Source organism: Pseudoalteromonas sp. BZA4, from assembly GCF_040104395.1.
GTDB lineage: Bacteria > Pseudomonadota > Gammaproteobacteria > Enterobacterales > Alteromonadaceae > Pseudoalteromonas.
Genome location: NZ_JBECOT010000028.1, coordinates 1 through 52,908, shown reverse-complemented (window position 1 = coordinate 52,908; position 52,908 = coordinate 1). Strand labels below are relative to the sequence as shown.

The window sequence follows — 52,908 nt, the reverse complement described above, 5'->3', positions numbered from 1 at the left end:
AGGATCTGTAATTGAATTAAAATGTTTCAGAAAAGTAGTGCTCATATTTATGCGACCAAGTAATTATTATGCCTTGATCTGATCACTACTTGCTCTATAAGTTCAATTTATAATGATCTTGCCGTGAGGCGTCTTAAAAGAAAGGTGGATTAAATTGGTGAGCCAGGTGGCATTGGCAACACTTTAAAGTTTTCAGGCCATTCACCATTTTCTAAAAACAAGCTGATTTGTTCGCTTAAGTATTGCTTAAATGCACTATTACCAACGGATGCACTGCCTAGCATTGATTCTTGCTGGTAACTCTTTGCAAGTTTAGCTAAGTAGTAACGAAGCTGTGCTTGTACTTCGGGTGCCACCTCATTGCTTGCCACTAAATCGGCAAACTGTTTTGCAGTTAAAAGCTGCACACGTTGGCTAATTTTACCTGCCATCCCTGAAGCAATTTTTTGCTCAAAAACTTGCTGATAAGTTTGTGCTAATAGCGCATCTAAACCATAAAACGCATCGCTTCGTGCTTGCTGCTGCGCTAAACGGTTAATGCGTTGGCTATTAAAAAGTAGGCTCAAGCTATGTGCTGCAGCAACCTCAGGCAACGCCATCGCATCAAGCGTTAGTCCTGTGCGACCAACAATACTTTCGCGTGATTTAGATTCACCATACGCTTTTGGTGGAATAAGCGCTAATACTGACTCAGGTAAAACAAGGTTCTCAGCTTTTAGCGTTGCAAGGAGTGCATCTACTGCTGCTTGTTGCGTTTGCTTTGCCACAACCTGTGCCCCTTTTGGTTGCGAGCCGTCACGTACTTCGTACTCATAATTCACACCAGCAATTAGTTTAACCGCAGCTTCTACTTGATAGCGATGGAACAAATAAAGTGGCACCAGCATTTCTTCTAATTGCGATAAAGCAGTGCCTGTTTTGATGTTTTCGATACCAAAGCTCGTCAGCGCTTGTTTGCGAACATCAAGTACACGCATTAGCTCATCACTTGGTGAGCTGCCGTTATCCCATAAATGCCCTGTTGGGTGAGCACCACCTTGAGCGCGGGCATCACTATCTGAAATAAATTCCAGCCCTTTGCTTTTGTTTTCAGCTAAAATTGCAGCCAATTGCAGTGCTTCATCTTGATTAGTGAAATCACTATAGCCGTATTTGACCACTTGGGTATCCCATACGCCCATGCCAGCAGCATAGCCCCGGCTTACATCTAATTTACCTTGCTCATCAAAGCTCAGTAGTGGGTGTGGATAATCCATTACAGAGGCTCTGTCTGCCACTGACGCTGCAAAGTTATGCGAAATACCTAAAGTATGCCCGACTTCATGAGCGCTTAATTGACGAATGCGATCAAGCGCCATGGCTTGTAAACGCTTAGCCACTTCATTGCCTTCAAAATAGGGAGCTGCTAATGCTTCTGCAATTAGGATATCTTGACGAACACGCAGTGACCCGAGTGTCACATGGCCTTTGATAATTTCGCCTGTTCGAGGGTCAATCACTGAGCTGCCATACGACCAACCTCGGGTTGCACGGTGCACCCATTGAATTACGTTGTAGCGTATATCCATAGGGTCGGCATCATCAGGGAGTACTTTAACAATAAATGCGTTCTTATAACCTGCTGCATTAAAGGCATCATTCCACCATTTAGCACCATCAAGTAAAGCTGTTTTAACTGGCTCTGGTACGCCCGGATCTAAGTAATAAACAATCGGCTCAACGGGCTCGCTGATTGGCAGGCTCGGATCTTTTTTCGCTAAACGATGACGAGGTATGTAACGCACATACATAGACTCACCCAGCGCTGCCGCATAATCTTTGTGCTCAATGCTCCAAAAACCTGCTTGGGGGTGGAATTTGCGAGGAGTGTAGTTATCGTCCGGTAACTCAATTAATGAGTGATGCATATGCACTGTCAGTGCATAAGGGTCTGCGCTCACTTGGCGTACATACTTTCCTGGGTTATTACCTTGAAAAGTAAGCACAGCTTCTAATTCAGTATTTTTTTCAAACGCTTTTGAGCGCGCTAAATATACCGCACTGCGGTTGCTATCTAAGTTAAAGCTTCCCTGCCCGGTTGCCGATAAACGACGGCTTACACCATGAACATCGCTTAATAAATAAGGGGTGTAATCCACAAGTACAGCAGTGTCTGACTGAGCTACAACACTAAAGCCCGCTAAAATACTTGATGCGAACGCCTCTTTAATACTTTGTTGTTCCGCAAGGTTATTAGTATTAGCACGGTAATAAGTATTAATAGCTCTTAGCATCACCTTATCGCCAAAACGCTCAAATTGAACTAAGTGAGTATCGCCTAACTGACCGCGATCTAAGCCAATATCATTTGAACCAACACCGTAAGGTAAGCTTTGTTGTAATAAAAATTGTTGCTCGAGTTTATCCACCTCAAGATACAATTTGCCGTTTTCTGTGTCGTAGTAAAATGAAAAATAGCCTGAAAAATGAGTCATTTTTTCAGTAAAATCATTTATAGACTTAATTGCTGCGTGTGCTTGAGTTATCATAGTAAGTAGCACAGCTAAGAGCAGATATCGTAGTAATGGTATTTTTTGCATAATCTTATCTTTGTTATTCGCGTTTTAAATACTGTATAGGTATTAAGCAGTATAAAGTACCGCCAAGAAAAATCAGCTATTTAAGACGAAATTCAGCGCTTGCTAAGACATTCTCTCTCACACTAAAAATGTCTGGCTACAACGTTATCAGGAAAATAGAATGCGTAGACTCCCACCGGTATTGTTAGAAGATGGTTGCCCTCGTGAACTGATCTCATTGATCAGAACGGTACTTGCGGCATGTAAAGAAATTTCATTTCGTGTTGGTCAAGGCGCCCTATCTGGCGTATTAGGCTCAACCCTAGACGAAAACATTCAGGGTGAAACACAGAAAAAACTCGACGTTCTAACTAACCAACTTTTAAAAGATATTTTATTAGAATCGGGCTACGTAAAAGCCATTGCCTCTGAAGAAGAAGACTTCACCGTTGCGGGTAATCCAGATGCCAACTACATTGTTGCATTCGACCCACTTGATGGCTCATCAAATACTGATATCAACTCACTCGTTGGTACGATTTTCTCAATTATGGCGGCGCCTGAAGGGGCTGATCCGGCTGATCCTAGTATTTTTATGCAACCGGGTAAAAACCAAGTTGCAGCGGGTTATGTATTATATGGCCCATCAACCGTGCTGGCGTTAACAACCGGTAAAGGCACACGCTTTTTCACCTTAGATAAAACGCACGGTACCTTCTTATTAACGCAAGATTTTGCAACCGTACCTGAAGAGACCAGCGAATTTGCAATCAATGCTTCAAACCAACGCCATTGGCAACCAGCAATGCAAAATTACATCAATGACTTAATTGCCGGTGATACAGGCCCACGTGGCCGTAACTTTAACATGCGCTGGATTGCTGCAATGGTAGGTGATGTGCACCGTGTATTATGCCGTGGTGGTATTTTTACTTACCCAACCGACACGAAAGATCCAAATAAACCTAACAAATTACGTTTATTATACGAAGCAAACCCAATGGCAATGTTAATCGAACAAGCTGGCGGTATTGCCTCAACAGGCACTGAGCGCATCATGGACATTCAACCTGATGCTATTCACCAACGTGTGGCGGTGATCTTAGGTTCGAAAAACGAAGTGGAAACCTGCTTAAGCTACCATAAGTAGCAAGCAGTAAATGCCTTAGGCTGAAAGGTATAAAATTCTTTCAGCCTAAAGTCACTGCTAATAACTTCTTTAGCGTACTTGTACTCAACTCACCCATTTGCTCGTTATTACTTAGCGCATAAATAGCCCCTTCAACGGCACTTTCGTCGATGTCTTGCCGAGACTCTACTACGTTTGCCCAAAGTTCTAATTCATCGATATCTATTTCGCCGTCTATAACACGCTGTAAAACCTGGCAGAAAACATCTTGCGTCAGAGCATAAACACCACCTTGCGTGTCTGGAGTACTGGTAATTACTGAGATTGCCTCAAATCGGTTATCACCAAAGCGGGCAAACTCATCTAATGCGTCTAATTTATCCATTTGCTATGCTTACCTTTTCAATCTCAAAGCATCTTTTTACTTAATGACAACCCTTACTTGCTCACAATGCAAAGCAACGCTTAACTGCCAAGCCGACAATATTAATGCCTGTTGGTGTAATGAGCTGCCCAACATTTTACCACTCGATGAGGCAGCAACAGAGTGTTTATGCCGAGACTGTACTATAAAAAAGATAAATTCATTTTTATCTAAACTTTACCAACAGCCTCTTGAACAGCAGCTTGCCTTTGCTAAGCCTTATTTTACTCAAGATAATTTAATAGAAAATCTCGATTACACTATGCAAAACAACTACATGGTATTTAGCCGCTGGTTCTTTTTAAAACGCGGCCATTGCTGTAGTAATGGCTGTACTCATTGCCCTTATTCCGATAGCTAATCCCTTGCAGAGTATTTATTCAATTATTTTGCATTTAATTGCAAATAATGCATGGACGGTAAGAATAAAAATACATTATAATTGGATATAAATTCACTAAATCATCAATTTTTAAGCTTAAATCACTAGTAACGTCTACTTTTTAAGCATAAATTTACTGTAACTAAGTCGGAATCAATCATGAACACTTTTAAGCCTGCTCTACTTGCAAGTGCAATTTCTGCAGTTTTAATCAATAGCAATATGGCGTTTGCTGCAGAAGATGCTATCGAAGTTGATAAATCAATTGAAACTATTCAAATTACTGCAACACGACGTGCAGGCTCTGTGCAAGATGCACCGCTTAATATCACAGCGCTCAATGGCGATGTAATTAGCGACCAAAACATTGGCGATCTAGAAGATGTTGCTCGCTGGGTCCCTGGCTTAACAATTTCTGATCAAGGTGGTCGTGAAGGTTCTCCGATTATCGTTCGTGGTTTGAATACAAATACTTCTGACCGTATTTCTGATAGTGGCACAGTGGCAACCTATGTTGGTGAAATTCCACTTAGCATCGACTTACGTTTAACTGACGTTGACCGTGTTGAAGTGCTAATTGGCCCACAAGGTACACTGTATGGTGCAGGTACTTTAGGTGGTGCAATTCGTTACTTGCTAAAACAACCAGAGCTTGATATCACCGAAGGTAAGGTTACAGGCGATGTATTTAGCATTAACGAAAGTGACGGCACAGGTGGTGAGTTTGGTGTGGTATTAAACACCCCGCTAATTGAAGAAAAATTAGCGCTTCGTGCTAGCTTAAATTATTACGATAACCCTGGTTACATTGACTACACCCACGTGGTTCAAGAACCGGGTGTATCAAACCCAAATCCTGATTTTTCAGACAGCAGCGATGTAAATGCCAACTTAAAAAGCGTAAGCGATGTTAACGATGAGCAAATCACCACTGCACGTTTATCACTTCGTTGGCTTGCAACCGAAGATATTGATGCAACGCTAAACTACTTCTATCAAAAGCAAGAAAATGGCGGTAACTCGACATCGCAATACGGCTCTCTTGCTGATAGCAGTGCACTACAAGGTGTCCCAGGAAAGTACGAAAACGTAGCTCGTGTGCTTGAACCAGGTGAAGAAGAAAACGATTTATTAAGTTTAGAAGTAAAAGCAGATCTTGGTTTTGCTGAGCTGGTATCTGCATCTGGTTGGTCTAGCTATGAGCAATCTGGTCAACGCGATCAAACAGATCTACTTTACGATATTTGGTCAGGTTATGCCGACTTCCCTTCTTTTGTTGGCTACACGCACGATACCTCAGATCGCGATACCTTTACGCAAGAGCTTCGTTTAGTATCAAATAGTAATAGTGCTTTTAACTGGATTGTAGGCGGCTTCTACAACAAAGTAGAAAGTTACTCAGATGACCGTGAATACACGCCGGGTCTGACTGAGTACTGGGGTGGCGGTATTCCTAATGTTGAACAAGACCTTGAGTACATTCTAATTTCAGATAGTGAAACCACTGAAAAAGCACTTTTTGGTGAAATCGGCTACAGCATCACAGATCAGTTTGATATAACTTTAGGTGCTCGTTTTTACGAATACGATGTATCAACAACATCAGGCTCTGCTACACCGCTTTATTCTGGTGATTTTGATTCACTAGATAACCTTGTTATGGAAAATGTGAGCGCAAGCGATAACGGTAACTTATTCAAGTTTAATGCTAACTATACATTCGATAATGGTGTACTTGCTTACTTTACTGTGAGTGAAGGCTTCCGTATTGGTGGTGGTAACGGTATTGCTCCTTGCCCTGATGTATTACCTGAGCAACAAATTGTTTGTGCCCTGCCAAACGAAGAAGATTACAAACCAGATACAACGGTCAACTACGAGCTAGGCTTTAAGTCATCATGGTTACGTAACCGCCTACACTTCAATGCGGCGCTATTTAATGTTGATTGGAAAGATGCGCAAGTTGGTAGCAGTACAGTAAATGGCCAAGAGTTAATTACTTCGAATGCAGGCTCTGCTAATTCAAAAGGTGTTGAACTTTCTACTCGCGCAATGATTGGTGATAATTGGGCTGCATATGCGACATACGCGTATGCAAAGGCTGAATTGACCGAAGATGCGCCTTACTTGTTTGGCGTGTTAGGCGATGACTTAGCGCAGTACCAAAGCTACTATGATGGTGCCAAAGGCGACCGTTTACCGGGCGCTCCTGAGCATCAATTCTCGTTTGGTCTTCGTTACGAGCAAGATATCCTAGGCGATAAACAATTAAGCGTAAACTACGGTATTACAGCGCAAAGCGATGTGATCACCAAAGTAGGCTTAAAAGCAGACGGCGAAGTATTACCAGGTTATGCACTAAGTAACTTATCTGCCAAAATTACTGGTGATATGTGGTCTGCAACGCTTTACGTAGACAACTTATTCGATAAATATGCATTTACTTCTGTACGTCGTGATAAGTCTTGGGCAGGTATGTCACAATATGCTGAGCTAAACAAAGAACTACCTGAGCTACAGCGTGTTTATGGTCACTACACCACAGCACCTCGTACTATCGGTATGAAGTTTAGCTACAACTTTGAGCTGTAATTAAACATCCCCATAAAAGCCTTGCCACCTTTAGGCAGGGCTTTTTAATACCTGAAAATAATTAATTGGTATACTATGCGCTTATGCTAAATGATACCCAACAAGCGCTTCGCGCTCATATCCAACAGTTGTTAAACAACAAACAACTAACCGATGCACATCACTTACTTGTGCAGCGCCTAAAACAAAATCCTGAAGACCATGTTTGTTACTTTTTACTCAGCGAAGTCAACACCGCAGCTGGCGATATCACCAAAGCGATTAAGCTCCTTGAAAAAGCCCTAAGCCTAGCCCCTTTTGCAGTTTATCATTTAGCACTTGCCAAGTTATACGTACTGTTAGGCAAAGTAAGTAATGCAGCTGTGCATTATCAAAGCGCTCTACAAACAGCTGGTTTTAGTGGCGCAGACTTTGATACATTAGCCAACATTGCGACCCGTTTAGGGCATTATGACGACGCTCTTAGCTTCCAACAAGCAGCCTACCAGCGCAATAAAGATAACCCACAAATTAGCTATAATTTGGCGGTATGTTATAAAATTCACGGACTGTTCGATGAAGCTAAAAGCTTATTGCAGCAACTAACCACAAAGCAACCTAGCTTTTATCAAGCCCACTATTCGCTGGCTGAACTTAATACTGTTATAGATGCAGAGCAACATATCCAAAAACTTCAAGCCTTGGCGGATAAAGAAAAAAGCATTGTTGAACAACAAGTGTATTTTCATAGTCTTGCTCTTAATTATGAGCACCTTAATGACTACAAAAATGCATTTAAATACTTTGCACTAAGTAAGCAAGCGATAGCCAGTAAACTTAATTATCAAGCCACACAGCATCGCCACTTTTGTCAAAAACTCATTACCCAAAGCAAACAACAAGCACCTGCAAGTAGTGACTCTGAGTTCTCACCCGTTTTTGTTGTTGGTATGCCCCGTTCTGGCACAACCTTAGTTGAAAAAATCCTTAATCAAAGTACACAACTGCAAGGGGTTGGGGAATTAAATGATATTGCGCAACTCATACAATTCGCCACGCAATCAGCGCGTGTAATAGACAGCGAAATGCTCGATAAGGCATATGAATCTGAGGCAATAAAAACAGCACTGGCTAGCTATCAACAAAGAGCTGAGCTACTAAGTGGCGGCCTAAGAAGTTGTGACAAACAGCCATTTAACTTTTACTATATTGATTTTATTTTAGCGGCTTTTCCTAATGCTAAAATCGTTTGTATGCAGCGGGGCTGGCAAGATTGCAGCATTGCCAATTTTAGACAGATGTACAGCCCGCAAAGTGTGTTTCATCACTACAGTTTTACACTTGAAGATATTGCCTCGTTCTATCAAGATTACTCGGCATTAGTCAGTCATTTTGCCAACAAGTATCCTGAAAATGTTTTTTTGCAAAGCTATGAGCAATTGGTGGCAGAGCCTACCCAACAAACGCAAAAGCTCTATGCGTTTTGTGATTTAAGCTGGCAGGAAAACTGCCTCACTTTTTATAAAAGCAATGCAGCATCAGCCACGGCGAGTAAAAAGCAAATCCGCCAGCCACTGAATAAAAATAGTATAGACAGCTGGCAAAATTACGCCGATTTTATTGATGCGGGCCTGTTTCAATAGGTAGGTCGTGACGAGCGCCCCACTCACTCCATGAGCCATCGTAAACACGTAAGTTAGCGTAACCGCATTCATCGGCACACAATGCAATTGCACAAGCGGTTACACCTGAACCACAGCTAAACTGCAACTGGGTGTGATGCGGCGCTATGTGTTGTTCAAATAATGCCTGCAATTCGCTAAGGGGTTTAAGCTCACCGTTATTTAGCACTGTTGCTAGAGATAAACTGCGACTATTTGGAATATGACCACTGCGCATACCTTCGCGCGGCTCAGCGTGTTCACCGGTAAAGCGCTCATAAGGACGAGCATCGAGTGTTAGTGTGCCTTGTTCATCAAGTGAGTTAAGTACTTGCTCAGCACTAATAAAGTAATCAATACGCGGGCTTGCAACAAAATTGCCTTGACCAGTAGCAGCTGAATAGCTTGCTTGTGTAGCAAAGCCAAGTGCCTGCCACTTAGCTAAACCGCCACTTAAAACTTTTACGTTATCAAAGCCCATGGCTTTAAACATCCACCACGCACGGGCTGAACTGAATAAGCCTTGGTCTTCATAAATCACAACCAGAGAGTCTTGGTTAACACCAGCAAGCTGCATATGTTCTGTGAACTGCTGGCTACTGCACATCATACTTGGTACAGGGTTACTGTTATCTGCTAGCGCCTTCTTGAAATCAAAACGCTGTGCATTAGGAAGCATCGCCTTAGGTGCATACTCCCCCAGTAAACCAGGGCGCACCATTCCTGCATCAAATATGATCAAATTTTCTAGGCTTAAATGCTCGTTAAGCCACTCTGGCGAGACGATGTTCTTCATTAGCTTTCCTTTTGCGATAGCTGTGCAAATGTATCTTTTTGAGTTAAGCGTTTTTCGACCGCTTCAACATGCTCAGTTGTACATTCTTTCCAAACACCGGGCAAGCAATACACATGCTTTAAGTAGGTAAAAAACTTATCTCTCAGAATACTGTTGGACTGCCAGCCATTTTGTAGTTTTTCTAAGCATTTAATCAAACTCGCTTGATCACTCGCATGTAATACAAGCTCATCAATGTTGTAACAAGCAAGCCCTAAGGTAATCACTTTTTTATCAAGTAATAAAGATTCTAAGCCAACTGTCGAGTTAATAGTTATAACGGCTTCAGCACCATTAATAAGTTCTCGAGTACAATTTCCGTTGGCAAAAACGGCAACATCATTTCTATCGTACAAGTGCTCATAGTGCTTATGCCATGAAGGATGTTCTTTAAAAACAACTTTAAGCTCTGGATCATTTAACTGTTTTACAGCTGAAACAACAGCATCGTAATACTCTTCCATTGACTTAAGCCAAGGAGAGTAACAAGCTATTTGAGTATCGTGTGGAACTTGAAATGGCACAAATAAGTATTTTTTGGGTAACTTGATTGCGTCAAACTTACAACGCTTTTTATGGTTAGCTCTAGGAATTAAATCAGGCGCAGAAAATGGCAACTTCCCCTGCGGATCAAAGTTTAAATAGAATTGACTATCTCGCGGTACAGAAGCCGCAAAATTAATACCTTTAGGATCTAAGCTTGTTGTTCCGGGCAGTAACCCGTTTTCATAGTAATAGGTGGTCACTCCTAATGCCTTAGCAGCCATACAAACAGTAACATTCGGTAATTTATTACCATTCCAAATGACTAAAGCTTGTGGCGATTCTGACTTCAATAAATCATAATACTTAGCGAACCGACACCGCTCCACAAGCAGCATCAAAGCAGAGTAACTTTTAATTATTAGGGGGTTATTCCATAAACTATTACGCGCTTGTTTACGTAATAGTTGTTCCGAAATTATTTTACTAAAATCAATTTGTATTGTCTTGCTAAAGTATTTAAGAGCAGTAAATCTAGGTAAGCCCATACAGTGCACTTTACTCTTTAAAGGCAGTTTCCTAGTCAGTTCTTTGTAATAGCGGGCGTGCACATTGTTGCGAGAGATAAATAAAAAAGCCATATACACATCTTATTTTTGATTGAACGTAAGCGCATACAGCTATTTTATTAATTATAAATGACAGTTTGAAGGTTGCCTCACAACTTCTATTATTTCTGTTGTAGAGATAGAGGGAGTACGCTCTAAATAAGTTACATCACAAAGTTGGCTAAATTGATCAAATCGACCAGCCCAATCGTCCCCCATAACTAGCAAATGGGCTTGATGATCTTTTATGTACTCACCTTTTAATTCTAGAGAATGCTCTACAAATACTTCGTCGACACACTTCAATGAACTAATAATTTTCAGCCTATCAGCTTCACTATATACGGGCTTTCGACCTTTCTTAGAGAAGTTTAGTTCATCGGAAGATACACCAACTATTAAATAATCTCCTAACGCTTTAGCTCGTTCTAATATATTGATGTGTCCCACATGAAAAATATCGAACGTGCCAAATGTAATTACCCGTTTCATTGGTGCTCCTCTAAATAAGATACAATTCTCTTAGCAGAGTGACCATCCGTAATACCTGCCAGTTTATAGACTATTTCTTTTCTTTTTTCTTTAAATTCGGCTGTTTCGTTAACACTTGAAGTTAATAACTGCTTTAAATCTTTATAACTTCCTGCACGAGTACATAGCTCATTGAAGTATTTGATATCTTCATCAAGTCGAGCTTTTAACCTATAAGAAAAAACACCTCTGTAAGACCAGCGCAGCTTATAGAAATCACACCAGATAACAGGCTTTTCTAATGCTGCAAACTCAAATATGGCTGACGATGCATCAGAAATCATTATATCAGCAAGTTCTAAAAAAGGAGTAAGGTCAAAATCGAACTCATTAGCAAGGTAAACATTCTTAGCGCTAGCCCACTTCTCAAGCTTTAGGCGTTGTTTTTTATATTTTTTCTTAAACAAACTAAAGAAATGAGGCTTAACGATAATATTAAATTCATCAAAATGCTCAGGGAAATCATCGCTGAAACATTCTAAAGAACTCGGATAAAAAGTAGGCGCATATAGCAAAGTTTTTTTTGTTGGATCTAGGCCTAGATTTTTGAGGCTTATAGTACCAAGAGTCTGATTAAAAATAGGGTCTAATTTTGCGTAGCCGCTATCAATAAAGTTACCTTCAGGATAGAGTGTTTTTAAACGTTGAAGTCGGTGTTCACCTTCAACAAACCGCACTGTCATCTTGTTGTTCGATACGTCGTAATAACACTGTTTTGGGCCTATCCCATGCTGCATCAGTACAGTCTTTTTATTTAAATCCTCAGCACCTGCGAATGTATTGCCAAATACGACCCAATCTGCATCTGAGTTCTGATAAAAGTCAAAGGTTTCACTTGTGTTTGTTAACCACTTTGCAACTATTGCATTTTTATCTATAAAGTCACAACATACTGCACGACTGCGCTCATCTTGTTCTTTATAGAAAACCATTGAGACTTTGTGGCCTTTTTCTTTTAACTCCTTTAAAACAGGCAAGTACTGTGGAATGTAATATAGATGTTGAACATCAAAATATAACTGCATCATTTACAACTTAATAACTTAAATCAATAGCTATTGTACATAAATTACATTTTTGTTTCAGCCCACAATTAAAGTTTATATTAGCTAAATATCAATTACCTCAGGGCGCAGCGGTGCTAGGCGGCTAAGGATTTGATTTTGTACTGTTTGCGGGATCTGTTGTTCGTCCATAGCATTAATCAAAAGCTCTACCACACGGTTAAAGTCTTTTTCAGGGATATTCATTCCGGTGTGGATATCAACCATATTGTCGCCTTTGTATTCACAAGGACCGTCTGTGACGCTACACAAATGAGTAATAAAACCTTGTCGAAAATGGGCGACATTCGTTTGTTTAAAATAAGCTAAAATTTGTTCGTCACGGCCTATTTGATTGATAAAACTATCAACCAGTTTTTCAACTCCTTGTTCGCCATTAATTTGCTGATACAAGGTGCTATTGTTGCTACTTGCACAACCAACTAATATAACGGCAAATACAAATGTAAAAAGTGTTTTCATCATTACCAATACCCTGTTACAGAAAGATACCAACCTGTTTGATCCTTAGCCCCAGCAATACTTCCTAAGTCTAACCAAGCAGCAGTCACGCTAACATACTTATTAGGAAACCAAGCAACAAACACATCCTGCCAATCTTGCTCTCCTAAGCCAAGGTTATTGGACTTTTCACGATACTCAAAACCCACAGCTATTTGGTGGGTTAAAAACACAGCTGTCGATGCTTCAAATAACAATTCTTTATCGCTATCAGGGCCGCCAAAGCCTAACAAGCCAAGCTGATTAGCATCGCTATAACGAAAAGTGGTGTTCCAAAACCAGTTATATCCAGCAAGCGCGCCCAAATGTAATTTACTAGCAGCAAGATATACATCGGTACCGCTGGTATCTTTGGCGCCGAGTAAGTTTGCGATACTGCCGTCATCCAGTGATTTATGTTGTACACCCAAGCTCAACTGCGGCCATTTACTGTAAACGATATCACCGTATAAGCGCACTTTTGCACCTGTAACTGATTGCTCAATATCGGTATTTAATGCCGGAACTTCGAAGCGTTGCTCAGCGTAACTAAATTCAACGCGATCATAAATATTTAGCTGCGCGCCACAAACATCTAAGCGGTAATCGCTCACATCTGCACGGCTGCAAAAACCATTTATTGCTATTTCATCATCACTTGCATAGCCTGCAAGCTGCGCCCAAGGGACAATACCACCACCCGCGCTACCTTCAACTTGTGAGACACCAGGCGTTGCTAATAATTTACCCGATGCAGCTAATCCTGAACTTGCAAAACCGATACAAGCCAGACAAAACAACCAATTAAGACGCTTCATTGTACACCTCTAACCACTGCAAAAACTGCTCTGATTTTAGTGGCCTACTTAAATAATACCCTTGTGCATAATCGCATTTATTTTGCACTAAAATATCCAGTGAATTTTTGTTCTCAACCCCTTCAGCAACAACCGAAAAGCCCAGCTGATGACCTAGAGTAACCGTAGATTGCACTATGTATTGATCTTGACGAGACTGATCTAATTGCAAAATAAAACACTTATCAAGTTTTAGCTCATCAATCGGTAATGACTTTAAGCGCCCAAGCGATGTTTGCCCTACACCATAGTCATCCAACGAGATTTTAACCCCCAAGGTTTTGAGGTTTTCTAGCGCCTTAATACCTTGCTCTTCGTTCTCAATCATATCGCGTTCTGTAAGCTCAATTGTGATCAAGCGCCCATTAACAGCATGTTTTTCTAACTGTTTAGCAAGGTGTGAGTAAAAGCTTGGGTATGCAATATCTTGCGCAGAGACATTAATCGCAGCCTGCATAGTAATACCTTGCTGTTGCCATGCTGCAACTTGCGACACTACGGTTTTAACAACCCAAGAAGTTAACTCAACAATCACCCCCGATTGCTCTGCTAAATCAATAAACAGTTCAGGTGAAACCCACTGACCGTCTTTGCGCTGCCAGCGGATTAACGACTCAACTTTATCAATGCTATTAGTTTTAATATTTAGTTTTGGCTGATAGGTCATGAACAGCTGACCGTCATCATCAACAAGGGCTTGCTTAAGTTCATCAATTATTGCTAGGCGCTCAAGATGTTCTTCGTCTTCACCTTCTTGATAATAATGAATAGTTTTATGCTCGCAAGATGCAGTATCAACAGCAATTAACGAGCGACGCATTAAATCCTCAGGGCTGACATTTTGCGAAAGGCAATGCACCACCCCAACACTAAAGCGTAACGTAATGTTTAAGCCTTGAATTAAGTAGCCAGCCTGTAACTGAGCAACTAACTTCATTACCGCATCTTTAAATTGTTTCGTTTCATCGGCTGGCAATAAAGTTAAAAATTCGTCACCGCCAATCCGGGCATTAACACCATTATGATGAGCTGAGTATTCACCAATACGCTCAGCAACCGCTTTTAAACAATCATCACCAATACGCGGACCTAATTTATCATTGATATGACGAAGGCCGCGGATATCTATAGCAACCAGTGTGTACTCAGCTCCTTCGGCAAACAAGTTTTCCATATTTTCTAACATAGCAGAACGGGTATAAAAACCGGTTAATGAGTCATGGCTAGCTTGAAAACTTATTTGCTGTTCACGCTCTTTGATGTCGTTACCCATGTTGTTAAAGGCATCAATTAAAGTGGTGATCTCGCTACTTTGCTTTTTACCTACAAATTCAGCTTTATAATTGCCACGGGCAAATTGCTGTGCAAGTAAAGTAAGCTTTGAAAGCGGTGTCGTGAGGTTTTTAGCTAAGATACCACTGGTCAATACGCCTATCACAACCGTAATAGCAGCAAGCACAATAATGGTAAAAAACAGCTGTTCAAACTCACGATAACTCTGGGTTAGATCAGCACTTAATAGCACAGAAACTAGGTGTCCGGGCAAAGATGGTAGTTCAACTAGTCGGTTTCTATAGACCGGCTTTTCACCAAATATGCGCTGCGTTGTCTCGTTATTAAAATGCGCTAATACAGAAGTGCTTTGTGGTTGCTTGGGCAGCGATGTCTCTACCACACCATCCTCTTCACCAATAAAACTCACATCCATTGTAGTGAGTTTTTTAAGCTCTGCAGCAACCAGATCGTTAATCTCGAAGCCCACTAAACTGTAGGCAACAGTTCGCGGCGCACGTACTGGCAGTAAAATAACTTGGTAAAGGGTTTGATCAAGTACAATGAAATTTGATTGTTCAGCATCAATGAGTAATTCATTCATCAATGCAGAAAACTCATCTGGCATATGATTAAATTCAGTATTTGCTGAGACCAATTGCCCTGATAAATCCACAAGCAACATCAAATCAGCGTTTATTCGGCGACTGTGGTTATTCAATACACTGCTAATGGTATCAGCGTCTTGAGTAGCGACCGCTTGTTTAAAGCCAAAATCTGCGGTCAGCACCTTTGCAGCAGTTAATAGCAGGCTTTCTTTAGCGCTTAAATATTGCTTAAAAACATTTTCAGCAACATTAATATCTTCACGTAGCTTTTGATCGTTAAAGCGATTTGTCGACCACCAAGAGCTCGCTAAACTGACTAAACTAGTTAATAAAACCAGGCTTACGCATAAGGCTATGATCCGCCCTCTTAAACTATGAATCATTATCTGCCTTAAACATTTCACCAAACGTATTACGCGGTGCAGGTTCATTCGTATTAATTGTAATATCAGCGACTTGCTCAGTTACAGTGACTGATAATTTTTTATTAATTTCACTTGCTTGGTTTGGGTGCCAAATCGTTATACTAGTTGGAACAGTAATACCTTTTAATTGTACTTTACCATCCTCTGCTGTTTTTAGTGTATTAGCGCTATTTGCGACATAGATATAACCCACCATAGAGTCGTGAATATTACAGCCTAAGACTACAACCCCGGTGTTATCAAACAACTCTGGTTTTTCTGGACGGTCAGCGTAAAGCTTAATATTAAAAGGTTTAGCACTTGAAAAAGAATAAACATGATGGCGAATATTATCGCTATTAGGAAAATCAACAGACTGTCCTTGTTGTATCACCAATACATTAGGTGAAAACTGCTTATTAACCTGATCCATCACAGCAACGGGTAATTGCGTGCTCGGTAAGTTCGCATTATTTTCTAATTCGATTACAGCATCAGCCAAAGGCTTACCAAATTGATCACGAACGGTAAATGAAATATCAGCAGCGAATGCAGTTGCTGCGCTGCACAGAACTACAAAAGAACATACCGTGCGAGCACAGTGCGCAAAAAACGTCATAATTGAACCTTGCTTAGCCTAGTTTGCTAATAAGTATAGATTAATCTTAGCTTAAGTTAATGAGAGAGGGTATGAAAAGTAAGAAAAAAGCCAAGCAGTTTTACTAGAAAACCAACTTGGCTTTAATAATATTGACTTAGAGCATATCTAAGTTAAAAAAATAGCAATTAATTGTGCTTAATTAAGCCGTATTCTTTATCTAAAATAGCGATTACTTCACTACGAGGGTCGCTTGGAATAGTAATTTCTTGACCAATGATTTTACTCGCAATGCCAACGTAAGTATCAGACACTTCAAGCATCACTGACTCTGGCAAGGTGTAGTCTTTAGCAAGCTGCTCACGCTCGTCCATGCGGTCTTTATTTAATAACACATCGCTGTCTGGCACGTTATTAATTAATAACTGGCGAAAACCCTCTTTTGAGTTTTCAATGATTTTACCGTCACGGTAAGCTGGGCCATCCCAGATACGTGATGAATCAGGCGTGCCTACTTCATCAATGTAGATAAGCTTATCTGAACCATCAATGTCTTCAACATAACCAAATTCAAATTTAGTATCGACAAAGATTTGGTCAAGCTGTGCAAGTTCATCACTGATCAGCTTAAAGCCTTCAACAAGTAGTTGCTCATATTTAGCGACATCGTCTTCAGACTTGAAGTTAAAAACAGATAGGTTATTGGTGATGTTTTCACGAGTAATGTTCACATCATCTACTTCAGGAATGTCAGTAACACCTGTGATAATGCCTTTGGTTGATGGCGTAATTAACACTTCATCTAGCTTTTGGTTCGCAGCTAGTCCCTCTGGTAAATCAATACCACAGAAATTACGCGTGCCTTTCGCGTAATCACGCCACATACTGCCAGTAATATATTGGCGAGCAATGGCTTCAACTTTTACTGTACTTGCTTTACGCACAATCCATACATAAGGGTGTGGAATATCAACAATATGGTTACCAGCAAGGCCTGCTTTATCAAATAACTTAAACCAATGAGATGCCACAGAGTTTAGCGCGATGCCTTTACCAGGAACACCATTTAAACCGTTTTCACCTTGCCAAATACAATCAAACGCAGAAATACGGTCAGAAATAACCATAATAGCTAGCTCAGTTCCTTTTGGAACTTGATAACCTTTTTCATTAATTAAACGAGCGCTGTCTTCATCAGTTAACCAATAAACTGAACGCACTTTACCACTGTGTACCGCACCTTTAGTACGGATCGGTAAATCATCGTTTACGTCTAAAACTTTATAGCTAGTCATGCTATCTCCGATAGTATTTGGCATGCTCTTGTGAGCACATGTATGGGATTGGGGTTATGGCCGCCTATAATAATCTAGACGCTTTGAAAGCTCAATCATTGCACTATCATCAGCAGCCTGCGGATGTAATAAAAACCATAAAAATTTAAACTTTCAGTAATTTTGCTGTCATAAACATTATTTCGCTATACTAGTGCCCTCGAAATAGGAGGTTTTCTTGGATTACTTAGCAGCTACACAATCAAAAAAATATTTAATGTTTATTTCGCAGAACTATTCGTATGCGATCTTACGCCCATTGCAACGGGAGATTTTAGCTCGTGGTGGTGAAGTTAAATGGTTTTTACATGGGAAAACTGTAAATCGTGATTTTCTTGATGAAAGCGAGCAAACCTTAGATAGCGTTGAGGCTATACACGATTGGCAACCCGATGTACTTTTTGCACCTTCTAATAGTATTCCCACTTTTATACCTGGCGTTAAAGTTGGTGTATTCCATGGCTTTGATGCGGGGAAGTTAAATAGCAAAGGCCAAAATGATCATTTTAAAGTTAGAGGTTGTTTTGATTTGTACTGTACGCAAGGTCCAAATACTACTGCACCTTTCCAAGCTTTAGCTAAAAAGCATGGCTTTTTTCAAGTAAAAGAAACCGGCTGGCCAACACTCGACCCTTTTTTTAGTGAGATTGAAAACAATCCGTATAAAAACCCAGACGACAACAGAAAAACACTCTTAATTTGTTCGACTTTTTCAAAACGCCTGTCTCTTGCACCTAAATTATACGAACAAATAAAAGCATACAGTGAGCAAGGTAAATGGCGAATTTTGGTGCAATTCCACCCGAAAATGCCAAGCGAGCTTGTTGAACAATACAAGGCTCTACAAAACGAAAACCTAACCTTTGTCGAGACTGATAACGTATTACCACTATTACAAGCTGCGGATGTCATGCTGTGTGATACCTCATCCATTTTGCTTATGTTTATCTTACAAAGAAAGCCTGTCGTAACTTTCTGCAATCAAGCACCCGGCGAGCACCTTATTGATGTCACAGATGTCGATAAACTAACTGAAGCGATTGATTATGCCTTCACACAGCCTGCTGAATTAATGGCGAAAATTGAGCACTTCTGCCAGCAACTGCATCCATATCAAGACGGATTATCGAGTCAACGTGTACTTGCTGCTAGCAATGAATTACTATTGAGCAATCCTGCACTTAAGCCGAAACCACGTAATTTTATTCGTAATTTTAAAATGCGTAGAAAATTAAATTACTGGCAATGGTAACAATTCATAGGTCGTTATGATCACGCTTGAAAATGTGCTTTTTAAATGGCACGCAAAACAATCCGAGCCGACGATCAATATTACTAAGCTAGATATTGATCAAGGCGAACATGTTTTTCTTCACGGTCCGAGTGGTTGTGGTAAATCAACGTTATTATCATTGCTTGCTGGCGTCACAGTGCCAACACAAGGCAATATCGAGCTGCTTGGTAAAGCGATTAACCAACTTAGTAATAGTAAACGGGACCGTTTTCGTGCCGACCATATTGGCTATATTTTTCAAAACTTTAATTTACTCCCCTATTTATCGCCCATTGAAAACGTGACTTTAGGTTGCCAATTTTCAAAGCAAAGGCAAAAAAATGCTTTAAAAAATAGTGCAACAATAGCCGCTGAAGCAAGCCGCTTACTGAGCGCTTTAGGGCTAAATGATAACTTGCAGCATCAAGCAGTTGCACAGCTGAGTATTGGCCAGCAACAAAGAGTTGCCGCAGCGCGAGCCTTTATTGGCAGCCCTGAAATTATTATTGCAGATGAACCTACCTCAGCACTCGACACACAAAATCGCCAAGCATTCGTAAAATTGTTATTTGAGCAGGCAAGCGCAGCAAATAGCACGCTAATTTTTGTTAGCCATGATGAAACATTACAAACGCTATTTACCCGCAGTATCAGCCTTGTTGAGTTACAAGGAGGCACAGATGCTACTCATTAAACTCGCCACAAAAAGTTTATTAAACCGAAAGGCCAGTGCCCTACTCACCCTGTTTACCATAGCTATCAGCGTAATGTTATTAATGTCGATTGAGCGAGTTCGAGTTGATGCTAAAAGTAGCTTTAGCAATACAATTTCTGGCACTGATTTAATTGTCGGTGCGCGAACGGGCGATATCCAATTACTGCTGTCTTCAGTCTTTCGCATTGGTCATGCTAATAATGGCGTGAGTTGGAAAAGTTACCAATACATCTCTGGGCAACGGGGTGTGAAATGGGCTATTCCTATGTCACTTGGCGACAGCCATAAAGGTTTAGCTGTACTTGGTACAAATAAAGACTATTTTGAGCACTATCGTTTTGCTAAAAAGCAGTCATTGAGCTTTTCACAAGGCCATGAATTTAATCACTTATTTGAGGTTGTTTTAGGTGCAGAGGTTGCCAGCAGCTTAGGCTATCAGCTAGGCGATGAAGTGGTGATTGCGCACGGCATGGGCAATACCAGTTTTCATAATCATGACGATAACCCATTTAAAGTGGTCGGTATTTTAAATCCAACGGGCACGCCTGTTGATAAAACCCTGCATATTCCACTTGCAGCAATTGAAGCGATTCATGGTGGTCATGCTCATCAGCATGAAGCCGTTCAGGCTGATGCAAATGACCACGACCACGACCACGACCACGACCACGACCACGACCAGCATGATGATGTTGATTTAATTGGCACACCAAAACAAATAACCGCTTTTTTACTTGGTTTCGATTCACCACTTTATACCTTACAAGTACGTCGTAATATCAACCAATACAAAGATGAGGCACTGCTTGCCATCATGCCGGGGGTTACTTTGCGTGAACTATGGGAAATGCTCTCTATCGTTGAAAAAATCTTGCTATTATTTTCTATCGTCGTGGTGCTGATCAGTTTGCTTGGCATGTTAACGAGCCTGCTTTCAAGCTTAAATCAACGCCGCAGAGAACTTGCAATTTTGCGCTCTGTTGGCGCAAGACCTTGGCATATTTTCACCTTGATCTGTGTCGAATCATTACTCATTACAGGGCTTGGCTGCATTGTTGGCATCGCATTATTCTATGCTTTAATGCTACTCGGCGCAGATTACTTGCAAAGCCATGCCGGAATAAGCCTAAATATAGCCTTATTGTCATCCTATGAACTCATGCTTTTAGCTGCGATAATGGTCGCAGGCTTTATTGTTGGGTTAATTCCTGCAACCCGTGCGTATTTCTACTCTCTTGCTGATGGCATGAGTATTAAAATTTAAGGAATGTTATGCCGTTTTTTCGAAAATTCGTCGCTTTAGTCGCATTAGTTGTGTGTTCTGGAGCTAATGCTGGCGCACCTAAAGAAATCTTCTGGGAAGATTTAATTCCAAAAGGTCATGTGCAAATCGATACCCAAGCGCAAGCAAACCATGAAGGCTCTGAACAAAACTGGGTGCAACCAGACCTTGATGCTCCCGTGGTAAAAGAACTTAATGGTCAATCAGTAAGTTTGCCTGGTTTTGTTGTTCCGCTTGAAGGCGACAGCGAAGTGATCACCGAGTTTTTATTGGTACCTTACTTTGGTGCTTGTATTCACGTACCACCACCGCCGCCAAATCAAATTGTGCATGTCACGATTAAAGACGGCGTACCAATCGAAAGCCTATACGATGCGATTGTCGTGACTGGCGTTATCAGCACCGAAACTTGGTCTGGTGAAATTGCTCAAGTCGGCTATAAAATGAAAGCCGTTGGTGTAGCACCATTTGAGTTATAAGTTTTTAAAGAGCATGCTTTTGCATGCTCTTTTAATTAATCTACCACTTTTTCTTTTTCCAGTTCCTGTTCGCTCAATTCATACCATCCGCCACCAAGGGCTTTATAAAGCGTTGCTAGGCTTTGCAGACGATCATTCTTTGCCTGCGATAACGCTATTTCTGCCGAAAATAACTGGCGCTGTGCATCCATTAAATCAAGGGAGCTGGCAACACCATTGCTATACCTAAGGCGTGCTAAGCGATAGTAATCTTGGCTACTGAGCACCAAGCTCCTTTGCGCATCATAGCTTTGCTCTGCCGACTGATAGTTCGAAAGCTGATTGCTTACTTCTTGCAGTGCCACCAGCACTGTTTTTTGGTATTGAATACTTGCCTGATAAGCACGTTGTTCCGCCACCGTTAAATTTGCCTGATTGCGGCCCATATTAAATATTGGCATTAACAGCTCTGAGCCCAGCAACCAAACCTGCGAATTACTGGCGAGCAAATCACTAAAATCAGTGCTTTCACTGCCAAGCTCCGCATATAAATTAAGTTTTGGAAATAAAGCCGCTTTTGCGACCCCAATCTCAGCCATTGCCACTTGCCATTGATACATTGCTTGCTGTACATCTGGCCTACGCTTTAACAGTTCACTAGGTAGTCCTGTGGGTAATTGCTTAGGAAGAGTTTGCACAGATAACTCATTCCCCCCTTGCACATCAGCATTGGCATCACCAATCAAAAACTTTAACTGATTAATAATCCGCCTTTCACTGTGCTGTAAAGGCGGGATCTTCACTTTCGCTGACTCTAATTCAACCTCGGCTTGGCGCTGTTCTAACCCTGAAATAATACCGCCTTTTTTACGAATACGCGCAATTTCAAGCTCCTTCTCGCGAAGCTTAATCGTACTCAGGCTAATTTTTAATTGCTCTTCAACTTCTTTGAGGGCAAAAAACTGCTGCGCAACATCAGCAATCAAGGCGAGCTGCAACGCGTTTCTTGCTTGCTCTTGGCTATAATAATTTGCCAGTGCGGCTTCGCTTGCACGTCGGTTACTACCAAATAAATCTAGCTCCCAACTTAAGTAACCTTTTAAATCAAAGGTATTTTCGGGGCTACTATTGAGTTCTTCTTCTCGCTCTGAAGTAAGCCCTACATTCACATCAGGCCATAAAGCGGCATCGGTAATTCGATACCGAGCTCGCGCTTCAATAATTTTCGATTGCGCAATTAACATATCTTGGTTATTAAGAAGCGCTTGGCTAATCAGCTTTTGCAAATGAGGGTCGCTATATATTTGCTTCCAGCCCGCTAAAGCCTCCGACTGTGGCGTAGCTGTTGCGCCCATAAAATTAGCAACTTCACTATGCTCAGGTGCTTCAAAATCAGGCCCTACAGCACAGCCTTGAATGCAGGCGAAACAAAGCAATGGTAACAATTTATGCATCGACTTGCTCCTCTACTACTTTAGAGGCCGGTGTTTGCTGTTTTTTTACAAAGCGTGCAGCGGTAATAAAGAACAGCGGCACTAATATTATGCCGATAGAGCTTGCCAGTAACATCCCCCCTAAAATAGGCATAGATACTGACTGTCGACCAACCGCTCCGGGGCCAGAAGCAAGTACTAACGGCAATACACCAAGCACAAAAGAGGCTGCAGTCATTAATATAGGCCGAAAGCGAGAACGGGCGGCTTCTATTGCTGCATCAGCGGCATCCATACCTTCTTGATAAAGCTGATTTGCCACCTCAACAATCAAAATTGAGTTCTTTGCAGCAAGGCCTATCAAGGCAATAAAGGCGACTTGAAAGAATAAATTGTTTTCATGTCCCGTCACTAAGGTCAATACAGAGGCTCCCAACATAGCAATCGGGCTTATTAGTAGTACAGCAAACGGCAAGCTCCAACTTTCATAGAGCGCCGCTAAAAATAAAAATACAAACACAACAGCAAGGCTGATAGCGATACTTAGCTGACCCGATGAGCGAATTTCTTGATAGGTTAATCCTGTCCATTCATAGCCAAGGTTAGGCGGTAGTTTTGCCATTTCTTCTTTAATTACGTTAATTACATCACCCGATGCATAGCCTTCAGCTGGCGATACATTCACCATGGCACTGGTAAACATATTAAAGCGATTTATTGCAGACGGACCGGTTGTTAAATTTAACTTAGCAAGCACATTTGATGGCACCATAGCGCCATTTTTTGAACGCACATAAAATTCGTTGAGGTTTTCAGGGCGTGCCCTAAATTCATCTTCAGCCTGAACTTTAACCCGATAAACGCGGCCAAATAAATTAAAGTCATTAATTGTTGATGAGCCAGTAAGCACTTTCATTGTGCTGTAAACATCGGCAATCGGCACCTCTAATGCCATGGCTTTTTCTCTATCTAACTCTAAAAACAGCTGAGGTACTGAGCCACGCAGTGAGCTACTTGCTTTAGCAACTTCAGGGCGGTTATTTAAATTTGCCAGCAGTACCTCGAGCGATTCAACCAGACCCGTTAAGTTGCCTCCTGTTTTTTCTTGCAGCGCAAACTCAACACCAGAGCCCGAACCAAGCCCCGCCACAGCCGATGGCTGAAACACATTAAATTCAGCATCGGGAATGGCGTACAGCTGCTTACGAATATCATTCATCACACTTGTGACCGTAAAACCTTGCTCTGCACGCACTTGCCAAGGCTTTAAAATCACCTCCATTTGACCATGTGATTGCGCACTACCAGCACGGCGGTTTTCACCCGCTAGTGTGAATGAATAAGCTACCCCAGCATGGTTCATAACAAATTGGTTGGCTTTACTTATCACCTCATTGGTACGTGAAACCGTTGCCGCATCTGGCAAGGTAATATCAACAAAAAAGCGTCCTTGATCTTCTTGCGGCATAAAGCTACTTGGTAATTGGCTGAACACAAAGTAACAGCCACCAAGCATTATAAAAAAGCCAATATAACTACGTTTTGCTTTTTCAGAGCATGCCTTTACAAGCCAGGTGTATTTTTTGCCAACACCTTCAAGCCAATTATTAAATTTAACAAAAATCTTATTATTTGATGGGAGGCTAGGTTTTAAGAAAATCGCACATAAAGCAGGGCTCAAGGTTAACGCAACTAGGGTCGAAATGAGTACCGCAACGGTAATTGAAATCGCAAATTCTCGGTACATAATGCCCGTAATACCGGCTAAAAATGACACCGGCACAAACACCGCTGCCAGTACTAAAGAGGTTGCCACTATGGCGCCAGAAAGCTCTGTCATCGCTTGCTTAGTAGCAGCAACTACCTCCATATTTTGCTCATTGATCAGTCGCTCAACACTTTCGACTACGACAATCGCATCATCAACGACGATGCCGATTGCCAATACCATAGCCAATAAACTGACATTGTTTATGGTAAATCCAAATGCAGCCAAGGCGATAAAGGTACCCACTATTGACACCGGCACAGCTAAAGCGGGTATTAAAGTTGTTCGCCAGTTTTGCAAAAATAAATACACCACTAAAATCACTAAGATCAGCGCCTGAATAAGGGTATTGATCACCTCATTAATCGACAGCTTGATAAACTCAGAGGCATCATAAAATAACTGCCATTTCACTCCCTTTGGAAAAGCCGCGCTCAGGCGCTCCATCTCAGCCTTAACGCGCTCAGTAACCGCTAATGCATTAGAGCCTGGTAACATATAAACCTGCAAAATAGTGGCGGGCTGTTCATTTAGTTTTGAATTTAAAGTGTACGCAGACGACGCCAGCTCAACCCTTGCAACATCTCGCAAACGGATCATCGAGCCATCACTATTCACTCGCAGCATAATGTTATTAAATTCATCAACCTTATTAAGCCGTCCTTGTGCCCGCACCGGAAAATTAAGCTTAATTGCATCGCTCATTGGCTGAGCCCCAATCTCCCCAGCAGCGGCCTCTTTATTTTGTGCTTTGATTGCTGTGGTCACATCATTCACGGTTAACTCGTAGCCCGCTAAAATATCAGGCTTTAACCAGACCCGCATAGCATAAGAACGCGAGCCAGTGTTACGCACTTTACCAACCCCCGGAACACGCTTTAAAGCCGCCTCAACATTGATGCTAGCGTAGTTACTCAAATAGATTTCGTCATAGCGGGGGTCATCAGAGGTCAGTGCCAGTTTCAAAAGCTCAACGGAACTTTCATTAGAGACATTCACCCCTTCAGTTTGCACATCAACAGGTAAATTACTGCCTGCTTGGCTTGCGGTGTTTTGCACATCTACAAGGGCGAGATCTGGGACGGTGCCAACATCAAAGGTGAGTGTGATCCCAACACTGCCAGAGTTAGTTGCCTTTGACTCCATATACAACATATTCGGCGTGCCATTTAATTCTTGTTCAAGAGGAATGGCTACCGACTCCGATGCGGTCTCAGCCGTTGCGCCAGGGAATGAAGCAGACACTTTAACCGACGGCGGAGCAATATCAGGGTATTGATCAATCGGTAGGGTTAAGAGCGAGACCAAGCCTGTGAGTAAAATAACTAACGAAATAACGATAGCAAACACTGGACGCTTGATAAAAAAATGCGAAAACATAGTTAAGCTCCCTGCTGATTTTTTTCATCATCTTGTTTGCTTGGTTTATCTGGCGCCAGTGGAATGGTGCCCGTGTTTGGCGTTAATTGGCGTTTTTCAAACTCGGCTAACGAAATCGCTTTTACTTGCTGACCATGACGAATACGATGCAAACCTTTCACCACCACTTGCTCACCGGCACTCAAGCCAGCGCTGGCAACAATCCCTTGTTCACCGTAATGCTCAACAACAATAAAGCGCCGCTCTATCTCACCTGAATCAAGTACCACCATCACATAAATACCGCCCTGCTCAACTTGCGTAGCTTCTTCAGGGACAACTATGGCATCTTTCAACTCAGATAATTTAATCCGTGCTTTTGTATATTGCCCAGGTAATAGCTCACTATTAGGGTTAGGCAGTTTTGCTCTTACTTTAAAGGTGCCCGTTTTCGGGCTAATTTTAGGGTCGGTAAAACTCACATCGCCCCAATATCGATACTCACTGCCATCAGGCAAAGAAATACGTACAAAGCCCTCAAGTGCCTTGCCTTGTTGTTCGGCTTGTAGCTGCTCCATCATGCTGGTCATACGCCGCTTGGCATTCAAATAATCAAGAGCCGACATATTAAAATTAACGAAAATAGGGTCTATTTGCTGAATGGTAGTAAGGAGTGAAATACCGTTACTGCCGACCAAAGCACCTAGATCGGCTTCAGAGCTACCAACCATGCCGCTAATTGGCGCCGTAATACGGGTATATTCTAAATCAAGCTTGGTTTCTTCAAGTTCTGCTTGGGTTGCTGATAATGACGCTTGCGCTTGCTCTTGGATAGAAATTGCATTGTCGTAGTCGAGCTGACTTGCTGCATCTTGCTCGTAGAGGGGTTTTAAACGAGTAACATCGCGCTTTGCTTTTGCCAGCGCTGCTTGGTCTTTTTGTAGTGCGGCTTTAACGCGATTAAGCTTAGCTCGGTAGGGTCTATCATCAATGGTGTAGAGTAAATCACCTTCGTTTACCCAACTACCTTCAACAAATTCAACACTTTGTACAAAACCGGTGATCCGTGCGCGTACTTCAACATCAAGTGATGCGTCTGTACGCGCCACGTAATTCCCATACAGCGGCACATCAAACTGCTTAACCTCAGCGGTAACCACTTCTTCAACGATAACTTGAGGTTGCTCTTTAGAACAACCCACCAGTGCCGCTAAGCACACGCACCCTATGACGTATTTGTTTAATAGCATACAACCTTCTCATTCCTTAAGCCTGTCTCTATCTTGCTATCTGTTGCAATACTACATAGATGAGGGATTCTTTGTTATTTTTGACAATTAGAGCAGTACACAGTGCTTCTTTGCCCTAATCTAATTTCTTTTAATGGCTCTTTACACGTTACACATGGCTCACCTTTGCGACCATAAACTAGTAATTGTTGGGCAAAATAACCGGGCTTACCATCACTTTGAGCAAAATCTTTTAATGTTGTGCCGCCTTGCGTGATAGCCGCAGCAAGTGTTTCTTTAATAATAGGCACTAATTGCTGATAACGCTTTAAAGACACCTTGCCGGCTTCTCGTTTCGGGTGAATTCCGGCCTTAAATAACGACTCATTGGCATAGATATTACCTACACCAACGACCACAGCGTTATCCATAATAAACTGTTTAATTGGTACTTTTTTATTTCTAGACTGTTCGTAAACACGCTTTGCAGCAAACTCATCGGTAAGAGGCTCCGGTCCAAGCTTGGTTAGCAAGGTATGACATTCGCCTGGTGCTTGCCATAAGCAGGCACCAAAGCGACGCGCGTCGTTGAGCCTTAGCGCTTTACCTGAGGCTAAAATAAATTCGATATGGTCGTGCTTTTTTAATGGCTCATCTGCGCTCACAACTCGTAAGTTGCCCGACATTCCTAAGTGCAAAATAACGCTACCCAGCTCACAACCGAGTAATAAATATTTTGCTCTACGCTCCACTGAAGTAACTTTAAGTCCTTGTAATTGATATACATCATCAGGCACAGGCCAACGCATACTGGGGTTATGAATATTTACTTTGGTCACTGTTTGGTTAAGCACATGCGGTGTTATTCCCAAACGGCTAACTTCAACTTCTGGTAATTCAGGCATCTGTGACTCTCTTAAAACGGGTATAACGGAAATAACTTAGCAGCATCAGCTTGTTCAAGCTCAAATACTCGTTGTAACCGCTTATCTAATAAATAGTATTGCTGATCTATGTTGTACAACTGATACACCGCTGGCAACTGCTCACCGGCTAGCCACACGGAGGCAACATAATCAGCCGATATCTGTGAAATTTTACTCACAGGGAGACTGGCAATAGTCAGTTTTTGATGTTGCCAAAGTTCAACGAGTTGTTCGAGCTGCTGCTCATCGCCTTGCCATGTGGTTTCTTGCAGTGATTGGCTACGCCAAGAGGTGCCGATACGCTCGATTTTTAATTCTGGAAATGCCATTGCTAAAATGAAGCTTTGCTCTGGGAGTAATGCTTGTACCCCTTCTTCAACGGGCTGTGTATTGAGCTTTTTATGTAGGCCATTGAAGAAAAAAATCATCAATAGCATCGAAATAATCACCACATTATTCCATGCTTTTCGGCTCAAGCGCATCAGTATCTTCCTCAGTTTTCAATATCTTAAAGTGTAACCAAAAAGGACATTAATTGGCAGTTGTAATTGATCAACAAAATTTCATGTCTGTTATGTATCAATCTGTCGATACTTTGCTAAAATATCCGCCAAATTTAAAGGAGTTCCGTCAATGTCAATGTATGTAGTGGGTCATAAGATCCCTGATTCAGATTCAATTTGCGGTGCAATTGCGCTTGCTTACTTAAAAAACCAGATCAATGAACCTGCGATCCCGACGCGTTTAGGTGAAGTATCACCTGAAACACAATTTATCCTAGATAAATTCGGTTTCGAAGCACCTGAGCTAAAACTTAGCTACGCAGGCGAAGACGTTTATATCGTTGACCACACAGAAAAAACACAAGCACCTGATGACATCGATGAAGCGCGTGTTGTGGGTGTTGTTGATCACCACAAACTAGGCGATTTAACATCATCAACACCACTTGAGTGTTGGATCCGCCCAGTGGGTTGTTCAAACACTATCATCAAAATGATGTATGACTTCTACAACGTAGAGATTCCAAAAGATATCGCGGGCATCATGTTATGCGCGATCTTAAGCGACACTGTAATCTTTAAATCACCAACTTGTACAACAGCTGACATCAAGTGTGTTGAAGCACTTGCAGAAATCGCTGGCATCGAAGATTTCAAAGAACTTGGCATGGAAATGTTCAAGGTTAAATCAGCAGTTGAAGGCACGCCTGCACGTGATTTAGTAATGCGTGATTTCAAAGACTTCAACATGAACGGTAAGCTAGTAGGTATTGGCCAGCTAGAAGTTATCGACCTTGCTGTATTTGATGAGATCAAAGCAGACCTTGAAGCTGACATCGCAAAGCTTAAAGAAGAAGGCGGTCGCCACTCAGTATTACTCCTGTTAACTGATATCATGAAAGAAGGCTCTGAAATGCTAATTGCGTCTGATGACGTATCAGTAATCGAAGCTGCCTATGATGTTAAATCAGAAGACGGTCGCATATGGTTAGATGGCGTATTAAGCCGTAAGAAGCAAGTAGTACCACCACTACAAGACGCTTTTGCAAAAATCTAATCCTATTAAAAAGACCGCATAAACATTATGCGGTCTCTTAGATAAAATTAATTCAATGTTATTAAAAGGATTTATATACATTGACTACCTTTATTATTGATGACAAATCAGGCGCATGTGATTCTATGTGGTCTGATGAATATGGGTTTAAAGTACTCGTTCCGCTAAACAAGTACCTTTTCATCCCAACTTTAGAACCTTTTGAAAGTACCCAAGCTCTGAAAATAGGCGCACCTAAATTACTTTTTTATTGCGGTTCTTATGAACAAATAATTCTTCATCAAGCATTTTCACTTAACCTTCTAAATACCAATCAATATTCTATTTATGCGAACAATGCTGCTAAGTTCGGATTCGATAGCTTTGGCTTTATTGAAGTATTACTCAATAATTGGGAGCCTATAGCTTTTTCAAATATTGAAAATAGTTTAGGCGTATTATTTGGTGGAACAGGTGGGAATATTGCGAATCTACATTATAAAGATAACTACAGTACAGTCCTCGCAGTAGAAGAAGCTATAAAACTGGACGCACACTCAGATAGCCCCATATCTCACTATCATCACACCATTGACGGCGAAGATTTTTTTGAAAACTTAGATTATACTGGCAATAAAGTCGTTCAAAATATATACTGCTCAGCTAGTAAATTAATAATTTCAATGCAAACGGGTGAGCGAGGTGGAAATATGAAAAATATTCAATATTCTGGCTGTACTACTTCGGCACAGCAAGAAGCTCCAGCTATTAATATAGACAATGTTGTGGGCTCTGCAAAAGTTGCTCAAAAGAGAATTTTAAAACGAAGAAGAAAACCTTCAACTTTAAAGTTCAGAGATGATATGAACATTTCTCCTGAAAAAGTTCAGTTTAAAATGATAGATTTATAAAAGCCGATGTAACATCGGCTTTTTTTGTGTCTAAAATTTTCGCGGTAGTTAGATTTGCGTTGCATTACGCTGGCGTAACACCTCAAATAAACAAATACCGGTCGCAACTGACACATTTAAACTAGATACCGAACCAGCCATTGGGATTTTAACTAATAAATCACAATGCTCACGTGTAAGGCGGCGCATACCATCCCCTTCTGCACCCATAACAACAGCCATTGGCCCTGTTAGGTTTGCATCAAATAACTCAGTATCTGTTTCACCGGCAGTACCAACAACCCAAACGCCTGCATCTTTAATTTCACGTAGCGTACGCGCAAGATTGGTTACTTGTACCAATGGCACTGTTTCTGCTGCACCACACGCTACCTTGCGCGCTGTGCCGTTTAGTTTTGCAGATTTATCTTTAGGAACGATAATCGCGTGTACGCCCGCAGCATCTGCACTACGTAAACAGGCACCTAAGTTATGCGGATCTGTTATACCATCAAGCACCAATAAGAAAGGCGTTTCTTCACGGGCTATGATCTCATCTAGATCTTTTTCGTTGTACATGCGCGCCGCTTTTACATTAGCGATAATGCCTTGGTGCTGCTCACCATTTGCTTTATTATCAAGCGCTTTACGCTGCATAAATTGTACAGAAATACCGAATTTACGTGCTTGGTCAATAACCGGGTTTAAACGTTTATCTTCACGCCCTTTTAAAGCGTATATTTCTAAAAAGCGCTCAGGCTCTTTTGCTAATATTGCTTCAACTGAGTGAAAACCAAAAATTAATTCATTACTCACGTATTATTTGCTCCTCGGCCATTACGTTTACGGGCATTCTTACCCGGTCTTTTTGCCTTTTTGGTGGCTTTTTTCTTACTCTTCTTTTTACCGGCTTTTACAGCATCAGCTTGTTTACTATTAGGCTTTTTACGCCCTTTAGAAGGTGAAGACTTGCCACGTTTTTCATTCTCTTTGTCGCCTGATTTTGCCTCAAAGCTGCCTGACTGCGCTTTTTTACCAGGAATTTTACCTGCTTTGAGCTGGGCACGAACACTTGGTTTTGCAGGGGCACTACGGCCACGACGACGCGCATAACGGTCTTGTTGCGCTTCACCTGCTAACACTAAGTTTATGCGTCGCTCATCAAGACTGACAGATGACACCTGAACCGTTAGTTTATCGCCTAAACGATAAACGGTGTGAGTTTGTTCACCAATCAAGCAATGCTTAGCACCATCATAATGGAAATACTCATTGCCCAGGTTAGTTACATGGATCATGCCGTCGATTTGTAAATCATCTAAGCGTACAAATAAACCAAAGTTAGTTACCGATGAGATCACCCCACCAAATTCGTCACCAACATGGTCTTGCATAAATTCACATTTAAGCCAATCTGCCACTTCGCGAGTCGCATCATCAGCACGGCGTTCAGTGGTTGAACACTGCTCACCTAAAATATCAACTTCGTCATCAGTGTAGGCATACTCACCCGATGTTTGCTGACCTTGCGCTTTAAGTACCGCTTTAATTGCACGGTGCACCACTAAATCAGGGTAACGACGAATTGGCGATGTAAAGTGGGCATAGGCTGGTAAAGCTAAACCAAAGTGACCAATGTTATCTGGCTGATAAACCGCTTGCTTCATTGAACGGAGCAACATGGTTTGAATAAGCTCAGCTTCTGGGCGGTCGCCTAATTTAGCTAACACTTGGGTTATTTCTTTTGGTGTTGGCTCATCAGAAATCGCGGTTTCGATACCAAGCTCTGATAAAAAGTTTCTGAAGAAACCAAGCTTTTCAGCATCAGGCTCATCATGCACACGATAAAGCGCACTCGCCTCGTGCTTTTCTAATAATCGGGCTGCCGATACGTTCGCTAAAATCATGCACTCTTCGATAAGTTTGTGTGCATCATTGCGAACCACTGGCACGATTGATTCGATCTTACGATGTGCATTAAACACAAAGCGCGTTTCTAAAGTTTCAAACTCAATCGCACCACGCTCTTGGCGAGCAGCTTTAAGTGCCATGTACATTTGCTGTAAGTCAGTTAAATGTGGCACCATCTTGGCGTACTCTTCACGCAGCTTTTCATCGCCTTGTAAAATCGCATTCACTTTCGTGTAGGTAAAACGAGCGTGTGAATTCATCACCGCTTCGTAAAATTTATACCCAGACAACTTACCCGCTTCTGACACCGTCATCTCAGCAACCATACATAAACGGTCAACTTCTGGGTTCAATGAGCACAAGCCATTCGATAGCACTTTTGGCAGCATCGGAATAACTTGCTCAGGGAAGTATACTGAGTTACCACGTTCAATCGCTTCTTTATTCAGAGGCGTGTTCATTCCTACGTAGTGCGACACATCGGCAATGGCCACCCATAAACGCCAACCACCTGATGGTTTGCGCTCACAGTAAACGGCATCGTCAAAGTCACGGGCATCTTCACCGTCGATTGTAACTAGCGGTAAGTCACGTAAATCAACGCGACCTTGCTTTGCTTGTTCATCAACAAACTCACCTAAATGAGCAACTTGCTTTTCAACCGCTTCTGGCCAAACATGGGGAATATCGTGATTGCGTAGTGCAACTTCAATTTCCATACCCGGTGCTAAATGCTCACCCAGTACCTCAGTGACTTTACCTACCGCATTCATATGTCGGCTTGGGTTTTGGGTAATTTGCACCTGCACCATTTGGTTGTGGCGCGCGCCATTTTCACTACCCGGTAGTATCATAATATCTTGCGTTATGCGTGGGTCTTCAGCCACAACAACTGCAATACCATGCTCAACAAAATAGCGGCCAACAATCGGGGCTCGCTCATTGGTCAGAACTTTGATGATGCGTGCATCGCATTTGCCACTTGAGCCTTTGCGGTTGCCTTTAGCAAGCACAATGTCACCGTGCAACACCATATTCATTTGGTGCTTTGCGATAAACCAATCTTTACTCTCACCTTCAACTTCTAAAAAGCCGAATCCGTCACGATGACCAATGACCTTGCCTTTAACCAGGCCTGATTCATCAATCAATGCGTAGCATTTAAACTTATTGAAATACAGTTGACCATCGCGTTCCATAGCACGTAAACGACGTTTGAACGCAATTTGACGCTCTGTATCATTCACATGTAATTCGTCACAAAGTTGTGTGAAGTTTGCTGGTTTGGCGCGAGATTCTAAGTGAGTAAGTATAAACTCACGGCTAGGGACGGGGTTTTCGTACTTTTCTTGTTCTCGACTGAGATTTGGATCCTGTTTTGACATTCACTATCTTGTTAGTTGGTTATGTTGTTATTTTAACCCATAACCTAACAATGAGACAGGCAAAAGCTATGAAACTTTTAAGAAATTGATTAATTCTGCCAAAATGAAGCTTTGATATTCTTTGCAACAAACACTCTGTGTTAATATTTTCGGAAAATAACAACAAGCTAACATAATTATATGGATATTAACTTAACCCACTACCTCGCAACGATGGCCTACAACAGCGCCTATATTGGTCTGTTCATTGCGATCATAGCCGTTGCAAAACTGTCGTATAACTTAGCAACCCCTTATAACACCACCAGCCAATTAACAGATAATGCCAACAGTGCCTTGGGTTTATCTATTGGCGGCTACTTAGGGGCAATTACCATTATTTATGGCTTTGTTTTAGCTGGGCCTAGCCAAGGTTTGCTAAGCGATTTGATGAATGTATCACTGTACAGTGTATTAGGTATGGTGCTGCTAACCTGCTCACGTATTTTAAATGACAAATTACTGCTACGTTTGTTCTGTAACCAAGAGCAATTAATTAACCAACAAAATGAGGCTGTTGGCTTAGTACAAGCAGCAAACTATATGGCCGCAGCACTGATCATTGGTGGCGCATTAACCGGTGAAGGCAGCTGGTTATCAGCCATAGTGTTTTATTTTTTAGGGCAACTAATGCTGATCATTTTTGCCAAAGGCTATGATCACCTCACTGCTTTTAATCTTCATGAACAGCTCGAAAAAGGCAACAAAGCCGTTGCACTTAGCTTTTCAGGCACTATGTTGGCGTTAGCTATTATCTTGTGTCATGCGCTCATTGGTGGCTTTCATACTTGGCAACAAAGCTTAAGCTTATTCTTTATTGACGCATTATTTGGCTTTTTAATTTTACCAATTGTGCGTTACCTCGTTGATAAAATTATCTTTAGCAAAATTTCACTCGACCAAGCAATGCACGACAAAAACACCGCCGTTGCGGTTATTGAAAGCAGCATTGCAATCTGTGTTGCTGTTATCATCACTATCGCTATTTAAGCTTATTTATGGAGTAATGGATGAACATCTATAAGCTTTTTATTATTGCCGCTATCACATTTGTTGTTTGCTTAGTGATACGTGCAGATCTACAAGCGCCACTTATTAGTGGCCAATATGGCAACTTTAAAGACTACGACGGACAAGACAAACCTTACCTATTTACAGTCCCAGAAGATGGCCAAATGATGCGCTTAGAAATTAAAGGCAGACTGCCTTTAAACTCTTGGAAAGCCATTGATATCGAAATTTTTGACCCTGATGGTAACTACTTATTTAGTTACTCTGATGAACTTTGGGCCGAAACCGGACACGATTCAGATGGTAAATGGACTGAGTACCGTGATTATACTCATCACGATGTTCACTTCCCTAAGAAGGGGCAATATAGCGCCTACGTCAGTAGTACGTTTGGCCCAAATAAGCGTGCCGAACATTTTAGTTATACGTTTCGTATTATCCCAATCAAAGGTAACAGTAATTTCATGCTACCGCTGTTATGGATTTCTGGCTTCATCGGCGGTGTAGCGCTATTTGTAATGCTGCATCGTTTAGAAGCTGAGCGTGAAGACTCCGATATTACTTATAAACCAATCAATAAGTTAAACCCTGAAGCTATAAAAGCAATGGAATCGCGCATCTCTGTTTGGCCTATTGTGTTACTGTTTTTAGCACCCGTGCTCTTCTTTTCCTTCTTGGCATATAGCAAAGGTGACAAAGAGCAAGATTGGCAAGTTTACTCCTATCACCACCTCACGATAAGCGTTGATAAACAATTGCGTGAACAAAGTATTGGCAGTGCAGGTTTCCGTTCACGAGGCGGCCCAGGTGGTAAATAAATCAATTCGCGAAAGCCACATTTTACTGTTTAGTATTTTTGTTGCTGGCCTTTGCTCAATTATCTATGAGCTACTGATCGCAACCACTGGTGCCTACTTTTTGGGTGATAGCATCACCCAATTTTCTCTGACAATTGGCGTCTATATGGCGGCAATGGGAGTTGGCTCTTATTTTTCGCGTTTTGTGCCTGATAAGCCATTGCTGGTGTATTTTATTGGCTTTGAGTTAGCACTTGCGCTACTTGGTGGTTTGAGTGTGCCATTGCTGTATTTCTGTTATGCGTTTGGTTTACCGCTGCAAGCAATTAGTATTTTACTCACCACGCTAATAGGGATTTTGATTGGTTTGGAAATTCCGCTGTTAAGTCGCCTAATGGAAAAACATTATGCGCTAAAAGCAAACCTCGCCAATGTGTTATCTATTGACTACTTTGGCGCCCTGCTTGCGACTTTACTGTTTCCTTTTCTATTTTTACCTTGGCTTGGGGTTTTTAAAACAGCCTTAAGCTTTGGCTTAATGAATCTCAGTATTGCGCTGTTATTGCTGTGGTACTTTATCGACCATATCAGCCCAAACCGTCGAAAAGTACTGAGGCTCACACTTGTTTTAGTTAGCTTAATATTAGTGCTTTGCTTATTTGCTAGCAAACAGCTTACCCATCTTTGGCAAAGCCAAATCTACGATGACCGTGTTGTGCACTCAGAACAAACGCCCTATCAGCAAATCGTAATGACTCGTCATAAAGATGATATTCGGCTTTATTTAAACGGTGGCTTACAGTTTTCATCGATTGATGAGTATCGCTATCACGAAGCGCTTATTCACCCCGCTATGGTGCGCCATGGTAATGCCAAACGTATTCTAATTTTAGGCGGTGGCGATGGCTTAGCAGCTAGAGAGCTTTTGAAATACCCGCAAATAGAATCTATTACCCTAGTCGATTTAGACCCAGCAGTAGCTAAGCTTGCGCAAACTAATCACAACCTGACAACACTTAACAAGCACTCACTCAGTGACCCTAAAGTGACGGTTATTCATCAAGATGCTTATGTGTTTATTGAGCAAAACGAACAGCTGTTCGATATTATTTTTATTGATTTACCTGATCCAAAAGCAATCAATTTAGCACGGCTTTACAGTCAGCAGTTTTATCAACTAGTAAAAACACGACTACCAAATAACGGTATTGTAGTGACCCAGGCCACCAGCCCATTTTTTGCGAAACACGCATTTTGGTCTATCAATAACACACTCAGTGCAGCGGGCTTTGCACACACCCTGCCTTATCATTTGAATGTGCCCTCTTTTGGCGAATGGGGCTTTGTTATGGCTTGCAACTTGATGTGCAGTAACCAACAAGTATTGCCAGTTAAAACCCGCTTTTACCGCCCAGAAAATGACGCATATTTATTTATTTTCACTCCGGATATTAGCGCTAACAATGAAAAAGTATCGACCCTTGATGAGCCGAATGTACTGCACTATTACTTGCAGGGGTGGAAATATTGGAACTAAACGAATGGATTAGCCCATTTGGGGAGTTTACAAAGTAAAGGATTACCGTTACAAAGAGAGTTAATAACAACAATAACAAGGTTTGTAATGCAGGCGCACAAACAGAGCCTTATATACTTACATATTGCAGTACTCCTATTTGGTGGTACTGCATTATTTGCCAAGCTAGTCAGCTTAAGTGCATTAGATATTACCGTTTACCGAACAGCAATTGCAGGCTGTGCCTTACTGATCTTACTTACAATTCAACACAAAGCGATTAAGCTTCACTCGCGTCGCGACTACCTTATAGCCTTGTTACTTGGTATCACTGTTGGAATACATTGGCTCACCTACTTCGCAGGTATGCAACTAGCAGGTATTGCAGTCGGTATGATTGCCTTTTTTACTTACCCTGTTATCACGGTATTTTTAGAGCCTTTATTTCATGGCAGTAAACCTCAGCTCAAAGATATTTTTAGCGCCTTGGTGGTGATGCTTGGTATTTATTTACTTATTCCTGATGCCAGCTTAGGCAATGATGTCACACTCGGTATTGCTATTGGCATTTTGTCAGCGTTCTTTTTTGCGTTTCGAAATATCGTTCACAAACGTTACTTTAGCCAATATGGCGGCCCACAAACCATGCTTTATCAAACTTGGATCGCCTGCGTTATGCTGTGCGCCTTTGTCGAAGTACCGCCATTACAAGTTGATACAATAAATTGGCTGCTATTAATTACCGTAGGGGTTATTTTTACAGCAGCACCGCATTCACTGTTTGCAGCAAGCCTAAAAAACTTATCAGCTTCAACCGCTGGTTTGATATCGTGTTTGCAGCCTTTATACGGTACGTTTTTCGCTTTTTTAATTTTGCATGAGCAACCTTCAATTAGCACTCTTATTGGTGGCGCACTGGTGATTAGCGCCGCTTTTTATGAAACATGGTCAGTGACTCGTAGGTATAAGCAATGATGAAAGTATTCGCTCACAGAGGTGCCAGTGGTACCTACCCAGAAAATACTCAAAGCGCCATTATCGCAGCTGTTGATTTAGCAGTAGATGGCATCGAAATTGATGTGCAAAGCTGCCTTGATGATTACATGATTATTCACGATACTTGGCTTGATCGCACAACCTCGGGTCGCGGTAAGGTAAATGCCTGCTCAAAAGAGCAAATTCAACAATACGATGCAGGCAATGGCGAGTGCGTGCCCACTTTACAACAGGCAATCGATTGGGTTGGTGATAAAACTTTACTTAATTTAGAGCTTAAACATACTTTTTCGTTAGATAAATTTGTAGAGCTTATTGAGTCAAACGTTAGCGCTGGGAAAATTTCTCGTGATAACCTGTTAGTCTCTTCATTCGATCATCACCAACTGATGTGGCTAAAGCAAAAATTGCCGTGGGTAAAGATAGGTGCACTCACCGCTTCTATACCAATTAATTACAGTGAGTTTGCACAAAAACTCCATGCCTACAGCATTCATGTAGATAAAAACTTTATAAACCATGAGTTTGTTGCTGACGCAAAACAACGCGGCCTTCAAGTTTATGCTTACACGGTCGATAAAGTGGAAGATATCGAATTAATGCTAGAGTATGGCGTAGATGGTATTTTTACTAATTTTCCGTGTCATACACAAATGACACTGCAGTCACTGTAACTCAACAAAACTAAGCTATACTGTTGAATTATGTGACATTGAACAATAAAAAATTACGCCAAAATGAATCAACACAACACCTTAATGAGTAGCTATATGCGCATTTACAATTTTATCGAACAAACTTTCTTTTACACCCTCACACGTAAGATTGTCGGTAATTTAGGTTTTGTGTTTGCGTTTCAAGCCATTACTTTGATTTGGCTTTATAGCAGCCTGTCAGAACAGCAAGCTGGCATGGGACTATTTTGGTTAATGACCTTTGTTATCATCGCGAGCTTTATTTTTACTATTTTCTATATGCGCTTTTTAATTGTGCGCCCAGTGCAAGCAATGCGCGATACACTTGAGCAAATCAACCGCCATGATGCCGATTTATCTGCCAAGTTACCACATTTTACCTACGATGAATTTCGTGATTTAAGTGAGCAGTACAATACCTTTACAGTTCATTTAGCAAACCTATTAGCAACTACTTATCAAAGTGCACAAGCCAGTGCTGATAGCAGTTCAAAGATGACTCATTCAATGCAGCAAACCGCAGAAATGAGCCATCAGCAAATAAAATTCAGTCAAACCATTACTGATTCAAGTAACCAAATTACTTCAAGCCTTGAGAATATCTCGGCGAATACGGACAGCGTACATCAAGTAAATAATGAACACTTGAGCTTTGTGCAGCACTCAGCTACTGAGTTATCGGCACTGGTTAAAAAGGTCGCGATGATAAGCCAAATTTTGGGTAACTTCTCAGCAACAGTGTCTGGTCTGAAAGAAAACAGCGAGAACATTCGCGCCATTTTGAAAATGGTCGAAGAATTTTCGGATCAAACCAATTTACTTGCCCTCAATGCTGCAATTGAGGCGGCACGTGCCGGTGAAGCTGGCCGAGGTTTTGCTGTGGTTGCCGATGAAGTCAGATCGCTCTCAGTTAAAGTAAACGATGCAACTCGCCAGATCAGCGATTTTATTAATCAGATGAACACCCTCGTTAGCGAAACCAATAAAGAGTCTGAGCAGTTAATTAGCCACTCGAGTGAAGCTGAAACAGCGATTAGCAACACCTCAACAGGCTTTAGCAATATGCTTGGCGAATTTGAGCAAAACCAACAACAACTACAACAGATTGTCAGCGCGGTGCATTTACTAGAGCAAACCCAAATCCAGACCCATCAAACGGTTGAGCAAATTGTGGCTTTGGGTGAGCAAGCTAAGCAGCAAATTGATGAATCACTCGCTGATTGCCAACAGTCCCATAAACTGAGCCAACAAACCCAAGAGCAGTTAAAACGCTTTGTGTGATCGGCTTTTAACTGCTGCTCTGAGTCAAACTATGTTAAAGTAGCCGCTTCTTGGCTACTTTTTTATTGACCGTGACAACACCCGCTATTGATTATGAACAACTCGCACTGCAAATAAAGCAATGGGGAAAAGACCTTGGCTTTGCAGAAGTCGGGATCACTGATATTGACCTAACGAAGCATGAAGCCCAGCTACAACGATGGTTAGATTTAGGCTATCACGGTGAGATGGAATACATGGCAGCTCATGGTATGAAGCGAGCGCGCCCAGCAGAGCTGGTACCTGGCACGCAGCGAGTCATCTCAGTAAAAATGAACTACCTGCCGCCTGATGCAAGTTTTGCTAAAAACCTTAAACAAACCGACAAAGCGTACATCAGTCGCTATGCATTGGGTCGTGACTATCATAAGTTAATTCGCAACCGTCTGAAAAAGTTAGGCCAAAAAATAGAGCAGCAAGTTGGCCAGCTCGGTTTTCGCCCCTTTGTTGACTCAGCCCCCGTGCTTGAAAGGCAACTAGCCGAAAAGGCAGGCTTGGGCTGGCGTGGAAAACATAGTTTATTAATCAATAAAGAGGCGGGCTCTTGGTTTTTCTTAGGGGAGCTGTTTGTTGATATACCACTACCTATTGATGATGAGAATAGCTTTGAAGGCTGTGGGAAATGCGTTGCCTGTATGACGCTGTGCCCAACCGGTGCGATTGTCGAGCCTTATGTAGTCGATGCCCGTAAATGTATCTCTTACCTTACGATTGAACTGCAAGGCGCGATTCCAGAAGAGTATCGCCCACTGTTAGGGAATCGTATTTATGGCTGTGATGACTGTCAGTTAGTGTGTCCATGGAATCGCTATGGTCAGCTAACCGATGAAGCTGACTTTCACCCAAGAAAGCAGCTTAAAGATCAAGACTTACTGACTTTATTTGCATGGGATGAAACTACCTTTCTTAAAAATACCGAAGGCAGCCCTATACGCCGCATTGGTCACGAGCGTTGGTTAAGAAACCTCGCTGTCGGCTTAGGTAATGCTGATTACAACGATCAAATAATCGAGGCTTTAGAGCAAAGGTTAACAACAGCTACAGCTTTGGTCGCTGAGCATATCGAGTGGGCACTTGATCAGCAAAAAAATAAGCGCCAGTTAAAGCTTCGTAAAACGGCGCGCTTAATTCGCATTGTTGAAAAAGGACTGCCCAGAGATGCTTGATAGCTTAAAATCCAGACTATTTGAAGCAGCGCCACTAAGTCGAAACAGTGTTTTCGGTACGCCAATCAAGTTTGGATATCATTCAAGGCTGTGCAGGAGCGGGTAAGCCCACGTCGATGCAAGCCATGCGCTTAGCCTATCAACCCCAAGGGTTTAGCGTGCGTGGTGCCACCGTGGCCAGACAGCCCGCCCAGCAGCTTGAAAAGGACATCGACATTGAAAGTATCACTTTAGCCAGCCTGTTAAACGAACTCAGCAAAGGCAACAGCCAAGCCAAGTTTAAAAACACAGTGATATTACTCGATGAAGCCGGGCAGCTTGCCACTCTAGATTTACTGCAATTGATGCAGGCTGTGCACGAATTAATACCATTAGACGTCAGCGGGAAGCGTGGGCACGTACGGTGGTCAATGACTTGAGAAGTGACAATGTCAAAGCTGCACTGGATACCTTTGGTGGCAAAGGCTTGCTGCACATCGAGCAGGACAGCCAGAATGCCCGTGAGCAGTTGGTGAAACACTGGCAAGCCTACACCGAGGCCAACCCCGACAAGCAAACTGTATATTCCGCACCTAAGTTACCACTCTTATGCTTTAAAATTACCATGCGTTCGAGAAAAACTTTCCACCTGTCCGACAAAAGTTTACCAGTGAGATTTTTCACGGCATACGTTTTGGGTTGGTTTTAGAATCAAGTAGGTTGGAATATTAAGCGAAAGTAAGCGTGTTACTTGATGGTAATAGCTCTTCTTTTTAGGTATTCATCATACAATGAGGGGCTTGCGTTTTTGCAAAGTTCAGCAACTTGATCAAGCCAAACAAAGTACTCTGTTAGTCGCTCATTTGACCAACCGCAAGGAATGGCCGAAGCGTTTGAGCAAATATCAGCAAGCTTAATACGCTGCACTGAGATGGCTTTAGTGGGCAGCTGTTCGAGTATGCTAGCCCTACGTGCTGTTAATGATAGTGTTTTATCGTCTGTTAGCGCTTGCACCATTTCAAGTACACAAATACCAAATTCATTCGCAATTTGTTCCTTGGTAATTTCTGTGTCTTCTAGGCTGTCATGAAGAGCAGCGGCGCACAACTCATTTTCATCTTGAACATGAGCGATATTAACAAGCATATCGACAACTTCGATTAAATGGTTAATGTAGGGTGAGCCATCTGATTTACGCTGTTGTTGAGCGTGGTATTGGGCAGCCAACCGGAGTGATTTAGCCAAAAGCGCAAAATGATTCATCATGGCAACCTCAAAGTTTTAGAACAAAATTAAGCGTAGACCGTGTTGATGTTTTTTGTCACGTTAAAGTGCTGCTATGGTAAATCATATGCAAGCATCAAGCTATTTGAGTCAGCGCCACTAGGAAGTGGCACTGACATTTTGCACAGCCTGCGGACAGTAAGTGCGCAGTTCTACTGGGGTTAGCTGCGCACTAAAAGCTTTTTTGTTCAGCAATAAACAGGAAAAAGGCAAGGTGCGGCCCACAAGCGGTGAACTTAGATTGACGAACCTAACTCTCTTCCAAATTTAAGAAATCTTTAACTTTATTTATCTTTTCAACAAGTTCTCTCTCACTTACATATACGCTTGGATATTTAGCTAAGTCTTCTTCCACATCACTGTATCTCCCAGTAAGCTCAGATAGACTGTCTAGCTGCTCTGAAAATTCTTCACTATATTCTGTCTGATCTTCACCTAAATCATGCAGCCTATAAAAGTCATCACAAAAACTTTTAATATTTTTATTACTTTCCGTAAAAGTTAACAGAAGTTCGCGCAAATTATTCATTACGGGATTCATCAATTTACTGCCTTTAAAGGACCAATTGCTTTTTCAGTATATTTAAAATGCATAATTTGGTTCGACTTTCGATGATATAGAACCTCTAAATTATATAATTTATTTGTAGGCAAATTGTTTTTTATACTTTTTTTATTCATTCTCATATAATACATCATTGCATCGCTTCCTCTTGGATCCGGTAACCCTTTCCGCCCTTTTATACCTTGTCTCATAAGAAGCATTGGGACATACCTATTCGTATCATCCATGTGATTTGCTGCGGTCTTTGTAAAACCAAGTGTTTTTGGTAACTTATTAAGCTGGTATACTCCATAGCCAATTTTAACACCTTGAGCTATAGGCACAAAACTCGCTACCGTGCCATACATTTCGGCTCTGTTGTATAAATCAGCTTTAGTAAGCTTACCTGACAGAATATCTGTCCCATCTTGCCTACCCATATACAAATTAGAAACAAATGCAGTTAATCCTTGATCCCCTGTACCATTTAACTCTGCAACATCACCATCAATATCAAGCCCATATTCATCAAGCCTTTGGTTTCTAACTGTACTTTGTTGATCAATATACCCACCTGCAACACCGCCAGTTCTTTTTGCAGTTGTCGATGGAGCACCTATATCTTCGACATTCTGTTGATTATTTTTCTTATTTTCACCCTTATTATGTCCATTAGAAACTTTTTCAGAATTACCTAGCTTAATTTGTTTATTAAAATTTTTATCTCTTACTTGTTCATTGGTGCATACAATAAAAGTATCACAAACACTTAAATACCCAGTCGGATCAATACCAGCCATAGGATTATTCATTATATAGGAATAAGGGTTAATACTTTGACTATTCGTTGGGCTTTGTATAAACGGATCAACACTCATAAACCTGCCAAGGTTATAATCGTACACCCGACCGTTCATATGAATTAATCGGCCTAACTTGACGCATTGTTTTAAAGAGCTTTTATAACTTTGAGAGTACAGCAATAAGGTAAAGTGTTAAATCACTTTTATGGGGCTAGAAATAACAAAGGCTCCAACAAAGGAGCCTTCGCCAAGTATAACTTGGAGCCAGAACATCATTACCGGACTGAGCCTCGACCTAAAATTAGGTTATGTGGTGTCATACTAAACAGTATGTCTGCTACACCATACCCACATGATTGCCATTAGTGATAACTATGTCAACCATTACAGCATCATTTCAAATTGGCGTAACTTTGAAACAAGTGTGGGCAACTTTTGCTTTTGTAGAGAATTTAAATACTCATCTACTGACATTGGTGGATTTTTCAATGAGCGTCTTTGTCTTTGTGCAGCCAGCAATGCTCGGCTTGGATCCAATTCAAACATGTCAGACAAAAACACATCTGGATGTATGGCTGACAGCCCAAGTGGTGCTAATCTGTCATCTGGAAAGTCTTTTAAGTTAAATGTCACAATCCCTTCGGCTTGCCCTTTAATTGCAGCGGCAACAACATGGCGATCATCTTGATCGGGTAACTCGATTCCAGCGATAAATGGCTCATAACCTTCAACAACACAGTCAGGCACATGGCGATTCATTAACTCCCGTGTGCGTTGTAATTTCTCTTCAGAGATGTCTGGTTGCTTTTTTAACAAATTTCGCGTCCATTCGTCGTGAATTTGCTCTGTCCATTTCGCCCGATACAAACCTGTTTGCGCCAAATACAGTAAATAACTTCGAAGTGGCGCTGGATACATCACACATGCATCCAGAATTACGGTGTAAGTTGTCATTTAATATCCTAAATTCAACTCCTGATCGAGTGCTGATAATTCATCAAGGGTGGCAAGTCGCTGTTCATCAAGCTGACGTTTGTATTGCATCACATCAACAAACGCGACCTTTCTACGATTGCCAGTTCTTGCGTAAGGCAAGTCACCAGAATCAAGTAGTTTGATAAACGTGGGTCGTGACATATTTAGCATATCCGCTGCTTCTTGCGTGGTTAACTCAGCATGTATTGGTGTGATATTAACACTGTTCCCTTGGCCAAGTTGAGTCAGCACTTCAATCATTAATTTAACTGCACTAGCAGGTAATTGAACAGAGTGAGTTTCACCGTCTTTACCTACCACACTAAAATTTTGTACATCACCATTCGCTTCCAGCACGGCTGAAAGTTCTTGGCTGCTTAATTTAGCCAATGCGATTTCTTCGGCACTTGGCAATGATTGTACGTTCAACATTACTTTGGTCTCATTTGTCTGTTTGTCTGTTTGTCTGTTTGTCTGTTTGTCTGTTTGTCTGTTTGTCTGTTTGTCTGTTTGTCTGTTTGTCTGTTTGTCTGTTTGTCTGTTTGTCTGTTTGTCTGTTTGTCATTGTAAATAATTGAGCTTTATTACGTGCAAACCTAATCAGTGAGATTGATTAAAATTTAGCACAACGTAATTATCCGAAATATTCGCAAACATGTCAACTTTCGAAATATTCGAAAAACCCGTCCTTGGGTCATAACTCATCGCTGCGCCGCAGGGTGAGTGTTGTTATACACTTCTTGCAATTTGACCAAGCTCACATGCACATACACTTGTGTGGTTGATAAATCGGCATGACCTAAAAAGGCCTGTACATGGCGAATATCCGCGCCATTATCAACCATGTGTGTTGCTGCTGCATGGCGATATTGATTGCATGCACCTTGCTTACGTACGCCAGCACGTTTAATGTATTTGGCAACCAACTCTGACAACTGTGCAACCCGAAATGGTTTGCCATTATTCGCAATAAACAACGTTTTGCCTGAGTGCTCATTCACCAGCGTACCTCTTACTTCTTTAAGATAGCGATAAATCCAAAAACAGGCGCTTTTCGCGATAGGTACATAGCGGTCTTTAAAGCCTTTACCTTGATTCACCCTCAGTTTGTATTGCTCAAAGTCCACATCATCGATGTGCAAAGACTGGAGTTCAAAACGCCGAATACCAGCAGCGTAATACGTTTCCATAATGGCTCTATCACGCACACCCATTGCACCGTAGTGTTCGGTTTGTTGTAGCACTTTATCCACATCGGGCTCACTTAAAATTGGCTTAGGTAAACGTCTGCCGTTTTTAGGTAATTCAAAATGCTCAGTGGCATTTGTTGCAAGCACACCTTTTATAAACAATGTGCGTACCATGACTTTCACAGCCGTTAGCCGATAACGTATGGTGGCTCGGCATAACGGCTCACCGTTTAATGGCTTACGATAGTGATTTAAGTATTGCTGGTAATTATCAAGAAGCTCTGTGTTGACTCTATCCACTGTTGTAACACCGTGCTTTACTGCCCATGTAGTAAACAACACTAAAGCAGCTTGCTTACTAATTACCGTGTTTTCGCTTTGTCCTTTTGCGCGGCAGAGCGCACAGTAATAATCAATGCATGGCATTAGTGCCTGCGTCGTTGGTTTAATGAGTGACATAACGTGCTCCCCATTTCATCAGGTGAAACGCCAATGGCTTCGGGTACATCGCACCATTAAACCACTGAATAATGCGAGGGGCTGGCCGACTTGGGCAAATCAGTTTAATACCACACACAGCCAGCAACGTCCCTTCATGGTAAATAGGCTCAACAATGCAACCACGAAAGACCTCATGGCCGTTGGCAGTAATAAGCCCTGCACATTTTAATACGTGACGAAAACTGGCACCTTCTGCTGTACTACTGGTTTTAATGTAACGATTTAAACTACGGTCGCAGTAACCAAGGTGATATTGACTAATTGCTTCATGACTAATACCTCTACGTGCCAGCTTATTACATGCAGTAGCATCATTTAAAAGCCGTGAATGGTATATATCAAACAGTTGTTTGATATATACCTCATCAATATTGATGCGCTGTAACATCCGCTCGAACTTATCAATTGTCTCAATCTCATTCATGATGCGTCTCCTTCGATGTTTTTATAGCGTTTACGCATTGAGCCACCTTGCAATTCAAGACGATGAGCACGGTGAACAATCCTATCCATAATGGCATCTGCCATCGTAATTTCACCAATGTACTCATGCCACTTACTCACTGGCAATTGAGTGGTGATCAAAAGAGAGCCGGATTCAATGCGTTCTTCTACCAATTCAAGAATGTCTTGGCGATTGCGCTCATTCAGAGGCACCATTGCCCAGTCATCTAAAATTAATAACTTAAACTTGGCTAATTGTGCGCGCAGCTTAGGTAATGAACCGTCTCTGCGCGCAATGTCTAGCTCCTCCAGTAACAAGGCAAACCGTTTATACAGCACGGGGATATTGAATTTAATGGCTTGATTCGCCAACGCACAGGCAATCCAACTTTTACCAACGCCGGTTGGCCCCGTAATAATAAGAAATTGATTGCGTTGCACCCAGTCACATTGCACCAAACTCACAAAATGACTTTTATCAATGCCACGCTTTGCTAAGTAGTCCATATTCTCAATGCAAGCTTGTCCTTGCTTTAACTTGGCTGCTTTAAACATACGCTCACGCTTTTTTTGGGACTTAAACTGTATTTCTTCACAGGTTAAAAAGGCCAACACATCAAGCAGGGGCAGAGCTAACATATCAGGACTTTCGAGCACCTTTTGTAAAGCGCCCGTCATCCCCATTAAACGTAATGTTTGTAGATTTTCAAACACACTGTGTTCATTACTCATTTTACTGCCCTCCATTAACGTAATACTCAGCACCACGAACATTATGGTGAAGCGGCAAAGGTTGCTGCGTGGGTATATCTTCTGGTACTTCATCGAGGTGGCATTGCAAAATAGATCGCACACTACTCACTGTTCGTGACTTTATGTCACAGGCACAGTGGCAAGCATTCTCAAATCGTATTGCCCCGTATTGCTTTGCCAGGGTTTGCAGGTTGGTACATGCTTTACACCCTTGCATCGAGTAGTCTGGTAAGTTATCAAATTGTGCCATCACCAGCGCAAGCGCACTTTGTCCGATGCGCTCTGCCCATTGAATAAAATGAGCCTTTGATTGCTCTGCATACATACGGTGACTTTTAGGGCGGTGTTGCGGCTCAGTTGTCGCGCCACCTTGCACAAAACTGCGTACATGCATAGCCACTAACTTATGCTGAAAGTACACTTCAACCTTGTTGTTTGTAACCTTAATATCCACTGCTTGGCTGGTTAATTCATAAGGCACAGAATACGCGTGTCCATGCACATAAATGTGATAATCTCGATTCACTTTTTGCTGGTGTATCCAACGTCCAATTTCAAAGGGTTGTTGAGGCAGTGGTTTTAAAGTTTGGTGCTCTTGATCTTGGAATCGTTGTAAACGATCACCTTCAAAGCGCTTAAAAGGCCGTTGATTTAATTGCTCAAGCAAAGCGCGTAAAGCACGGTTAATTTCATCGATGCTAAAAAACTGACGCCGACTCAATACCACGATTATCCAACGAGTGACCAGCAACACACCAATTTCAGCCAATGATTTATCTTGTGGCCTGCGTACACGAGCAGGTTCAATAACAAAATCGTAATGCTCGGCCATTTCTTGGTAACTGGCATTAATAACAGGTGTTTTGCCAGGCTTTGTCACCGCTGATTTTAAGTTATCAGGCACCACAAGCTGAGTCACACCACCGTAATAATCAAACATGGCTTGATGAGCAGACAACCAGTCTTCAAGTTTTTGTGAGCGCACAGCAATGGCAAACACGTATTGCGCATAGCCTGTAACACCAACAAATATTTCGGCATAGTGCTGTTTGCATGCAACTGAGTCATACCAAGGAATGCGCTTACCAGAAAAGTCCACAAAGGTTACTTCACCAGGTAAATAATACTGGCGCATTGTCACATCAATTGAGTCAACAAAGTCACGATAGTAATGTGTAAATTGTGAGTAACTATAAGCATCATCGGGGTTGAGACTACGGTATTCTTCCCAAAGCTGGATCAAGGTTTGATGTTTAGTTTGCATCAGTTGATGAACATGACGCCAATCAGGTAACCGCTTACTACTATCTGCTTGTTTTGGCTCTGAAAATAGCCGAACAAGTTGGCTGTCACTGTATTCACTTACTCGTTCAAGAGTGAGCGTTTTTCTACCCAGCTTCTTACGATACCGTCGCACTGTATTGGGGGCGACCCCCACCAGTTTTGCAATACGACGATTTGAATAATGCGTGGTGAATAGCAAACGAAGCAGTTGCCGTAATATTTGTGCGCTCATACGCACCTCCTTAATTTCAATTTTAAAGAAATCAAGGCACACGCCGACCTGCATCTCATCACAGGATGAAACTTGACAGATAGGCTAAGGAAAGCTTAAATAAAAGAGTCGAAGGGCGTGAACCAAACGACATTTTCAGAAAAAGTCAGCACTGCTATGCTGGCTTTTTCACTTTCTGAGCCTTACTAAATTGTGCCTGAGTAATCGTACTTAAGTAACTGTGTGCAATTTAATCCATAGGCTTATCCTTCGGTGTATATTGGTTTTCAATGCGCTGCCTAGCCAACCAAACAGCAATGTCTTTCACAAGCGCAAATCGTCCCTTCCTGCCTTTAATCGTAAACAGCTCCACAGGAAAGGATAGTTGTGACATGTGTTTGCGTAACGAATGGATACTGCGATAGCCCATCGCTTCAGATAGCTTCTCCCCTGTAAGTAATGGAGAGCCATAATTTTTCATAAGCTCGCGTTCTAACTCTAAAGCCAGTGCGTTCAATCTTTCCTCCTTGCTGTTCATTGGCAGCATGGTAGTCACCTATTAAGACTTAATATGATTTATTAAGAATATGCAGTTTTGCTAAACTTACATAAGGCTTTCTTTTTTAATTAAAGGCACGAGTAAAGCGATGCTATACACAGTGAACATGCATATTTTCAATACGTTAGTGTTTTTGGTTGGAGTTTGGCATTTAAATTGCCAAATTTTTAGATGTACACCTTTGAGCATTATTTAACGCTATCGAGACGAACAAAATCGCTAGCAACGCGATATTGGTGTGCCTGTTTAAAAGCGCACCTCAACGCAAAAAGTGCTTATGAGATGAAAAGAAAATTACTCAATGAGAACGAATGGGGAAATAAAGATAATGACTGGTTAAATAAGTCATCTCGGTTTTTTAATAAAAAAGAAGTGGGTGAGCCTGTGATCCGATATGACGTCATTAATCAAATTGATAAACGCATAAATGGTGATTTCTGCTCTTTCGCGATACTCTGTCATCCGCTTTGGCAGCTTTTAGATAACAAGCAACCGACAGCCACGTTTATAAATCAAGTTTTATCGCAGTTACCCTACAATTACGCCAGTCTTTTGTTCAAAGAAAATAGTCACGGCCAGCTCATTAGAAAAACAAAACTGACTCAAAAAGCAAAGCAAAAATTAACACATAGTCATGATATTCATGCGTTAACATGCTGGTTAGCCTTTTGCCTAGAGAAAAAGACGGTAGGCTATAATCAAATTGACATCAACCAATTGTGTGCCATTCAGCATTTATTAAAAATGGCTATCGTCACACCATTTTCATCGATTACTGATGATTTCTATGTGTATGTAAATGAGGTATTTAGTCCGCTGTACTCGCGCATGCCTATGATGCGCTATCGCATTTTAATACCTAATAAAAATAACGGCTACACGGACTTTAGCCTCCCCATGAGATTAATATCTGGCAACTGTTTGACCCTACAGCCAACGCTTGGTTTGTATAAAAAACTATGTGATCGAGCGATTGAAATTGGGCTGGTAGCTAATTCTTTTGATGGGATGAATCGTTTTTATAACTTCATTTGCCATTCAGAAATCGTTGAGCTTATAAATCTTTTATTTCAACCAATTCCCCCAACGAGCTTAAAAGCACTCAAACAACAAATTCTGTATCGACTCATTTGTTGCAAATAACCGCCACATGAATACACTTCATTAAGGGCAACTGAAACAAGTACCGTGTTCATACAAATTAAGTAAACTGTGTCACTTAAAAACAGCAGAGCTAGCTATTTGAGCCAGTGCCACTAGATAGTGGCACTGACACAGATTGCACGGCCTGCTGCTAGCAAGTGCGCAGTTCTACTGGGATTAAATGATCAATTTTTTATTTGATATGGGCCTAACTCTTGATTAGTGAAAAACCTAGTATCGATATCTTGAGCAGGTTCTAAGCCTGCGTAAAACTCCTTAACGTTAACGCCTTTGAGTAAACAACTAATCCCCATATGAAGTTGATGTACATCAACTTCATTTTCAAAGCTAAAATCAATATCAAACTGAGTATCATACTTTACTAGCCTTAATAATGGATTAGGTATCACCACGTTACCAACAGTTATTTTCTTTAATAAAAACAACAAAGTTGATTCACTTTTTGACATAAAAAAATCATCTAGGTATGAGTCATTAGAAAAAAAAGTTGAAACATTTATTTCATCTTCTGAAGCACTAATATTAATAACGTTGTCCTTACCAATTAATAAAGCATTTAAAACAGTTTTTATGTCTGACTTTTCGATGCTATCTAATACTACCTCAATTACTGTTGACATATATCCACCTAATCAATGAAACCTTTAAAACTTCCGTCCATGTTCAATCGTATACCTCTACCATCCCCTAATCTCTTTTCCATAAACCTAAGACCTTTAGACTCTATTGTATTAAACCTTCCTGGAGCCCTTAAAATACTTCTTAATTGATCTGTTGCAGTGTTGTTCCAGTTTTTCATTGACCCTGTTAACTTACCCCATACTTCAGGTTTTCTTCCTGCATGCTTAGACAAAGCATGACCAATACGTGTCGTTCCCTTATAAACTTCTTGTGAGGTTCTTATCATGATTTTAGATTGAGATAATGTGAGTCCCCATGAAGTAAGTTTTGAAGCTTGGTAAGTAGCATAAGCAGCTCTTGCTCCATATCCCATAGGCAGAAAACTCACTACCGTGCCATACATCTCTGCTCTGTTGTATAAATCGGCTTGAGTAAGCTTTCCTGACAACATATTCTCCATATCTTGCTTACCCATGTACATATTGGAGATCATTGCTGTTAGCCCCTGATCACCTGTACCATTTAACTCTGCAACATCACCATCAATATCAACCCCATAGTCATCAAGTCTTTGGTTTCTAGCTGCGCTTTGTTGATCAATGTACCCACCTGCTACACCGCCAGTTCTTTTTGCAGTTGTTGATGGTGCGCCTATATCCACAGACTGCAAATTACCTAGAGCAGATTTTGCCCCTGCGCTCATCGCAGAGCTGACATCAGCACCATTTTTGAAGTTCACATCCTTAACTACTTTTGTGCCCGTTTTGACTGAGCCATCTTTCATGGTGACTTTGACTTCAACTTTCATATCGCCACAAGACTTTATTCTCGTGCCTGTTGCAGCTTCACAATATCCTGATGGGTCAGTTCCTGCTAATGGGTTATTTCGAATATAGCTATATGGATTAATCCCTTGCGAATCCTCGAAGTTCATGATCAGCGGATCAACCGACATAAACCTGCCAAGGTTATAATCGTACACCCGACCGTTCATATGAAAGAACGAACCTGACGTGCGTCCACCTGTTGGAAGCGTTTCAGCCTAGAGAGCAGCGGTGTTAAAGAGCATTAAATTGGCAATAGTATACC

General features: G+C 41.6%; 50 protein-coding genes. 20 read left to right on the top strand and 30 right to left on the bottom strand.

What is annotated here, in order from left to right; translation table 11 throughout:
• Positions 1–149 precede the first annotated feature (149 nt).
• Positions 150–2,579, bottom strand: a complete 2,430-nt coding sequence (locus ABMY41_RS12755) for a zinc-dependent metalloprotease (RefSeq protein WP_349274904.1) — start codon at positions 2,577–2,579, stop codon at positions 150–152.
• Positions 2,580–2,739: 160 nt separating this feature from the next.
• Here ABMY41_RS12755 and ABMY41_RS12750 point away from each other — a divergent pair, with 160 nt between their 5' ends.
• Positions 2,740–3,708 (top strand): class 1 fructose-bisphosphatase, encoded by a 969-nt coding sequence (locus ABMY41_RS12750; protein WP_054561004.1) that lies wholly within the window; start codon positions 2,740–2,742, stop codon positions 3,706–3,708.
• Positions 3,709–3,748: 40 nt separating this feature from the next.
• Here ABMY41_RS12750 and ABMY41_RS12745 read toward each other — a convergent pair whose 3' ends face one another.
• Positions 3,749–4,072 (bottom strand): hypothetical protein, encoded by a 324-nt coding sequence (locus ABMY41_RS12745; protein WP_289096972.1) that lies wholly within the window; start codon positions 4,070–4,072, stop codon positions 3,749–3,751.
• A gap of 43 nt (positions 4,073–4,115) precedes the next feature.
• Between ABMY41_RS12745 and ABMY41_RS12740 the strand changes: the two genes are divergently transcribed.
• The 3 genes from ABMY41_RS12740 to ABMY41_RS12730 all read left to right on the top strand — a co-directional run bounded on the left by ABMY41_RS12740 (position 4,116) and on the right by ABMY41_RS12730 (position 8,707).
• Positions 4,116–4,472 (top strand): DUF5522 domain-containing protein, encoded by a 357-nt coding sequence (locus tag ABMY41_RS12740; RefSeq protein ID WP_289096973.1) that lies wholly within the window; start codon positions 4,116–4,118, stop codon positions 4,470–4,472.
• A 180-nt stretch (positions 4,473–4,652) separates the two neighbouring features.
• Positions 4,653–7,085 carry a TonB-dependent receptor gene (locus ABMY41_RS12735; RefSeq protein WP_349274901.1) on the top strand — a complete coding sequence of 811 codons (2,433 nt, stop codon included), beginning with the start codon at positions 4,653–4,655 and terminating at the stop codon, positions 7,083–7,085.
• Positions 7,086–7,168: 83 nt separating this feature from the next.
• Entirely contained in the window at positions 7,169–8,707 is a 1,539-nt protein-coding gene (locus ABMY41_RS12730; RefSeq protein ID WP_289096975.1) for a tetratricopeptide repeat-containing sulfotransferase family protein, read from the top strand.
• On the opposite strand, the gene ABMY41_RS12725 is transcribed toward ABMY41_RS12730, so the two are convergent.
• The 9 genes from ABMY41_RS12725 to ABMY41_RS12685 form a co-directional block, all read right to left on the bottom strand.
• The gene (locus ABMY41_RS12725; RefSeq protein WP_287241647.1) at positions 8,682–9,521 is read right to left on the bottom strand and encodes a sulfurtransferase; all 840 of its coding nucleotides are present in this window, start codon (positions 9,519–9,521) and stop codon (positions 8,682–8,684) included. The genes ABMY41_RS12730 and ABMY41_RS12725 overlap by 26 nt on opposite strands.
• Complete coding sequence (locus tag ABMY41_RS12720; protein ID WP_287241649.1) at positions 9,521–10,684, bottom strand: capsular biosynthesis protein; 1,164 nt, start codon at positions 10,682–10,684, stop codon at positions 9,521–9,523. The genes ABMY41_RS12725 and ABMY41_RS12720 overlap by 1 nt, the downstream gene beginning before the upstream one ends.
• Before the next feature lie 51 nt (positions 10,685–10,735).
• On the bottom strand, positions 10,736–11,143 hold the full coding sequence (locus tag ABMY41_RS12715; RefSeq protein WP_054561010.1) for an adenylyltransferase/cytidyltransferase family protein: 408 nt from the start codon (positions 11,141–11,143) through the stop codon (positions 10,736–10,738).
• Entirely contained in the window at positions 11,140–12,210 is a 1,071-nt protein-coding gene (locus ABMY41_RS12710; RefSeq protein ID WP_289096976.1) for a CDP-glycerol glycerophosphotransferase family protein, read from the bottom strand. The genes ABMY41_RS12715 and ABMY41_RS12710 overlap by 4 nt, the downstream gene beginning before the upstream one ends.
• A gap of 81 nt (positions 12,211–12,291) precedes the next feature.
• A complete protein-coding gene (locus ABMY41_RS12705; RefSeq protein WP_289097018.1) occupies positions 12,292–12,708 on the bottom strand; it encodes a group 1 truncated hemoglobin in 417 nt (138 codons plus the stop codon).
• Between the two features lie 2 nt (positions 12,709–12,710).
• Positions 12,711–13,544: a DUF3034 family protein gene (locus ABMY41_RS12700; protein WP_287241655.1), complete on the bottom strand. Its 834-nt coding sequence runs from the start codon at positions 13,542–13,544 to the stop codon at positions 12,711–12,713.
• A complete protein-coding gene (locus tag ABMY41_RS12695; protein WP_252949511.1) occupies positions 13,531–15,846 on the bottom strand; it encodes an EAL domain-containing protein in 2,316 nt (771 codons plus the stop codon). The genes ABMY41_RS12700 and ABMY41_RS12695 overlap by 14 nt, the downstream gene beginning before the upstream one ends.
• The gene (locus tag ABMY41_RS12690) at positions 15,836–16,486 is read right to left on the bottom strand and encodes a methylamine utilization protein (protein WP_054561014.1); all 651 of its coding nucleotides are present in this window, start codon (positions 16,484–16,486) and stop codon (positions 15,836–15,838) included. Before ABMY41_RS12690 ends, ABMY41_RS12695 begins: the two co-directional genes overlap by 11 nt.
• A 167-nt stretch (positions 16,487–16,653) precedes the next feature.
• On the bottom strand, positions 16,654–17,760 hold the full coding sequence (locus tag ABMY41_RS12685) for a phosphoribosylaminoimidazolesuccinocarboxamide synthase (protein ID WP_287241660.1): 1,107 nt from the start codon (positions 17,758–17,760) through the stop codon (positions 16,654–16,656).
• Positions 17,761–17,977: 217 nt separating this feature from the next.
• On the opposite strand from ABMY41_RS12685, the gene ABMY41_RS12680 reads away from it, so the two are divergent.
• Genes ABMY41_RS12680 through ABMY41_RS12665 form a run of 4 tightly spaced genes read left to right on the top strand, consistent with a single transcriptional unit; the run spans position 17,978 to position 21,548 of the window.
• Complete coding sequence (locus ABMY41_RS12680) at positions 17,978–19,051, top strand: CDP-glycerol glycerophosphotransferase family protein (RefSeq protein WP_349274897.1); 1,074 nt, start codon at positions 17,978–17,980, stop codon at positions 19,049–19,051.
• Between the two features lie 16 nt (positions 19,052–19,067).
• The gene (locus ABMY41_RS12675) at positions 19,068–19,766 is read left to right on the top strand and encodes an ABC transporter ATP-binding protein (protein WP_349274896.1); all 699 of its coding nucleotides are present in this window, start codon (positions 19,068–19,070) and stop codon (positions 19,764–19,766) included.
• Positions 19,753–21,051: an ABC transporter permease gene (locus ABMY41_RS12670; RefSeq protein ID WP_349274894.1), complete on the top strand. Its 1,299-nt coding sequence runs from the start codon at positions 19,753–19,755 to the stop codon at positions 21,049–21,051. Before ABMY41_RS12675 ends, ABMY41_RS12670 begins: the two co-directional genes overlap by 14 nt.
• Positions 21,052–21,059: 8 nt before the next feature.
• Positions 21,060–21,548 (top strand): DUF3299 domain-containing protein, encoded by a 489-nt coding sequence (locus ABMY41_RS12665; protein WP_252949503.1) that lies wholly within the window; start codon positions 21,060–21,062, stop codon positions 21,546–21,548.
• Positions 21,549–21,583: 35 nt separating this feature from the next.
• Here the strand turns inward: ABMY41_RS12665 and ABMY41_RS12660 are convergent, their stop codons facing one another.
• From ABMY41_RS12660 to ABMY41_RS12640, 5 genes are all read right to left on the bottom strand, one after another.
• Positions 21,584–22,981, bottom strand: coding sequence for an efflux transporter outer membrane subunit (locus tag ABMY41_RS12660; protein ID WP_289096980.1), 1,398 nt, complete (start codon positions 22,979–22,981; stop codon positions 21,584–21,586).
• Positions 22,974–26,108: an efflux RND transporter permease subunit gene (locus ABMY41_RS12655; protein WP_289096981.1), complete on the bottom strand. Its 3,135-nt coding sequence runs from the start codon at positions 26,106–26,108 to the stop codon at positions 22,974–22,976. The genes ABMY41_RS12660 and ABMY41_RS12655 overlap by 8 nt, the downstream gene beginning before the upstream one ends.
• A 2-nt stretch (positions 26,109–26,110) precedes the next feature.
• Positions 26,111–27,337, bottom strand: coding sequence for an efflux RND transporter periplasmic adaptor subunit (locus ABMY41_RS12650; RefSeq protein ID WP_251601113.1), 1,227 nt, complete (start codon positions 27,335–27,337; stop codon positions 26,111–26,113).
• Positions 27,338–27,411: 74 nt separating this feature from the next.
• Positions 27,412–28,221 carry a bifunctional DNA-formamidopyrimidine glycosylase/DNA-(apurinic or apyrimidinic site) lyase gene (gene mutM, locus ABMY41_RS12645; protein ID WP_251601115.1) on the bottom strand — a complete coding sequence of 270 codons (810 nt, stop codon included), beginning with the start codon at positions 28,219–28,221 and terminating at the stop codon, positions 27,412–27,414.
• 11 nt (positions 28,222–28,232) lie between these two features.
• Entirely contained in the window at positions 28,233–28,724 is a 492-nt protein-coding gene (locus ABMY41_RS12640; protein WP_287243648.1) for a hypothetical protein, read from the bottom strand.
• 151 nt (positions 28,725–28,875) lie between these two features.
• Between ABMY41_RS12640 and ABMY41_RS12635 the strand changes: the two genes are divergently transcribed.
• Both ABMY41_RS12635 and ABMY41_RS12630 read left to right on the top strand, forming a co-directional pair.
• Positions 28,876–29,802, top strand: a complete 927-nt coding sequence (locus ABMY41_RS12635) for a manganese-dependent inorganic pyrophosphatase (protein ID WP_289096982.1) — start codon at positions 28,876–28,878, stop codon at positions 29,800–29,802.
• A gap of 80 nt (positions 29,803–29,882) precedes the next feature.
• Entirely contained in the window at positions 29,883–30,692 is an 810-nt protein-coding gene (locus tag ABMY41_RS12630) for a hypothetical protein (protein ID WP_349274890.1), read from the top strand.
• A gap of 48 nt (positions 30,693–30,740) precedes the next feature.
• On the opposite strand, the gene rlmB is transcribed toward ABMY41_RS12630, so the two are convergent.
• Positions 30,741–31,487 carry a 23S rRNA (guanosine(2251)-2'-O)-methyltransferase RlmB gene (gene rlmB / locus ABMY41_RS12625; RefSeq protein ID WP_054561023.1) on the bottom strand — a complete coding sequence of 249 codons (747 nt, stop codon included), beginning with the start codon at positions 31,485–31,487 and terminating at the stop codon, positions 30,741–30,743.
• The gene (gene rnr, locus ABMY41_RS12620) at positions 31,484–33,967 is read right to left on the bottom strand and encodes a ribonuclease R (protein ID WP_130166205.1); all 2,484 of its coding nucleotides are present in this window, start codon (positions 33,965–33,967) and stop codon (positions 31,484–31,486) included. The genes rlmB and rnr overlap by 4 nt, the downstream gene beginning before the upstream one ends.
• Before the next feature lie 180 nt (positions 33,968–34,147).
• Between rnr and ABMY41_RS12615 the strand changes: the two genes are divergently transcribed.
• From ABMY41_RS12615 to ABMY41_RS12575, 9 genes are all read left to right on the top strand, one after another.
• Positions 34,148–34,996 (top strand): DUF350 domain-containing protein, encoded by an 849-nt coding sequence (locus ABMY41_RS12615; RefSeq protein ID WP_058585883.1) that lies wholly within the window; start codon positions 34,148–34,150, stop codon positions 34,994–34,996.
• A 20-nt stretch (positions 34,997–35,016) separates the two neighbouring features.
• On the top strand, positions 35,017–35,835 hold the full coding sequence (locus ABMY41_RS12610; protein ID WP_287245317.1) for a hypothetical protein: 819 nt from the start codon (positions 35,017–35,019) through the stop codon (positions 35,833–35,835).
• Positions 35,825–37,351 carry a polyamine aminopropyltransferase gene (locus ABMY41_RS12605; RefSeq protein WP_349274887.1) on the top strand — a complete coding sequence of 509 codons (1,527 nt, stop codon included), beginning with the start codon at positions 35,825–35,827 and terminating at the stop codon, positions 37,349–37,351. Before ABMY41_RS12610 ends, ABMY41_RS12605 begins: the two co-directional genes overlap by 11 nt.
• An 87-nt stretch (positions 37,352–37,438) precedes the next feature.
• Positions 37,439–38,305 carry a DMT family transporter gene (locus ABMY41_RS12600; protein ID WP_252949492.1) on the top strand — a complete coding sequence of 289 codons (867 nt, stop codon included), beginning with the start codon at positions 37,439–37,441 and terminating at the stop codon, positions 38,303–38,305.
• Entirely contained in the window at positions 38,302–39,000 is a 699-nt protein-coding gene (locus tag ABMY41_RS12595) for a glycerophosphodiester phosphodiesterase family protein (protein WP_138598853.1), read from the top strand. Before ABMY41_RS12600 ends, ABMY41_RS12595 begins: the two co-directional genes overlap by 4 nt.
• Positions 39,001–39,084: 84 nt before the next feature.
• Positions 39,085–40,302, top strand: a complete 1,218-nt coding sequence (locus ABMY41_RS12590; protein WP_251601301.1) for a methyl-accepting chemotaxis protein — start codon at positions 39,085–39,087, stop codon at positions 40,300–40,302.
• 71 nt (positions 40,303–40,373) lie between these two features.
• Positions 40,374–41,507 (top strand): tRNA epoxyqueuosine(34) reductase QueG, encoded by a 1,134-nt coding sequence (gene queG / locus ABMY41_RS12585; RefSeq protein WP_349274906.1) that lies wholly within the window; start codon positions 40,374–40,376, stop codon positions 41,505–41,507.
• Between the two features lie 47 nt (positions 41,508–41,554).
• Positions 41,555–41,926 carry an AAA family ATPase gene (locus tag ABMY41_RS12580; protein WP_349274885.1) on the top strand — a complete coding sequence of 124 codons (372 nt, stop codon included), beginning with the start codon at positions 41,555–41,557 and terminating at the stop codon, positions 41,924–41,926.
• Positions 41,923–42,195: a hypothetical protein gene (locus tag ABMY41_RS12575; protein ID WP_349274884.1), complete on the top strand. Its 273-nt coding sequence runs from the start codon at positions 41,923–41,925 to the stop codon at positions 42,193–42,195. Before ABMY41_RS12580 ends, ABMY41_RS12575 begins: the two co-directional genes overlap by 4 nt.
• Before the next feature lie 38 nt (positions 42,196–42,233).
• Here ABMY41_RS12575 and ABMY41_RS12570 read toward each other — a convergent pair whose 3' ends face one another.
• From ABMY41_RS12570 to ABMY41_RS12525, 10 genes are all read right to left on the bottom strand, one after another.
• Positions 42,234–42,752: an HD domain-containing protein gene (locus ABMY41_RS12570; RefSeq protein ID WP_349274882.1), complete on the bottom strand. Its 519-nt coding sequence runs from the start codon at positions 42,750–42,752 to the stop codon at positions 42,234–42,236.
• 268 nt (positions 42,753–43,020) lie between these two features.
• Positions 43,021–43,314 carry a hypothetical protein gene (locus ABMY41_RS12565; RefSeq protein WP_349274880.1) on the bottom strand — a complete coding sequence of 98 codons (294 nt, stop codon included), beginning with the start codon at positions 43,312–43,314 and terminating at the stop codon, positions 43,021–43,023.
• On the bottom strand, positions 43,311–44,231 hold the full coding sequence (locus ABMY41_RS12560; protein WP_349274878.1) for an RHS repeat-associated core domain-containing protein: 921 nt from the start codon (positions 44,229–44,231) through the stop codon (positions 43,311–43,313). Before ABMY41_RS12560 ends, ABMY41_RS12565 begins: the two co-directional genes overlap by 4 nt.
• A gap of 270 nt (positions 44,232–44,501) precedes the next feature.
• Complete coding sequence (locus tag ABMY41_RS12555; protein ID WP_287243042.1) at positions 44,502–45,071, bottom strand: PIN domain-containing protein; 570 nt, start codon at positions 45,069–45,071, stop codon at positions 44,502–44,504.
• Positions 45,072–45,524: a helix-turn-helix domain-containing protein gene (locus ABMY41_RS12550; protein ID WP_105173580.1), complete on the bottom strand. Its 453-nt coding sequence runs from the start codon at positions 45,522–45,524 to the stop codon at positions 45,072–45,074.
• A 269-nt stretch (positions 45,525–45,793) separates the two neighbouring features.
• Positions 45,794–46,741 (bottom strand): tyrosine-type recombinase/integrase, encoded by a 948-nt coding sequence (locus tag ABMY41_RS12545; RefSeq protein ID WP_287243045.1) that lies wholly within the window; start codon positions 46,739–46,741, stop codon positions 45,794–45,796.
• Positions 46,728–47,207, bottom strand: a complete 480-nt coding sequence (locus ABMY41_RS12540) for a hypothetical protein (protein ID WP_287243046.1) — start codon at positions 47,205–47,207, stop codon at positions 46,728–46,730. The genes ABMY41_RS12545 and ABMY41_RS12540 overlap by 14 nt, the downstream gene beginning before the upstream one ends.
• The gene (gene istB, locus ABMY41_RS12535; RefSeq protein WP_287243048.1) at positions 47,204–47,959 is read right to left on the bottom strand and encodes an IS21-like element helper ATPase IstB; all 756 of its coding nucleotides are present in this window, start codon (positions 47,957–47,959) and stop codon (positions 47,204–47,206) included. The genes ABMY41_RS12540 and istB overlap by 4 nt, the downstream gene beginning before the upstream one ends.
• 1 nt (position 47,960) lies before the next feature.
• Positions 47,961–49,496: an IS21 family transposase gene (gene istA / locus ABMY41_RS12530; RefSeq protein WP_287243050.1), complete on the bottom strand. Its 1,536-nt coding sequence runs from the start codon at positions 49,494–49,496 to the stop codon at positions 47,961–47,963.
• A 229-nt stretch (positions 49,497–49,725) separates the two neighbouring features.
• Positions 49,726–50,022 carry a hypothetical protein gene (locus ABMY41_RS12525; protein ID WP_287243052.1) on the bottom strand — a complete coding sequence of 99 codons (297 nt, stop codon included), beginning with the start codon at positions 50,020–50,022 and terminating at the stop codon, positions 49,726–49,728.
• A gap of 294 nt (positions 50,023–50,316) precedes the next feature.
• On the opposite strand from ABMY41_RS12525, the gene ABMY41_RS12520 reads away from it, so the two are divergent.
• Positions 50,317–51,177, top strand: coding sequence for a hypothetical protein (locus tag ABMY41_RS12520; RefSeq protein ID WP_349274874.1), 861 nt, complete (start codon positions 50,317–50,319; stop codon positions 51,175–51,177).
• Between the two features lie 185 nt (positions 51,178–51,362).
• Here ABMY41_RS12520 and ABMY41_RS12515 read toward each other — a convergent pair whose 3' ends face one another.
• Both ABMY41_RS12515 and ABMY41_RS12510 read right to left on the bottom strand, forming a co-directional pair.
• Positions 51,363–51,818, bottom strand: coding sequence for a hypothetical protein (locus ABMY41_RS12515; protein WP_349274873.1), 456 nt, complete (start codon positions 51,816–51,818; stop codon positions 51,363–51,365).
• A gap of 8 nt (positions 51,819–51,826) precedes the next feature.
• Positions 51,827–52,813 carry an RHS repeat-associated core domain-containing protein gene (locus tag ABMY41_RS12510; protein WP_349274872.1) on the bottom strand — a complete coding sequence of 329 codons (987 nt, stop codon included), beginning with the start codon at positions 52,811–52,813 and terminating at the stop codon, positions 51,827–51,829.
• Between the last annotated feature and the right edge of the window lie 95 nt (positions 52,814–52,908).

What these genes read in the sequence shown, in the direction of transcription:
- istB (WP_287243048.1), bottom strand. Translation starts at nt 47,959, where the DNA reads ATGAGTAATGAACACAGTGTGTTTGAAAATCTACAAACATTACGTTTA.
- ABMY41_RS12570 (WP_349274882.1), bottom strand. Translation starts at nt 42,752, where the DNA reads ATGATGAATCATTTTGCGCTTTTGGCTAAATCACTCCGGTTGGCTGCC.
- ABMY41_RS12755 (WP_349274904.1), bottom strand. Translation starts at nt 2,579, where the DNA reads ATGCAAAAAATACCATTACTACGATATCTGCTCTTAGCTGTGCTACTT.
- ABMY41_RS12550 (WP_105173580.1), bottom strand. Translation starts at nt 45,524, where the DNA reads ATGTTGAACGTACAATCATTGCCAAGTGCCGAAGAAATCGCATTGGCT.
- ABMY41_RS12520 (WP_349274874.1), top strand. Translation starts at nt 50,317, where the DNA reads ATGAAAAGAAAATTACTCAATGAGAACGAATGGGGAAATAAAGATAAT.
- ABMY41_RS12595 (WP_138598853.1), top strand. Translation starts at nt 38,302, where the DNA reads ATGATGAAAGTATTCGCTCACAGAGGTGCCAGTGGTACCTACCCAGAA.
- mutM (WP_251601115.1), bottom strand. Translation starts at nt 28,221, where the DNA reads ATGCCTGAATTACCAGAAGTTGAAGTTAGCCGTTTGGGAATAACACCG.
- ABMY41_RS12715 (WP_054561010.1), bottom strand. Translation starts at nt 11,143, where the DNA reads ATGAAACGGGTAATTACATTTGGCACGTTCGATATTTTTCATGTGGGA.
- ABMY41_RS12555 (WP_287243042.1), bottom strand. Translation starts at nt 45,071, where the DNA reads ATGACAACTTACACCGTAATTCTGGATGCATGTGTGATGTATCCAGCG.
- ABMY41_RS12675 (WP_349274896.1), top strand. Translation starts at nt 19,068, where the DNA reads ATGATCACGCTTGAAAATGTGCTTTTTAAATGGCACGCAAAACAATCC.
- ABMY41_RS12635 (WP_289096982.1), top strand. Translation starts at nt 28,876, where the DNA reads ATGTCAATGTATGTAGTGGGTCATAAGATCCCTGATTCAGATTCAATT.
- ABMY41_RS12665 (WP_252949503.1), top strand. Translation starts at nt 21,060, where the DNA reads ATGCCGTTTTTTCGAAAATTCGTCGCTTTAGTCGCATTAGTTGTGTGT.
- ABMY41_RS12590 (WP_251601301.1), top strand. Translation starts at nt 39,085, where the DNA reads ATGAGTAGCTATATGCGCATTTACAATTTTATCGAACAAACTTTCTTT.
- ABMY41_RS12745 (WP_289096972.1), bottom strand. Translation starts at nt 4,072, where the DNA reads ATGGATAAATTAGACGCATTAGATGAGTTTGCCCGCTTTGGTGATAAC.
- ABMY41_RS12545 (WP_287243045.1), bottom strand. Translation starts at nt 46,741, where the DNA reads ATGTCACTCATTAAACCAACGACGCAGGCACTAATGCCATGCATTGAT.
- ABMY41_RS12515 (WP_349274873.1), bottom strand. Translation starts at nt 51,818, where the DNA reads ATGTCAACAGTAATTGAGGTAGTATTAGATAGCATCGAAAAGTCAGAC.
- ABMY41_RS12725 (WP_287241647.1), bottom strand. Translation starts at nt 9,521, where the DNA reads ATGAAGAACATCGTCTCGCCAGAGTGGCTTAACGAGCATTTAAGCCTA.
- ABMY41_RS12525 (WP_287243052.1), bottom strand. Translation starts at nt 50,022, where the DNA reads ATGCTGCCAATGAACAGCAAGGAGGAAAGATTGAACGCACTGGCTTTA.
- ABMY41_RS12600 (WP_252949492.1), top strand. Translation starts at nt 37,439, where the DNA reads ATGCAGGCGCACAAACAGAGCCTTATATACTTACATATTGCAGTACTC.
- ABMY41_RS12560 (WP_349274878.1), bottom strand. Translation starts at nt 44,231, where the DNA reads ATGAACGGTCGGGTGTACGATTATAACCTTGGCAGGTTTATGAGTGTT.
- ABMY41_RS12685 (WP_287241660.1), bottom strand. Translation starts at nt 17,760, where the DNA reads ATGACTAGCTATAAAGTTTTAGACGTAAACGATGATTTACCGATCCGT.
- ABMY41_RS12705 (WP_289097018.1), bottom strand. Translation starts at nt 12,708, where the DNA reads ATGAAAACACTTTTTACATTTGTATTTGCCGTTATATTAGTTGGTTGT.
- ABMY41_RS12750 (WP_054561004.1), top strand. Translation starts at nt 2,740, where the DNA reads ATGCGTAGACTCCCACCGGTATTGTTAGAAGATGGTTGCCCTCGTGAA.
- ABMY41_RS12610 (WP_287245317.1), top strand. Translation starts at nt 35,017, where the DNA reads ATGAACATCTATAAGCTTTTTATTATTGCCGCTATCACATTTGTTGTT.
- ABMY41_RS12540 (WP_287243046.1), bottom strand. Translation starts at nt 47,207, where the DNA reads ATGAATGAGATTGAGACAATTGATAAGTTCGAGCGGATGTTACAGCGC.
- ABMY41_RS12700 (WP_287241655.1), bottom strand. Translation starts at nt 13,544, where the DNA reads ATGAAGCGTCTTAATTGGTTGTTTTGTCTGGCTTGTATCGGTTTTGCA.
- ABMY41_RS12740 (WP_289096973.1), top strand. Translation starts at nt 4,116, where the DNA reads ATGACAACCCTTACTTGCTCACAATGCAAAGCAACGCTTAACTGCCAA.
- ABMY41_RS12670 (WP_349274894.1), top strand. Translation starts at nt 19,753, where the DNA reads ATGCTACTCATTAAACTCGCCACAAAAAGTTTATTAAACCGAAAGGCC.
- ABMY41_RS12660 (WP_289096980.1), bottom strand. Translation starts at nt 22,981, where the DNA reads ATGCATAAATTGTTACCATTGCTTTGTTTCGCCTGCATTCAAGGCTGT.
- rnr (WP_130166205.1), bottom strand. Translation starts at nt 33,967, where the DNA reads ATGTCAAAACAGGATCCAAATCTCAGTCGAGAACAAGAAAAGTACGAA.
- ABMY41_RS12615 (WP_058585883.1), top strand. Translation starts at nt 34,148, where the DNA reads ATGGATATTAACTTAACCCACTACCTCGCAACGATGGCCTACAACAGC.
- ABMY41_RS12640 (WP_287243648.1), bottom strand. Translation starts at nt 28,724, where the DNA reads ATGCGCTTGAGCCGAAAAGCATGGAATAATGTGGTGATTATTTCGATG.
- ABMY41_RS12735 (WP_349274901.1), top strand. Translation starts at nt 4,653, where the DNA reads ATGAACACTTTTAAGCCTGCTCTACTTGCAAGTGCAATTTCTGCAGTT.
- ABMY41_RS12510 (WP_349274872.1), bottom strand. Translation starts at nt 52,813, where the DNA reads ATGAACGGTCGGGTGTACGATTATAACCTTGGCAGGTTTATGTCGGTT.
- istA (WP_287243050.1), bottom strand. Translation starts at nt 49,496, where the DNA reads ATGAGCGCACAAATATTACGGCAACTGCTTCGTTTGCTATTCACCACG.
- ABMY41_RS12690 (WP_054561014.1), bottom strand. Translation starts at nt 16,486, where the DNA reads ATGACGTTTTTTGCGCACTGTGCTCGCACGGTATGTTCTTTTGTAGTT.
- ABMY41_RS12710 (WP_289096976.1), bottom strand. Translation starts at nt 12,210, where the DNA reads ATGATGCAGTTATATTTTGATGTTCAACATCTATATTACATTCCACAG.
- ABMY41_RS12655 (WP_289096981.1), bottom strand. Translation starts at nt 26,108, where the DNA reads ATGTTTTCGCATTTTTTTATCAAGCGTCCAGTGTTTGCTATCGTTATT.
- ABMY41_RS12650 (WP_251601113.1), bottom strand. Translation starts at nt 27,337, where the DNA reads ATGCTATTAAACAAATACGTCATAGGGTGCGTGTGCTTAGCGGCACTG.
- ABMY41_RS12695 (WP_252949511.1), bottom strand. Translation starts at nt 15,846, where the DNA reads ATGATTCATAGTTTAAGAGGGCGGATCATAGCCTTATGCGTAAGCCTG.
- ABMY41_RS12730 (WP_289096975.1), top strand. Translation starts at nt 7,169, where the DNA reads ATGCTAAATGATACCCAACAAGCGCTTCGCGCTCATATCCAACAGTTG.
- ABMY41_RS12720 (WP_287241649.1), bottom strand. Translation starts at nt 10,684, where the DNA reads ATGGCTTTTTTATTTATCTCTCGCAACAATGTGCACGCCCGCTATTAC.